This is a genomic window from Pseudomonas sp. NPDC087626 (assembly GCF_044743405.1).
In the GTDB taxonomy this organism is placed as follows: Bacteria; Pseudomonadota; Gammaproteobacteria; order Pseudomonadales; family Pseudomonadaceae; genus Aquipseudomonas.
Genome location: NZ_JBIUWJ010000033.1, coordinates 16622 through 72787, shown reverse-complemented (window position 1 = coordinate 72787; position 56166 = coordinate 16622). Strand labels below are relative to the sequence as shown.

53 protein-coding genes and 1 tRNA gene are annotated in these 56166 nt (G+C 62.4%); 17 read left to right on the top strand and 37 right to left on the bottom strand.

Annotated features, from left to right (window positions below; all coding sequences use genetic code 11):
- Positions 1–247: 247 nt before the first annotated feature.
- Positions 248–4159 (bottom strand): ATP-dependent RNA helicase HrpA, encoded by a 3912-nt coding sequence (hrpA, locus tag ACIOVD_RS23055; RefSeq protein ID WP_401130397.1) that lies wholly within the window; start codon positions 4157–4159, stop codon positions 248–250.
- Between the two features lie 143 nt (positions 4160–4302).
- Positions 4303–6024 (bottom strand): bifunctional isocitrate dehydrogenase kinase/phosphatase, encoded by a 1722-nt coding sequence (gene aceK, locus ACIOVD_RS23050; protein ID WP_320333873.1) that lies wholly within the window; start codon positions 6022–6024, stop codon positions 4303–4305.
- A gap of 130 nt (positions 6025–6154) precedes the next feature.
- On the opposite strand from aceK, the gene ACIOVD_RS23045 reads away from it, so the two are divergent.
- Positions 6155–7051 carry a DMT family transporter gene (locus ACIOVD_RS23045; RefSeq protein WP_095171690.1) on the top strand — a complete coding sequence of 299 codons (897 nt, stop codon included), beginning with the start codon at positions 6155–6157 and terminating at the stop codon, positions 7049–7051.
- A gap of 31 nt (positions 7052–7082) precedes the next feature.
- Here the strand turns inward: ACIOVD_RS23045 and ACIOVD_RS23040 are convergent, their stop codons facing one another.
- The 3 genes from ACIOVD_RS23040 to cysK all read right to left on the bottom strand — a co-directional run bounded on the left by ACIOVD_RS23040 (position 7083) and on the right by cysK (position 10521).
- Positions 7083–7946 (bottom strand): DMT family transporter, encoded by an 864-nt coding sequence (locus ACIOVD_RS23040; protein WP_095171688.1) that lies wholly within the window; start codon positions 7944–7946, stop codon positions 7083–7085.
- Positions 7947–8340: 394 nt separating this feature from the next.
- A complete protein-coding gene (locus tag ACIOVD_RS23035; RefSeq protein ID WP_401130394.1) occupies positions 8341–9279 on the bottom strand; it encodes an aspartyl/asparaginyl beta-hydroxylase domain-containing protein in 939 nt (312 codons plus the stop codon).
- Between the two features lie 267 nt (positions 9280–9546).
- Complete coding sequence (gene cysK / locus ACIOVD_RS23030; RefSeq protein WP_095171684.1) at positions 9547–10521, bottom strand: cysteine synthase A; 975 nt, start codon at positions 10519–10521, stop codon at positions 9547–9549.
- Between the two features lie 126 nt (positions 10522–10647).
- On the opposite strand from cysK, the gene ACIOVD_RS23025 reads away from it, so the two are divergent.
- From ACIOVD_RS23025 to ACIOVD_RS23015, 3 genes are all read left to right on the top strand, one after another.
- Positions 10648–11721, top strand: a complete 1074-nt coding sequence (locus ACIOVD_RS23025; RefSeq protein WP_095171682.1) for a DUF748 domain-containing protein — start codon at positions 10648–10650, stop codon at positions 11719–11721.
- A 142-nt stretch (positions 11722–11863) separates the two neighbouring features.
- Entirely contained in the window at positions 11864–12709 is an 846-nt protein-coding gene (locus ACIOVD_RS23020) for an AAA family ATPase (protein ID WP_401130391.1), read from the top strand.
- 12 nt (positions 12710–12721) lie between these two features.
- Positions 12722–13900 carry a VWA domain-containing protein gene (locus ACIOVD_RS23015; RefSeq protein WP_320333869.1) on the top strand — a complete coding sequence of 393 codons (1179 nt, stop codon included), beginning with the start codon at positions 12722–12724 and terminating at the stop codon, positions 13898–13900.
- A gap of 130 nt (positions 13901–14030) precedes the next feature.
- On the opposite strand, the gene ACIOVD_RS23010 is transcribed toward ACIOVD_RS23015, so the two are convergent.
- The 4 genes from ACIOVD_RS23010 to ACIOVD_RS22995 all read right to left on the bottom strand — a co-directional run bounded on the left by ACIOVD_RS23010 (position 14031) and on the right by ACIOVD_RS22995 (position 17758).
- Positions 14031–14948: a biotin-dependent carboxyltransferase family protein gene (locus ACIOVD_RS23010; RefSeq protein ID WP_401130388.1), complete on the bottom strand. Its 918-nt coding sequence runs from the start codon at positions 14946–14948 to the stop codon at positions 14031–14033.
- Positions 14945–15649, bottom strand: coding sequence for a 5-oxoprolinase subunit PxpB (gene pxpB / locus ACIOVD_RS23005; protein WP_401130386.1), 705 nt, complete (start codon positions 15647–15649; stop codon positions 14945–14947). Before pxpB ends, ACIOVD_RS23010 begins: the two co-directional genes overlap by 4 nt.
- On the bottom strand, positions 15646–16398 hold the full coding sequence (locus tag ACIOVD_RS23000; protein WP_401130384.1) for a 5-oxoprolinase subunit PxpA: 753 nt from the start codon (positions 16396–16398) through the stop codon (positions 15646–15648). Before ACIOVD_RS23000 ends, pxpB begins: the two co-directional genes overlap by 4 nt.
- A gap of 67 nt (positions 16399–16465) precedes the next feature.
- On the bottom strand, positions 16466–17758 hold the full coding sequence (locus tag ACIOVD_RS22995; RefSeq protein ID WP_095171674.1) for an MFS transporter: 1293 nt from the start codon (positions 17756–17758) through the stop codon (positions 16466–16468).
- A 142-nt stretch (positions 17759–17900) separates the two neighbouring features.
- Here ACIOVD_RS22995 and ACIOVD_RS22990 point away from each other — a divergent pair, with 142 nt between their 5' ends.
- Entirely contained in the window at positions 17901–18818 is a 918-nt protein-coding gene (locus ACIOVD_RS22990) for a LysR family transcriptional regulator (protein ID WP_320333865.1), read from the top strand.
- Between the two features lie 217 nt (positions 18819–19035).
- On the opposite strand, the gene ACIOVD_RS22985 is transcribed toward ACIOVD_RS22990, so the two are convergent.
- From ACIOVD_RS22985 to ACIOVD_RS22975, 3 genes are read right to left on the bottom strand one after another with little or no spacing between them, the layout of a single operon-like run.
- Entirely contained in the window at positions 19036–19578 is a 543-nt protein-coding gene (locus tag ACIOVD_RS22985) for a DUF2937 family protein (RefSeq protein WP_095171671.1), read from the bottom strand.
- A 12-nt stretch (positions 19579–19590) separates the two neighbouring features.
- The gene (locus ACIOVD_RS22980) at positions 19591–20367 is read right to left on the bottom strand and encodes a class II glutamine amidotransferase (RefSeq protein ID WP_095171669.1); all 777 of its coding nucleotides are present in this window, start codon (positions 20365–20367) and stop codon (positions 19591–19593) included.
- 29 nt (positions 20368–20396) lie between these two features.
- On the bottom strand, positions 20397–20894 hold the full coding sequence (locus tag ACIOVD_RS22975; RefSeq protein ID WP_095171667.1) for an MFS transporter: 498 nt from the start codon (positions 20892–20894) through the stop codon (positions 20397–20399).
- A 100-nt stretch (positions 20895–20994) separates the two neighbouring features.
- Here ACIOVD_RS22975 and ACIOVD_RS22970 point away from each other — a divergent pair, with 100 nt between their 5' ends.
- Positions 20995–23049 (top strand): S9 family peptidase, encoded by a 2055-nt coding sequence (locus ACIOVD_RS22970; RefSeq protein WP_401130381.1) that lies wholly within the window; start codon positions 20995–20997, stop codon positions 23047–23049.
- A 17-nt stretch (positions 23050–23066) separates the two neighbouring features.
- Here ACIOVD_RS22970 and ACIOVD_RS22965 read toward each other — a convergent pair whose 3' ends face one another.
- Complete coding sequence (locus ACIOVD_RS22965; protein ID WP_095171664.1) at positions 23067–23357, bottom strand: hypothetical protein; 291 nt, start codon at positions 23355–23357, stop codon at positions 23067–23069.
- A gap of 93 nt (positions 23358–23450) precedes the next feature.
- On the opposite strand from ACIOVD_RS22965, the gene ACIOVD_RS22960 reads away from it, so the two are divergent.
- The 4 genes from ACIOVD_RS22960 (at position 23451) to ACIOVD_RS22945 (ending at position 25617) form a co-directional block, all read left to right on the top strand.
- Positions 23451–24137, top strand: a complete 687-nt coding sequence (locus tag ACIOVD_RS22960; protein WP_095171697.1) for a spermidine synthase — start codon at positions 23451–23453, stop codon at positions 24135–24137.
- A gap of 48 nt (positions 24138–24185) precedes the next feature.
- Positions 24186–24557: a YajD family HNH nuclease gene (locus ACIOVD_RS22955; protein ID WP_095171662.1), complete on the top strand. Its 372-nt coding sequence runs from the start codon at positions 24186–24188 to the stop codon at positions 24555–24557.
- Between the two features lie 133 nt (positions 24558–24690).
- On the top strand, positions 24691–25161 hold the full coding sequence (locus ACIOVD_RS22950) for an RNA methyltransferase (protein WP_095171660.1): 471 nt from the start codon (positions 24691–24693) through the stop codon (positions 25159–25161).
- 78 nt (positions 25162–25239) lie between these two features.
- Positions 25240–25617, top strand: a complete 378-nt coding sequence (locus tag ACIOVD_RS22945) for a DUF2892 domain-containing protein (protein ID WP_401130378.1) — start codon at positions 25240–25242, stop codon at positions 25615–25617.
- Between the two features lie 17 nt (positions 25618–25634).
- On the opposite strand, the gene ACIOVD_RS22940 is transcribed toward ACIOVD_RS22945, so the two are convergent.
- A complete protein-coding gene (locus ACIOVD_RS22940; RefSeq protein ID WP_159994284.1) occupies positions 25635–26858 on the bottom strand; it encodes a hypothetical protein in 1224 nt (407 codons plus the stop codon).
- 39 nt (positions 26859–26897) lie between these two features.
- Positions 26898–27347, bottom strand: coding sequence for a YcgN family cysteine cluster protein (locus ACIOVD_RS22935; RefSeq protein WP_401130375.1), 450 nt, complete (start codon positions 27345–27347; stop codon positions 26898–26900).
- Between the two features lie 282 nt (positions 27348–27629).
- Between ACIOVD_RS22935 and ACIOVD_RS22930 the strand changes: the two genes are divergently transcribed.
- Entirely contained in the window at positions 27630–28223 is a 594-nt protein-coding gene (locus ACIOVD_RS22930) for a nitroreductase family protein (protein WP_095171654.1), read from the top strand.
- A 205-nt stretch (positions 28224–28428) separates the two neighbouring features.
- Here the strand turns inward: ACIOVD_RS22930 and ACIOVD_RS22925 are convergent, their stop codons facing one another.
- The 6 genes from ACIOVD_RS22925 to ACIOVD_RS22900 all read right to left on the bottom strand — a co-directional run bounded on the left by ACIOVD_RS22925 (position 28429) and on the right by ACIOVD_RS22900 (position 34931).
- A complete protein-coding gene (locus ACIOVD_RS22925) occupies positions 28429–29361 on the bottom strand; it encodes a D-2-hydroxyacid dehydrogenase (RefSeq protein WP_095171652.1) in 933 nt (310 codons plus the stop codon).
- Between the two features lie 92 nt (positions 29362–29453).
- Complete coding sequence (locus ACIOVD_RS22920) at positions 29454–29747, bottom strand: YcgL domain-containing protein (RefSeq protein ID WP_095171651.1); 294 nt, start codon at positions 29745–29747, stop codon at positions 29454–29456.
- Entirely contained in the window at positions 29744–30877 is a 1134-nt protein-coding gene (gene rnd / locus ACIOVD_RS22915) for a ribonuclease D (RefSeq protein WP_095171649.1), read from the bottom strand. The genes ACIOVD_RS22920 and rnd overlap by 4 nt, the downstream gene beginning before the upstream one ends.
- 117 nt (positions 30878–30994) lie before the next feature.
- Positions 30995–31657: a class I SAM-dependent methyltransferase gene (locus tag ACIOVD_RS22910; RefSeq protein WP_401130372.1), complete on the bottom strand. Its 663-nt coding sequence runs from the start codon at positions 31655–31657 to the stop codon at positions 30995–30997.
- Positions 31658–31727: 70 nt separating this feature from the next.
- Positions 31728–33377, bottom strand: coding sequence for a phosphoethanolamine transferase (locus ACIOVD_RS22905; RefSeq protein WP_401130370.1), 1650 nt, complete (start codon positions 33375–33377; stop codon positions 31728–31730).
- A 171-nt stretch (positions 33378–33548) separates the two neighbouring features.
- Entirely contained in the window at positions 33549–34931 is a 1383-nt protein-coding gene (locus ACIOVD_RS22900; RefSeq protein ID WP_401130368.1) for a glutamine synthetase family protein, read from the bottom strand.
- Positions 34932–35581: 650 nt separating this feature from the next.
- Between ACIOVD_RS22900 and ACIOVD_RS22895 the strand changes: the two genes are divergently transcribed.
- Both ACIOVD_RS22895 and ACIOVD_RS22890 read left to right on the top strand, forming a co-directional pair.
- Positions 35582–36766 (top strand): cyanate transporter, encoded by a 1185-nt coding sequence (locus ACIOVD_RS22895; protein ID WP_401130366.1) that lies wholly within the window; start codon positions 35582–35584, stop codon positions 36764–36766.
- Positions 36767–36868: 102 nt separating this feature from the next.
- On the top strand, positions 36869–37804 hold the full coding sequence (locus tag ACIOVD_RS22890; RefSeq protein ID WP_401130364.1) for a LysR family transcriptional regulator: 936 nt from the start codon (positions 36869–36871) through the stop codon (positions 37802–37804).
- A gap of 15 nt (positions 37805–37819) precedes the next feature.
- Here ACIOVD_RS22890 and ACIOVD_RS22885 read toward each other — a convergent pair whose 3' ends face one another.
- The 9 genes from ACIOVD_RS22885 to ACIOVD_RS22845 form a co-directional block, all read right to left on the bottom strand.
- On the bottom strand, positions 37820–38185 hold the full coding sequence (locus ACIOVD_RS22885) for a 5-carboxymethyl-2-hydroxymuconate Delta-isomerase (RefSeq protein WP_095171702.1): 366 nt from the start codon (positions 38183–38185) through the stop codon (positions 37820–37822).
- A gap of 77 nt (positions 38186–38262) precedes the next feature.
- Positions 38263–39183 carry a LysR substrate-binding domain-containing protein gene (locus tag ACIOVD_RS22880; protein ID WP_401130362.1) on the bottom strand — a complete coding sequence of 307 codons (921 nt, stop codon included), beginning with the start codon at positions 39181–39183 and terminating at the stop codon, positions 38263–38265.
- A 157-nt stretch (positions 39184–39340) separates the two neighbouring features.
- Positions 39341–40522 (bottom strand): pyridoxal phosphate-dependent aminotransferase, encoded by a 1182-nt coding sequence (locus ACIOVD_RS22875; RefSeq protein WP_095171706.1) that lies wholly within the window; start codon positions 40520–40522, stop codon positions 39341–39343.
- Between the two features lie 49 nt (positions 40523–40571).
- Complete coding sequence (locus tag ACIOVD_RS22870) at positions 40572–41261, bottom strand: ABC transporter permease (protein WP_095171708.1); 690 nt, start codon at positions 41259–41261, stop codon at positions 40572–40574.
- A 12-nt stretch (positions 41262–41273) separates the two neighbouring features.
- Positions 41274–41987: an ABC transporter permease gene (locus tag ACIOVD_RS22865; RefSeq protein ID WP_095171710.1), complete on the bottom strand. Its 714-nt coding sequence runs from the start codon at positions 41985–41987 to the stop codon at positions 41274–41276.
- 36 nt (positions 41988–42023) lie between these two features.
- Entirely contained in the window at positions 42024–42800 is a 777-nt protein-coding gene (locus ACIOVD_RS22860) for a transporter substrate-binding domain-containing protein (RefSeq protein WP_095171712.1), read from the bottom strand.
- Positions 42801–42852: 52 nt separating this feature from the next.
- The gene (locus tag ACIOVD_RS22855) at positions 42853–43668 is read right to left on the bottom strand and encodes an ABC transporter ATP-binding protein (RefSeq protein ID WP_401130359.1); all 816 of its coding nucleotides are present in this window, start codon (positions 43666–43668) and stop codon (positions 42853–42855) included.
- 49 nt (positions 43669–43717) lie between these two features.
- Positions 43718–45301, bottom strand: a complete 1584-nt coding sequence (locus ACIOVD_RS22850; protein ID WP_159994271.1) for an amidohydrolase — start codon at positions 45299–45301, stop codon at positions 43718–43720.
- A 34-nt stretch (positions 45302–45335) separates the two neighbouring features.
- Positions 45336–46937: a 5-guanidino-2-oxopentanoate decarboxylase gene (locus ACIOVD_RS22845; RefSeq protein WP_401130357.1), complete on the bottom strand. Its 1602-nt coding sequence runs from the start codon at positions 46935–46937 to the stop codon at positions 45336–45338.
- Between the two features lie 249 nt (positions 46938–47186).
- Between ACIOVD_RS22845 and ACIOVD_RS22840 the strand changes: the two genes are divergently transcribed.
- Entirely contained in the window at positions 47187–48305 is a 1119-nt protein-coding gene (locus ACIOVD_RS22840) for a succinylglutamate desuccinylase/aspartoacylase family protein (RefSeq protein ID WP_401130355.1), read from the top strand.
- Positions 48306–48481: 176 nt separating this feature from the next.
- Positions 48482–48769, top strand: coding sequence for a helix-turn-helix domain-containing protein (locus ACIOVD_RS22835; protein ID WP_401130353.1), 288 nt, complete (start codon positions 48482–48484; stop codon positions 48767–48769).
- A 36-nt stretch (positions 48770–48805) separates the two neighbouring features.
- On the opposite strand, the gene ACIOVD_RS22830 is transcribed toward ACIOVD_RS22835, so the two are convergent.
- The 7 genes from ACIOVD_RS22830 to dapA all read right to left on the bottom strand — a co-directional run bounded on the left by ACIOVD_RS22830 (position 48806) and on the right by dapA (position 54670).
- A complete protein-coding gene (locus tag ACIOVD_RS22830) occupies positions 48806–49618 on the bottom strand; it encodes an HNH endonuclease (protein WP_401130351.1) in 813 nt (270 codons plus the stop codon).
- 167 nt (positions 49619–49785) lie between these two features.
- Positions 49786–50826, bottom strand: coding sequence for an acyltransferase family protein (locus tag ACIOVD_RS22825; RefSeq protein WP_401130349.1), 1041 nt, complete (start codon positions 50824–50826; stop codon positions 49786–49788).
- A 154-nt stretch (positions 50827–50980) separates the two neighbouring features.
- A tRNA-Ser gene (locus tag ACIOVD_RS22820) sits at positions 50981–51070 on the bottom strand.
- A gap of 83 nt (positions 51071–51153) precedes the next feature.
- Positions 51154–51867, bottom strand: coding sequence for a phosphoribosylaminoimidazolesuccinocarboxamide synthase (gene purC, locus ACIOVD_RS22815; RefSeq protein WP_401130347.1), 714 nt, complete (start codon positions 51865–51867; stop codon positions 51154–51156).
- Between the two features lie 28 nt (positions 51868–51895).
- Positions 51896–52654, bottom strand: a complete 759-nt coding sequence (locus ACIOVD_RS22810) for an MBL fold metallo-hydrolase (RefSeq protein ID WP_095171832.1) — start codon at positions 52652–52654, stop codon at positions 51896–51898.
- 4 nt (positions 52655–52658) lie between these two features.
- Entirely contained in the window at positions 52659–53774 is a 1116-nt protein-coding gene (gene bamC / locus ACIOVD_RS22805) for an outer membrane protein assembly factor BamC (protein ID WP_095171830.1), read from the bottom strand.
- A 17-nt stretch (positions 53775–53791) separates the two neighbouring features.
- Entirely contained in the window at positions 53792–54670 is an 879-nt protein-coding gene (dapA, locus tag ACIOVD_RS22800) for a 4-hydroxy-tetrahydrodipicolinate synthase (protein WP_095171828.1), read from the bottom strand.
- 328 nt (positions 54671–54998) lie between these two features.
- On the opposite strand from dapA, the gene ACIOVD_RS22795 reads away from it, so the two are divergent.
- Both ACIOVD_RS22795 and ACIOVD_RS22790 read left to right on the top strand, forming a co-directional pair.
- Positions 54999–55559: a glycine cleavage system protein R gene (locus ACIOVD_RS22795; RefSeq protein WP_095080353.1), complete on the top strand. Its 561-nt coding sequence runs from the start codon at positions 54999–55001 to the stop codon at positions 55557–55559.
- Between the two features lie 11 nt (positions 55560–55570).
- Positions 55571–56044: a peroxiredoxin gene (locus ACIOVD_RS22790; protein ID WP_159994233.1), complete on the top strand. Its 474-nt coding sequence runs from the start codon at positions 55571–55573 to the stop codon at positions 56042–56044.
- Positions 56045–56166 lie beyond the last annotated feature (122 nt).

The following is a 56166-nucleotide window of genomic DNA, read 5'->3' as shown; positions in this document are numbered from 1 at the left end:
AGCGTTTTGCTTACTTTTGCGCTGTTCAAAAGTGAGCCGCCGTCAGGCGGAACCATAGGAGGCCGTTACCGCAAGAATGGATATGTACTCCGCCTAATCCAACACCCCAGAGGCCCAGAGGCCGCCACACGAGCAAGCTCCCTCGCCACAGGCCGCTACAAAGTTGTGTAGATACCTATGCCGCGATGAGGCCAACACCTTCAACAACCATGTCAAATGCCGCCCGGCCCACTCCCACAGGGATATCTCAGGGTTCGACCTGGGTCCACTGTTTGTTCAGGCGCTTGTCGGAAATCGGTACCTTGGTCCCCAGTTGCTGGGCAAACAACGACACCCGGTATTCTTCCAGCCACCAGCGATACAACTCCAACTGCGGATCGCGCTTGCCTTCCTGGGCATGTTTGTTGGCGCGGGCCTGGTATTGCGCCCAGAGCGCCGACAATTCGCCGCTCCAGACCCGATCCTTCTGCACCTGGGCGCCGAGTTTCTCGAAGCGTTGTTCGACGGCCTTGAGGTAGCGCGGCAGCTCCTTGAGCCACACCATCGGGGTTTCGCGGACAAACCCTGGGTACACCAGGTGACTCAACTGTTGCTTGATGTCATTCAAGGCCACCGCTTGCGCCAGGTCGATCTTGCCCTTGAAGCGTTTTTGCAGGCCGTGCCAGAGCTTGAGAATCTCCAGCGTCAGCTTCGCCAGGCGCTCGGCATGCTCGGTCCAGCCGCCGCGCTTGCGTTCGGCCAGCGCTGCCAGCCCGGCGCCGTCGCGGGGCAGGTTCGGCTCACCGTCGAGAATGCAGCTGTCCAGGCTCGCCAGCAGGATGTCTTCCACCAGCGCGTCGATCCGCCCCAACTCGCGATACATCAAGCCCAGTTCGGTGAGCCCCGGCAATTTGCCCCGCAGGAACTTCGCCGGCTCCGCCAGTTGCTGCATCAGCAGGCGCTGCAAGGCGCGGCGGTGCTGGAACTCGGCCTCGGCCGGGGTCGAGAAACGCCCCTCCTTGACCGTGCCCGCCTCCTCCACCAACGCCGGATAGACCGTCATCGACAGCCCGGCGATCTTCTGCTGGGTTTGCTGCGCCACGGCGGCGAAAACCTTGGCCTCCACCGGCTGCTGGCTTTTCGCAGTCTGTGGCACCGCCAATGCTGCCTGGCTGGCTTCGGCAAACCGCGCCGTCAGCTCGGCCAGGTCACGGCCTTCGCCGAGGAACTTGCCTTGGCCGTCGACAATTTCCAGGTTCATCCGCAAGTGGCTTTCCACCTGCTGCGCGGCTTCGGCCCAGGCCTCGTCGCTGACCCGCGCGCCGGTCATGCGCAACAACTCCCGACCCAGGGCCAGGGGCAGAGAGCCGTCGCCGAAGGTGATCCGTTGCAGGGCCGCCTTGACGAAATCCGGCACCGGCACGAAGTTCTTGCGCAAGGCTTTCGGCAAGTTGCGCACCAGGGCGATGCACTTGGCCTCGATCACCCCTGGCACCAGCCACTCCAGGCGCTCCGGTGGCAGCATCGGCAACAGCGGGGCCGGTACGCGCAGGGTCACGCCATCACGCGGATGGTTGGGTTCAAAGTGATAACTCAACGCCAGGGTCAGGTCGCCCAGGCGCAGGGTGTCCGGGTAATGCGCCGCGGTGATTTCGTTGGCCTCGCGCGCCAGCACGTCTTCCTCGCGCATGATCAGCAACTGCGGGTCTTTCTGGCTGTTGACCTTGTACCAACTGTCGAAGGTCGCGGTCTGGTGAATCTCTGCCGGCAAGCGCGCGTCATAGAACGCGAATAAGGTTTCTTCGTCCGCCAGGATGTCGCGCCGGCGCGCCTTGGCTTCCAGCTCATCGAGCTGTTCGAGCAACTGCGCGTTAGCCGTCAGGCACTTGGCCTTGGACTGGATCTCGCCACGCACCAGGGCTTCGCGGATGAATAGCTCACGCGACACCAGCGGATCGATCGGCCCGTAATGCACCGGACGGCGACCGACGATAATCAGCCCGAACAAGGTGATCTGCTCGTATGCCACCACCTGCCCACGCTTCTTCTCCCAATGGGGTTCGAAGTGGTTTTTCTTGATCAGGTGCCCGGCCAGCGGTTCGATCCAGTCGGCATCGATCTTGGCCACCATGCGCGCGTAGAGCTTGGTGGTCTCCACCAGTTCGGCGGCCATCAGCCATTGCGGGCGCTTCTTGCCCAGGCCCGATGAGGGGTGAATCCAGAACCGCCGCTGACGGGCACCGAGGTAGTCGCCCTCCTCGGTTTTCTGGCCAATCTGGCTGAGCAAGCCGGACAGCACCGCCTTGTGCAGCTTGGGATAATCCGCCGGCTCCTTGTTCAGCGACAACTGCATGTCGCGGCAGATCAGGCTCAACTGGCGATGCGAGTCACGCCACTCGCGCAGACGCAGGTAGTTGAGGAAATTCTTGCGGCACCAGTTGCGCAACGGGCTAGCGGTCAGCGCCTGGCGCTGCTCTTCAAAGCCGCGCCACAGATTGACCAGCCCGGCGAAGTCCGAGTCGACGTCCTTCCATTGCGCGTGGGCCTGGTCGGCGGCCTGCTGACGCTCCGGCGGCCGCTCGCGCGGGTCCTGGATCGACATGGCACTGGCGACGATCAACACTTCCTGGAGGCTGCCCAACCTGGCCGCTTCCAGCAGCATGCGCCCCATGCGCGGGTCGACCGGCAGGCGCGCCAGTTGCCGGCCCAGAGGCGTCAGCTGACTGTTGCGGTCCACCGCCGAGAGTTCCTGCAGCAGGTTGAAGCCGTCGCTGATGGCCTTGCCATCGGGCGGTTCGATGAACGGGAAATCGGTGATCTCACCCAGGCGCAGATGGAGCATCTGCAGGATCACCGCCGCCAGGTTGGTACGCAGGATTTCCGGGTCGGTAAATTCCGGCCGACCGATAAAGTCTTCTTCACTGTACAGGCAAATACAGATGCCCGGCTCGACCCGCCCGCAGCGCCCTTTACGCTGGTTGGCGCTGGCCTGGGAAATGGCCTCGATCGGCAGGCGCTGGACCTTGGCCCGGTAGCTGTAGCGGCTGATGCGCGCGGTGCCGCTGTCGATCACGTAGCGAATGCCCGGCACCGTCAGCGAGGTTTCCGCGACGTTGGTTGCCAGGACCACACGCCGCCCCGGGTGCGACTGGAAGATCCGCTGCTGCTCGGCCGGTGACAGACGGGCATACAGCGGCAGGATTTCGGTGTGTTTGAGCTGGGCCTTGCGCAGCATGTCGGCGGCGTCGCGAATTTCCCGCTCGCCCGGCAGGAACACCAGCACATCACCCGGGCTGCGGCGCTCGCTGCGTTCATGGGCGGCGATTTCATCGAGGGTGGCGAGGATCGCCTGGTCCACCGTCAGGTCGTCTTCGACCCGGTTGCCCTCCTCGTCCTGCTCAAGCGTCAGCGGCCGGTACCAGGTGTCCACCGGGAAGGTACGCCCCGATACTTCGACGATCGGCGCGTCGTCGAAGTGCTTGGAGAAGCGCTCCAGGTCGATGGTCGCCGAAGTGATGATGACTTTCAGGTCGGGACGGCGCGGCAGCAGGGTTTTCAGGTAACCGAGCAGGAAGTCGATGTTCAGGCTGCGTTCGTGGGCTTCGTCGACGATGATCGTGTCGTAGCGCTCGAGGTAGCGGTCGTTCTGGGTTTCCGCCAGCAGGATGCCGTCGGTCATCAGCTTGATCAGGGTGTTGGAGTCGCTCTGATCCTCGAACCGCACCTGATAGCCGACCAGTGCACCCAGCGGCGTAGCCAGTTCTTCGGCGACCCGGCTGGCGACGCTGCGCGCGGCAATCCGCCGTGGCTGGGTGTGCCCGATCAGGCCATGCTGGCCGCGGCCGATTTCCAGGCAGATCTTCGGCAACTGGGTGGTTTTACCCGAACCGGTTTCCCCGGCGATGATCAGCACCTGGTGCTTTTGCAGGGCGGCCTTGATTTCGTCGCGCTTGGCGGCAATCGGCAAACTGTCGTCGTAACGAATCACCGGCAGGCTGGCACGCCGCGCCAGCACCTGGTCGCAGGACGCTTGCAAACGCGTCACCCACTGGGCCAGCTTGGCCTCGTCGGGCTTCTTGCGCAGCTCGAGCAACTGGCGCCGCAGCCGGTGGCGGTCGGCGAGCATGGCGTGGTCGAGGTTGTTCAGCAGTTTGTCGATGGAAGGCGATTCGTCAGTCATCAGGTACGCAAAGGTCGTCTAGTGGCGCAGGGGGGCGATTGTCGCAGATTTGGCGGGATAAATAATGGTGCGGTGCATGACCCCACCGTGTGTGGCCTTGTCGCGGGCAAGCGGAGCGCCGCCCGCGAAGGCGTCAGTAGGCGCTACTCGTTATCCAGGCCCTTGCGCCGATACGGGAATACGTCGATCACCTTGCCCGCGCGAATCGCCTCTTGCAGGCTTTTCCAATAGTCGGCGTTGTACAGTTCGCCGTGCAATTGGTCGAACAGCTTGCGCTGCCCCCCATCGGCGAACAGGAACGGCGGGAACTCTTCGGGGAACACGTCCAGCGGGCCGATGGAGTACCAGGGCTCGGAGGCCATTTCGTCTTCCGGGGTGCGCGGCTGCGGGATATGGCGGAAGTTGGCTTCGGTCAGGTAGCAGATTTCGTCGTAGTCATAGAACACCACGCGGCCGTGGCGGGTGACGCCGAAGTTCTTCAGCAGCATGTCCCCGGGGAAGATATTCGCTGCCGCCAGTTGCTTGATCGCCAGCCCGTAGTCTTCCAGCGCTTCGCGCACCTGGGCGGGATTGGCGTTTTCCAGGTACAGGTTCAGTGGCGTCATGCGCCGCTCGGTCCAGCAGTGGCGGATCAGCACCGTGTCGCCTTCCACGGCCACGGTCGAGGCCGCGACCTCGAGCAACTCTTCCAGGCACGCCGGATCAAACTTGCTCAACGGAAAACGGAAGTCGGCGAACTCCTGGGTATCGGCCATGCGCCCGACCCGGTCGACACTTTTCACCAGCCGGTACTTCTCGATCACCGTGGCCCGGTCGACGTTTTTCGACGGTGAGAAACGGTCCTTGATGATCTTGAACACCGTGTTGAAGCCCGGCAGGGTGAACACGCTCATCACCATCCCGCGCACCCCTGGCGCCATGATGAACTGGTCATCGGTGTTGGCCAGGTGGTTGATCAGCGCCCGGTAGAACTCCGACTTGCCGTGTTTGTAGAAGCCGATCGAGGTGTACAGCTCGGCGATGTGCTTGCCCGGCAGGATGCGCTTGAGAAAGCCGATGAACTCCGCCGGCACCGGCACGTCGACCATAAAGTAGGAGCGGGTGAAGGAGAAGATGATCGACACGTCGGCTTCGTCGGTGATCAAGGCATCGATCTGGATCCCCCGGCCCTCGCGGTGCAGCAACGGGATTACCAGCGGCCATTGTTCATCGGCGGTGTAGATGCGCCCCACCAGGTAGGCACCCTTGTTGCGGTACAGCACCGAGGAAAACAGCTCGACCGCAAGGTTGGGGTCCTTGCACACCCAGTCGGGCAGGTTATCGCGCAGTTGTGCTTCGAGCCGGCGCAGGTCACCGGCGAGGTCGGCGTAGTCTTCGCTGAAGCGGTAGTCGCTGAAGATACTCGCCAGCATCCCCGACAACTGCCCCTGGGGCTTGTAGGTGCGGGTTTGCGCCGCCCGGGCGCGGCGCAGGCTCGGGCGGGTGGTGTGGATAAACATGCTGCCGTCGCTGATCAGGTCGTGGCTGAACAGCCCGCAGAAGGTCGAGTTGTACCAGGTCTCCGACAGTTCATCGTCGAATCGCAGATCGATCAGGCTGATGTAGGCGCTCTTGACCAGTGGCCAGCAACTGACCTCCAGCAAGGTCTCGGCGGCAAAGGCTGCGTGCAGGCGCCCCACCACTTCGTTGACCTTTTCTTCGTAGAGGTTGATCCGCGCCGCCGAGGCGACCTGCGCCTCCTGCCATGCCGCCTGCTCGAAACGTGTACGGGCGCCATCGGTGATCTGGCGAAAATGCTCGCGGTAATCGTCAAAGCCGTCGAGGATCATCTGGGCAATATCGGCGGCGGGCCATGGCTGCGGCATGTGAAGACCTCTGCGAGATGGTGCTTATCGTAGGAGCCTGAGCTTAGAGGCCAATTGTCAGGCAACGCAACCATTGCCTTGCCCCCGGCAGGCAGCGACACTGGCGCGCTGATTAATCAAGGAACGCGCTGTGAACCCCGTCGATATTCTGCGTTTGTTGGCCCTGGCTGCCATTTGGGGTGCGAGCTTTCTGTTCATGCGCATCATCGCCCCGGTGATCGGCACTGTCCCCACGGCCTTTTTCCGGGTGTCGATTGCCGCCACCGGATTGTTGCTGATCCTGGCGCTGATGCGCACTCACTGGGATTTTCGCGGTAAGTTCAAGACCGTATTACTGTTGGGGGTGATCAACTCGGGCATCCCGGCAACCATGTATTCGGTGGCCGCGCAAGTGCTGCCCGCCGGCTACTCGGCGATTTTCAACGCCACCACGCCGTTGATGGGGGTGCTGATCGGCGGCCTGTTTTTCAGCGAACGCCTGAGCCTGTCGAAAATGGCCGGGGTGGCCCTGGGCTTGTTTGGCGTGGCCATCCTGACTCGCGCCGGCCCCGTGGCCTTTGACCTGGAACTGCTGATGGGCGCGCTCGCCTGCCTGGTGGCGACCACCTGCTATGGCTTTGCCGGTTTTCTCGCACGGCGCTGGCTCGACCAGCAAGGCGGCCTCGACAGCCGCCTCTCGGCCTTGGGCAGCATGCTCGGGGCCAGCCTGTTCCTGCTGCCGTTGTTCGGCTACAGCGTGATCAGCCAGCCGCCCGAGAGCTGGGGTGGCTGGAGCGTGTGGTTGTCGTTGCTGGGCCTGGGCCTGGGTTGCACCGCCTTCGCCTACATCCTGTACTTCCGCCTGCTGACGTCCATCGGACCGGTCAAGTCGATGACCGTGACCTTCATGATCCCGCCGTTCGGCGTGCTCTGGGGCGCGCTGTTTCTCGACGAGCCGCTGTCAATGGCGCACGTGTATGGCGGCCTGTTGATCACGGCGGCGTTGTGGATGGTGCTGCGCCCGGCCAGGCGGGCGATTCGTCCTTGAATCGCCGCACCAGCCACTGACTACTGAAGCATCACCTCGACTGGCGGAACACAAACACCAGGCCCACGATGATCAACGCCATGCCCAGCAGGCTGAGCATCGCCAGTCGATTACCAAAAATCAGGTAATCCATCACCGCCGTCACCGCCGGCACCAGGTAAAACAGGCTGGTGACATTGACCAGGTTGCCCCGGGCAATCAGGCGGTACAGCAACAGGGTCGCCAGCAGCGACACCACCAGCCCCATCCACAGCACCGGCACGATGAACCCGCTGCTGTGTTCGAAGTGGAACGGCTGGAACGGCACAAACACCGCGCACAACAACAGCCCCGCCAGGTATTGCACCGGCAGCGTGCCGAGCGGGTCCTGGGTGATGTGCTTTTGCATGATGGAGCCGAGCGTCATGCTCACCAGCGCCAGCAGGCCAAAAAACATCCCGGCCAGTGACATCCCGGCCAGGCCAATCCCCTGGTACACCACCATGATCAGCCCCGCCAGGCCCAGCGCCAGCCCAAACATCCGGCGCCCACTACGCTGGCGCTCCATCAGGACCACGGTAAGGATCGGCTGCACTCCCATGATTGTCGCCATCACCCCCGGAGTGACCTTCAAGTCCAGGGCCAGCAGATAAAAGATCTGATAGGCCCCCAACAGCACCAGCCCAGTGGCCGCGGCATACCAGGTCGCTTTGCCCCGCCGGGGCAACTTGAGCTTGAGCAGCGGCACCAACAGCACCAGCCCGCACAAGGCAATGGCAAAGCGGATCAGCAGAAAGGCAAAGGGCGAGGCATGGGCCAGCCCCCACTTGGAGAAAATCGCCCCGCTACTCCAAAGCAGGACGAACAGGCTCGTGGAAGCCGCCGCGAGTGCGGTATTTTTTGAAATGAGCAACATCTGGACCACCTGTCATCAGGCAATAAGCCAATTCAGCCAAGGCTGAAATTCAGTTTTTTGTGTTCAGGTACGACGCAGGGCGCAGCAGCGAATGCTGATCAGCCCGAGCAACCGACACCTGGCGGCGAGACCACCGCGCACACTGGCGTGCGACAGACAGGAGGGGGGTAGTGACTGATCTGCGCAGGCTGCAGATTCCCGCACGGCACGACGTCAGCGTTGACTGCTGAATCGACTACCGCGTTGATGTGGGATGCAGGCATGGGCGGATCTTTTTTCAGGAGAGGAAAGCGCCGGGCTTCAAACCCGGCGAGCGCTGACTATAACCAGCGCTCGACATGGATTGCAACAACCTGCTGCAGGTGGACCGGATATCGGTGTTGCAGGTTGCTGATCAACCGAACAGCCAGTAACCGAGCAGCGTCAACACCAGCACCGCCAACACCGGGCGCAGGATGCGGTACAGCTTGGGGTTGCGACGTTTCCATTGCTTGAACACTGCACTGAACCGGTCGCTGGAGTTCTTGCTCCAGGCATACACCTGGTTGATCCCACCTACCCGCTCGTCATCCAGGTTCTGCGGTGCGGTGGCGCGGCCGAGCAGGCCACTGACCCAGCGGTTGAGGCGGGTCATCAAGCGGTTGCTCAACGGCCGCTCAATGTCACAGAACAGAATGACCCGGGTCTGCTCGGTTTCGTTCTTGACCCAGTGCACGTAGGTTTCATCGAACATCACGTCTTCGCCATCGCGCCAGGCGTAGGGCTGGCCATCGACAAAAATCCGGCAGTCATCGGAGTTCGGCGTGGACAGGCCCAGGTGATATCGCAGGGAGCCGGCAAACGGATCGCGATGGGGGTTGAGGTGACTGCCACCGGGCAACAGGGCGAACATCGCGCCCTTGACGTTGGGAATGCTATTGACCAGCGCGACGGTCCTGGGGCACAGGGCCTCGGCCGAAGGCAGCGCCTTGTCGTACCACTTGAGGTAAAAACGCTTCCAGCCTTTCTTGAAGAACGAACCGAACCCGGCATCGTTATTGTGCTCGGCGGCGCGGATGTAGCCCTCGTCGAACAGATGCATGGCCTCGTCGCGAATCACTTGCCAGTTGTCCCTGAGCACATCCAGTTCGGCAAACTTGCTGCGGTCCAGGTACGGCTTGGAAGGCACCGCGGAAAACAGGTACATCAAGGCGTTGTAGGGGGCGAACAAGGCCGAATGGTTGACGAACTGCCGCAAAACCGGCAATCGCGCCTTGCCGCGCAAGTGCACATAGAGGGTGCTGCCGATAAACAGCAACAACAGCGAAGCCTTGGCGGCGAAAGAAAAACTCATGCAACAACTCCTTGAAAAGTAACGTCACTGCGCAGCGCCATTTACCCGACGTGGCAGGCGGCCATGATACTCATTGCCGACCTTGCAAAAAACCGCACTTCCTAACATTCAGTATTGAGGTTTGCGCAACAAACCTAGTAACACAAGCTTGCTGAACCCTGACTGACCGGGATCAAACCCGATCACCTGCACCCATTACTCCTCGACTGTGGGAGCGGGTGCCTGCTTGCGGCGCCCGCTTGCGGCACTCGCCCCTACCCGCATGCCTTACTGCTGATTCTCCTGCTCGGTGAACAGATCACTGAACAGCATGCTCGACAGATAACGCTCACCGGAGTCAGGCAGGATCACCACAATCGTCTTGCCCTGCATTTCCGGGGTCTCGGCCAGGCGCACGGCCACTGCCATCGCCGCGCCACAGGAAATACCGCACAGGATCCCCTCCTCCTGCATCAAGCGCAGGGCCATGGCCTTGGACTCCTCGTCACTGACCAACTCGACCCGATCGACGATCGACAGATCAAGATTCTTCGGCACAAAACCAGCCCCGATTCCCTGGATCTTGTGCGGGCTCGGCTTGATTTCTTCACCGGCCATCAATTGAGTGATCACTGGCGAGACCACAGGTTCCACCGCCACCGAAAGAATCGGCTTGCCCTGGGTGTGCTTGATGTAACGCGAGATGCCAGTAATGGTGCCACCGGTGCCAACGCCGGCGACCAGCACATCCACTGCGCCATCAGTGTCGTTCCAGATTTCCGGACCGGTGGTCTTTTCGTGGATCGCCGGGTTGGCCGGGTTATCGAACTGCTGCGGCATGAAGTATTGGGTCGGATCGCTGGCGAGGATTTCTGCGGCCTTCTCGATCGCGCCCTTCATGCCCTTGGCCGGTTCGGTCAAGACCAGTTCGGCCCCCAGGGCCTTGAGCACCTTGCGTCGCTCGATGCTCATCGAGGCGGGCATGGTCAGCATCAGCTTGTAGCCACGCGCGGCCGCGACGAACGCCAGGCCGATGCCGGTATTGCCCGAGGTCGGCTCGACGATGGTCATGCCCGGCTTGAGTTTGCCGGTGCTTTCAGCGTCCCAGATCATGTTCGCGCCGATCCGGCACTTGACCGAATAACCCGGGTTTCGCCCTTCGATCTTGGCCAGGATGGTGACACCACGCGGCGCGATACGGTTGATCTGCACCAGCGGCGTATTGCCGATGGAATGGGCGTTGTCAGCAAAAATGCGGCTCATGGCTGGGTCCTTGTACAGCATTGAAGAAGCCTTCAAGGGTATGCCTCGCACCCTTGGGCGTCCAGTCGAGACGAACGTCTGCGCGCCCGCGCAGTCCATCGTTTTATACAACCTGAGCGAGACGCCATGAAACGTCGATACCGTTGGCCCCTCTGGTCGCTGGCCGGCATAACGTTGCTGCTGGTGGCCCTGCACGTCGCCCTGCCCTACCTGGTGCGCGACTACCTGAACGACAAGCTGGCCGAGATGGGTGACTACCGCGGGCAGATCAGCGACGTCGACCTGGCCTTGTGGCGCGGCGCCTACCGGATCAACGGGCTGCAGATCGTCAAGGTCCAGGGCAAGGTTCCGGTACCGTTCGTCAAGGCACCGCTGATCGACCTGTCCGTCAGTTGGCATTCACTGTGGTACGACCACGCCGTGGTGGCCAAGGTGCTGTTCGTCAAACCCGAACTGAATTTCGTCGACGGCGGCAACAAGCAAGCCTCCCAGACCGGTCGTGGCACCGACTGGCGGGCACAGCTGGGCAAACTGCTGCCCATCACCCTGGACGAAGTACGCATCGATAACGGGCGGATTACCTTTCACAACTTCACTTCCAAGCCGCCGGTCGACATGCAGGCCACCCAGGTCGATGCCAGCGTCTTCAACCTGACCAACGTGGTGGACGTCAAAGGCCGACGCGACGCACGTTTCGAGGGCAAGGCCCTGCTGCTGGGGCACGCCCCGCTGGAAACCACCGCCACCTTCGACCCCCTGAGCAATTTCGAGGAGTTCGAGTTCCGCCTGCGGGTCAAGGACATCGAACTCAAGCGCATGAACGACTTCGCCGCGGCCTACGGCAAGTTCGACTTCAATGCCGGCCACGGCGACGTGGTCATCGAAGCCCAGGCCAACAAGGGCCAGCTCAAGGGCTACATCAAGCCCCTGCTGCGTGATGTCGATGTGTTCAACTGGCAGCAGGATGTAGCCAACGAAAAGAAAGGCATCTTCCGTTCGGTCTGGGAGGCATTGGTGGGCACCACTGAAACCGTGCTCAAGAATCAACCGAAAAACCAGTTCGCTACCCGGGTCGAACTCAGTGGCAGCGTGCATAAACAGGACATCAGCGCCTTCCAGGCCTTCCTGCAGATTCTGCGTAACGGCTTCATCAAGGCTTTTAATGCACGATACGAGCAGCCAAAGCCGTCAGCTGACTGAGTCACCATGTGACGCCCCATTCAGAGACTGAATAAGCCGTCTGCGTTCACAGTCGACCGGGCGCCGCGTTATAGTCGGGCATGTGATCTCTTTCCCCCGCCCTGCCCAGCGCAGGTCGGCGCTACTGTTCGAGGAATTACCGATGAAGTTCGAAGGCACCCGCGCATACGTCGCCACCGATGACCTGAAGCTGGCGGTCAACGCCGCCATTACCCTGGAGCGGCCACTGCTGGTCAAGGGTGAGCCGGGCACCGGCAAGACCATGCTTGCCGAGCAACTGGCCGAGTCCTTCGGTGCGCGCCTGATCACCTGGCATATCAAGTCCACCACCAAGGCTCACCAGGGACTGTATGAGTACGACGCGGTCAGCCGCCTGCGCGATTCACAACTGGGCGTGGAAAAGGTCCATGACATCCGCAACTACCTGAAGAAGGGCAAGCTGTGGGAAGCCTTCGAGTCGGAGGAGCGGGTGATCCTGCTGATCGACGAAATCGACAAGGCCGACATCGAGTTCCCCAACGACCTGCTGCAAGAACTCGACAAGATGGAGTTCTACGTCTACGAAATCGACGAGACCATTAAGGCCAAGCAACGTCCGATCATCATCATTACCTCCAACAACGAGAAAGAGCTGCCGGACGCTTTCCTGCGCCGCTGCTTCTTCCACTACATCGCCTTCCCGGACCGCACCACCCTGCAGAAGATCGTCGACGTGCACTACCCGGACATCAAGAAAGACCTGGTCAGCGAAGCGCTGGACGTGTTCTTCGACGTGCGCAAGGTGCCGGGCCTGAAGAAAAAGCCATCGACCTCGGAACTGGTGGACTGGCTCAAGCTGCTGATGGCCGACAACATCGGCGAAGCGGTGCTGCGCGAACGCGATCCGACCAAGGCCATCCCGCCGCTGGCCGGGGCCCTGGTGAAGAATGAGCAGGACGTGCAGTTGCTCGAGCGCCTGGCGTTCATGAGCCGTCGCGGCACCCGCTAAGAGGCTGCTGCCATGCTGCTCAACCTGTTCAATGAAATGCGCGCGGCCAAGGTTCCGGTCTCGGTGCGCGAACTGCTGGACCTGATCAACGCGCTGAAACAGCGCGTGACCTTCGCCGACATGGACGAGTTCTACTACCTGGCGCGGGCGATCCTGGTCAAGGACGAACGGCATTTCGACAAGTTCGACCGGGCGTTCGGTGCCTACTTCAATGGCCTGGAAAAACTCGACGAGCACCTTCAGGCGCTGATTCCCGAAGACTGGTTGCGCAAGGAGTTCGAGCGCTCGCTCAGCGATGAGGAGCGCGCGCAGATCCAGTCCCTGGGTGGCCTGGACAAGCTGATTGAGGAGTTCAAGAAGCGCCTCGAAGAACAGAAGGAACGCCACGCCGGCGGCAATAAGTGGATCGGCACCGGCGGCACCAGCCCTTTCGGCTCCGGCGGCTTCAACCCGGAAGGGATCCGGGTCGGCGATGCCGGCAAGCGCCAGGGCAAGGCAGTCAAAGTCTGGGATCAGCGCGAGTACAAGAACCTCGACGACTCGGTGGAGCTGGGCACACGCAACATCAAGGTGGCCCTGCGCCGGTTGCGCAAGTTTGCGCGCCAGGGTGCGGCGGAAGAGCTGGACATCGATGGCACCATCGACCACACCGCGCGCGATGCCGGGCTGCTGAATATCCAGATGCGGCCAGAGCGACGCAACACGGTGAAGCTGTTGCTGCTGTTCGACATCGGCGGCTCGATGGACGCCCATGTGAAGACTTGCGAGGAGCTGTTCTCGGCCTGCAAGACCGAGTTCAAGCACCTGGAGTACTACTACTTCCACAACTTCGTGTATGAGTCGGTGTGGAAGAACAACATGCGCCGCACCTCCGAACGCACCTCGACCCAGGACCTGCTGCACAAGTACGGCGCTGACTACAAAGTGATCTTCATCGGTGACGCCGCAATGGCCCCCTATGAAATCACCCAGGCTGGCGGCAGTGTCGAGCACTGGAACGAAGAACCGGGTTACGTGTGGATGCAGCGCTTCATGGAGAAGTACAAGAAGCTCATCTGGATCAACCCCTATCCGAAAGATACGTGGGGCTACACCTCTTCGACCAAGATCGTGCGCGATTTGATCGAGGACCAGATGTATCCCCTGACCTTGCGTGGGCTGGAAGAAGGGATGCGGTTTCTCTCCAAATGACCGGTTGAGGGTCGGGCACACCCAAGGCGCACTGTGGGTGTATGCAAAACCTGCTCGCGATGGCCATGGGGCTGTGCCGGCCTCTTCGCGAGCAGGCTCGCTGCCACAATGTCCCTAGCTAAGCCTGCGATCACCTGAACCGCTGCAGCAATTCCCGGTGCTGACGATGCGCGGTCTCCTGCACCACCGGCGCCAGCCGTACCTGCTGACCCGGCAGGCACTGCGCCAGACGGGCCAGGGCCAGTGGCGTCAGCGCCCCCAACCGTGGATAACCGCCAATGGTCTGCCGGTCGTTGAGCAACACGATCGGCTGCCCGTCTGGCGGCACCTGCACCGCGCCCAGCGGAATGCCTTCGGAGATCATCGGCCGGCCCTGATACTGCAAGGCTGGGCCCAGCAAACGCATGCCCATGCGGTCGGCGCGGGTGTCCAGGGTCCAGGCGCTGTTGAAGGCATTGAACAGGCTTTGCCCACTGAACTCACCATGTTGCGCACCCAGCACCAGATCCAGCACCGGCGCACGGCCGAAGTCCGGGCGCTGCTCGACCGGCACTTCGCGCACTGTCGCTGCAGGCCCGGCGTAACTCAGTTCCGCGCCCTTGGCCAGCGGCCGACCGAAGCCGTCCAGTCCGCCCAGCTCCTCCCGCACTACAGTGGCGCAACTGCCCAACACCTGCGGCGCAACGAAGCCGCCGGGCGCCGCCAGGTAAGCCCGCGCGCCCAGCCGCGGTTGGGTGAACTGCAAGCGCTGGCCCTGGCGCAGGATAAAACTGCGCCAGGGTGCCAGGGGCTGGCCATCCAGCAACACGCCGAGGTCGGCCCCCGCCAGCGCCAGACAACAATCGTCCTGCGCCTGCAGGGTCAAGCCGCCGAGCGTCACCTCGATCACCGCTGCCTCCAGCGAGTTGCCCAGCAGGCTGTTGGCCCAGGACATCGACAACCAGTCCGCCGCCCCGCCCTGGGTCACGCCCAGGTGGCGCACACCGAAGCGTCCGGCATCCTGCAACAGGCACAGCGGCGTGCTGGCCTCAATGCTCAAGCGGCTCATGCCGATACCTCCAGCGGGGTGTCATCGCCACCCAAGTTGACGAACTCGGCGTGGCTGACCGCGGCGAAACGCACGGTATCACCCGGCTGCATCAGGCTGTAGCCATCCCGGCCACGGTCAAACAATCTGACCGGGGTGCGGCCAATCAGGTTCCAGCCACCCGGCGACACCACCGGATAGGCCGCCGTCTGGCGCTCGGCAATCCCGACGCTGCCGGCCGCCACCCGCTTGCGCGGGGTATTGAGGCGCGGCGCGGCCAGCACTTCTTCCACCAGGCCCATGAAGGCAAAACCCGGGGCAAACCCAAGGGCGAACACCTGGTACTCGCGCTCACTGTGCCGGCGGATCACCTCATCCACTGCCAAGCCACTGCGCTGCGCCAGCAGGCTCAGCTCCGGGCCGACACTTGGGTGGTACCAGACCGGCAGCACATGACATTGACCACTGGCCTGGGCATCCGGCGTCAGACCGTTCAGCGCCTGGGCAATCAGCTCCCGAGCCTGGGCCGGGCTCAGGGCGAGCAGGTCGTAATGCACCATCAAGGTGGTGTAGGACGGCACCAGGTCGATCAGGTGCCCGGCGAAATTTTCCCGTAGCCGCACGCAGGCAGCGAGCATCCACGGCATGTTGCTTTCGGAGATCTCATCGAACAGACGGACCATCAGGCAATCGATCGCTACCACTTCAACCCGTGGCTTCATGATGGGCTCTGCTGATTCAAGGCCTCGCGGATACGCTGCACGGCTGCCACGGAACTAGCGTTGTCACCGTGCACACACAGGGTGTTGGCCTGCAGCAACAAAGGGCTGCCGTCGCTGGCGAGCAACTCACCGCCACGGGCAATGATCAGCGCCTGCTCGATGATTTTCTCGGCAGCGTGATGCACCGCGCCCGGCAACTGCCGCGACACCAGGTGCCCGGCGCTGTCGTAGGCACGATCGGCGAAGGCTTCGAACCACAGCGTCACACCGTACTCATCGCCCAACGCCTGGGCCGCGCGGTTGTCACGGGTGGCCATCAGCATCAGCGGCAGTTGCCGGTCGTAGGCCGCGACGGCCTGGATCACGGCGCGCAACTGCGCCGGGTTGGCCATCATGTCGTTGTACATCGCGCCGTGGGGTTTGACGTAGCTCACGCGTGCACCCTGGGCGCGGCAGATGCCGTCCAGCGCGCCGACCTGATAATGCAGCAGGTCCTGGATTTCCTGGGCGCTGTAGGCCATGGACCGGCGGCCAAACCCTTGCAGGTCCTGATAGGCCGGATGGGCGCCGATCCGCACGCCATGGCTCAGGGCCAGGCTGACAGTCTGGCGCATGATGCTGGGGTCACCGGCATGGAAACCGCAGGCGATGTTGGCGCAATCAATGAACGGCATCACCTCGGCATCCAGACCCATGGTCCAGTTGCCAAAGCTTTCGCCGATATCGCAGTTCAGTAACAGGCGGCTCACGGTGAGTGCTCCTGTGAATTTTTATCGTTTTGACCACGGGGCTTCGAGCAGCCCCGCAGATTAGCAGTTACTGCGCGTCGAGTTGCTTGCCACGGGTTTCCGGCAGGCTCAGGGCCGCCAGGATCACCACACCGTAGGACACCGCCGCGAACGCCCCAATCCCCACACTGAGCGGCACGGTCTGGCTGAGCAGGCCGATCAGCAGCGGGAACAGCGCCGCCAGAGCGCGGCCGACGTTGTAGCAAAAACCCTGGCCCGAGCCCCGGATGCGAGTCGGAAACAGCTCGGTGAGGAAGGCGCCCATGCCGCTGAAGATGCCCGAGGCAAAAAAGCCCAGGGGAAAGCCCAGCCACAACATCACGCCATTGCTGACCGGCAACTGGGTGTAGAGCAGGACAATGGTGAACGAACCAACCGCGAACAGAATGAAGTTTTTCTTGCGCCCCAGAATATCGGTCAGATACGCGCTGATCACGTAGCCGACGTAGGAGCCGACAATCACCATGGCCAGGTACCCGCCGGTGCCGAGCACGCTCAAGCCACGCTCGTTTTTCAGGAAAGTCGGCAGCCAGGAAGTGATTGCGTAGTACCCGCCGAGGGCGCCGGTGGTCAGCAGCGAGGCGCGAATCGTGGTGCTGAGCATGCCGGGGGCGAAGATCTCGTAGAACTTCGACGGGTTGCTCGGCTCCTGGCGGGCCTTGGCTTCACGATAGATTTCCGGGTCCTTGACCAGGCGACGGACGAAGATCACAAACACGGCGGGCACGATGCCCAACAGGAACAGCGCGCGCCAGGCATCTTCGGGCGGCAGCAGGGAAAACAGCACGGCGTAGAGGATCGCCGTCAGGCCCCAACCCAGGGCCCAGCCCGATTGCACCATGCCCACGGCCTTGCCGCGGTCCTTGGCGCGAATCACTTCGCCGATCAGTACTGCGCCGGCGGTCCACTCACCACCGAAACCAAAGCCCATCAAGGTCCGGGCGATCAGCAGTTGCTCGTAGTTTTGCGCGAAGCCGCAGAGGAAGGTGAAGAAGGCGAACCACAGCACGGTGAGTTGCAAGGTGCGCACCCGGCCGATGCGGTCGGAGAGGATCCCGGCGACCCAGCCACCGATGGCCGAGGCGATCAGGGTGCTGGTGTGGATCAAGCCGGCTTCGCCGGTGGTGATGCCCCACATCGCGATGAGCGTCGGCACCACGAAGCTGAGCATCTGGGTGTCCATGCCATCCAGGCCATAACCGATCTTGCAGCTCCAGAAGGTACGGCGCTCTTGCTGGTTGATGTTGCGATACCAGTCAAAGGGACCGGGGCGGCTGCCGACCGGGGTCTGGACGGCGTCGGTCGTGTCGGGCGCACTCATGGCGAATCTCCGCGTAATTTTTATTGGTATTGTTCTGAGCCGCTACGACGCATATCGTGGGCTCTGGCGCATTTTTCGACGACGGCGCCCTGCCCGTCCAACTAATAAAACCCCTGCCAAGACATAAGAAAAAGTTGATCTCATGAACCTCAAGTTCCTCGAAACCTTTGTCTGGGTCGCCCGGCTGAAAAGTTTTCGTCTCACCGCCGATAAGCTGTTCACCACCCAGGCCTCGATTTCCAGCCGCATCGCAGTGCTCGAAGGCGAGCTGGGGGTGAAGCTGTTCCTGCGCGATTCGCGGGGCGTGAAGCTGACGCCCGAAGGCTTGAAGGTGCTCGACTATGCCGAGCAAATGATCGACACCATGCAGGCGCTCAAGCAGTCCCTGGAAACCCGTTCGAGCAAGGCCGGTCGGGTGCGTATCGGGGTGATGGACACGGTGATCCACACTTGGCTCAGCCCGCTGGTGGCGCAAATCACCGATCACTATCCGTTACTGGAAATCGAGCTGGTCGCCGATACCTCGCTCAACCTCTGCGATCAACTGCAAAAAGGCTTTCTCGACCTGATCCTGCAAACCGATCTGCTGCGCCAGGAAAGCGTGCGCAGCCTGGAGCTGGCCAGCCACCCGATCGGCTGGATCGTCGCCAGCAACTCGATCTACAACCGCGAGTACGCGAGCATCGCCGAACTGGCCCGCGAGCGAATCATCACCTACTCGAAAAACTCCCACCCGCACCAGGAAGTGCTCAGTTTGATGCAGGCCAACGGCGTGCTCGCGCCGCGCCTGAACTGTGTGAACTCGGTGTCGGCGATCACCCGCCTGCTGCGTGACGGCTTCGGCATTGGCGCCTTGCCGCCGGTACTGGTGAGCGAAGAACTGGCGCGCGGCGAATTGACCCTGCTGGCCATCGACCAGCGCCCGCCCAACCTGCAGGTGGTGGTGTCGTGGCGAGTGGGTGCGGAATGGGTCGAGGAGATTGTCGCGCTGTGCCAGCAGGTGGTGGAGGACTACGGGCGCAAGGTGGGTGAGGACTACATCGTGCTGGCGCCTACCTGATACGCGTCATCGTTGACGCCCGTCTTCTCGCGATGAGGCCAGTACCTGCGACATCGATGGGGCCTGACACACTGCTATCGCGGGCAAGCCCGCTCCCACACGGTCCTTGGTGTATGCAGGATCTGCGAGCAGCCAAATTCACATTGTGGGAGCGGGCTTGCCCGCGATGGGGCCTGCACAGTCGGCATCGACGGTGACTGACGCACCGTCATCGCAGTTACAACCCGCGCAAATCCCGCTCTTCAATCGGCCGGCTCTGGCGCAGGCGCTTGCCGCCCAGCACCACCCAGTCGATCAGGCGGAACAGGCATTCCAGACCGAACGACAGCAGCATCGCCCCGCCCAGACCCCAGGCCATGGCTTCGGGGGTCAGCAGGATCTGGTAGCTGTAGCCGTTCCAGGTTTCCTGGCGAATGTCCGGATCGGCCGCCAACGCCACTTGCAGGACGCGGATGTACCACGGGCCTTGCATGGCCTGGAACTGCTTGTCCAACGCCACCTGGCGGGTGAGCAAGGTGTTCAGGCTGTCGGCGTCGCTGCGAAAGATCGGGTCTTCGCTGGCGCGGTAGTGGGCCACCAGCGCTTGCAGGTCACCCTTGAAAAACTGCTCGGCGGTGTTCTGGAAACCTTGCAGGCCGGTCTGCGACTCGATCAGGTGGGCTTCGACCCGCTTGGCGTAGTCATTGATGAAACCAGGCACCTGGACGCCCACCAACAGGCCGATGGCAAACAACACCAGACGCACATAACTGAGCAACATAGCGGCGGATCCCTATTCGGTCTGGCCGTGGCTGACGCATTCGCCGCGCCGCCACAGGCTCCATTGGCCCGGTTCGTAGCGAGTCCAGGTTTCGTTTTCGGTCAACGGCTCGGTGGCGATCACGGTCACCACATCGTTGGGAGTGGTCTCGGCCTGGAAGTCGACAATCACGTCCACGTCCTTCAGGCGCGCCGGGCCAAAGGGGGCGCGGCGGGTGATCTGCGCCAGCTTGGTCGAGCAATAGCAGAACAGCCAGTCGCCGTCGCTCAGCAGGCAGTTGAACACGCCCTTGCTGCGGTATTCGGCGCAGGCGGCCACCAGGCTCGGCAGCAATTGCTCGACCTCCACCGGCTCGGGGAAGGCGGCACGCACTCGGTTGAGCAAATCGCAGAACGCCGCTTCGCTGTCGGTATCGCCCACCGGCCGGTAAAAGCTGGCCGTTGGCTGGAACCCGGCGAGCTGGCCGTTATGCGCGAAACACCAGTTGCGTCCCCACAACTCACGCACGAAGGGATGGGTGTTGGACAGGCAGACCTTGCCGACGTTGGCCTGGCGGATATGGCCGATCACCACTTCGCTCTTGATCGGATAACGCTGCACCAGTTGCGCGACTTCTGAATCGCAACTCGCCGCCGGGTCCTGGAACAAGCGCAGGCCACGGCCTTCGTAAAAGGCGATGCCCCAGCCATCGCGGTGCGGGCCGGTGCGCCCGCCGCGCTGCATCAGCCCGGTAAAGCTGAACACGATATCGGTCGGGACATTGGCGCTCATGCCCAATAACTCACACATGCCGGGACTCTCGCTTCAATGCAGGGCTATCAGAGACGGGGTTCGACTCGCGAACGCTGGGGGTTGCTCGGCACAGGGGGGCGACCATAACGATCATCGCCGGCCCCGCCGAAGGGTTGGTCGTCCTCGGGATCAGCCGCCTGGGCCGCGGCCTGGGCGGCAGCGGACTGCTGCTTGCGCGCCTTGGCGGCACGCTCGATTGGCAGACGGATCAGCACGAACACCAGGTACAGCGCGAGGGCGATGATGCCGTACATGAACAGGTCGGAGATGGCGCGCCAGGCGTTGTTGCCGACCTTGAACAGCAGGTCGAGGGCGGTAATGGCGATGGCCGGGGCGAATTTTTCCTTCACCGGGTCGATGATGGTCGGGCTGAACAACAGCACCGCCATGATCAGGCGCAGCGGCTCACGCAAGTAGCGCCACATCCAGCGGGTCATGCGCATCCACACCAACAGGCAGCCCAAAGCGGCAAAGGCGTATAGGCCCCAAGCGATCAGATAGTCGTTCTCGGTCATGGTGTCCATGGCATGGCAGGCAAAGAGGCGCTTATGATAACGGCTTTTCACTGATCAGGCTGCACCGCTGTCCGTGAAGCCCTTTTTGCACACTTGCCGAGAGCCACCCATGCCCCATTGTGCCCACGCCAGTAGCGCCCCGATTGCCCACAAGGCCGACGGGGATGACCCGTACGCCTGGCTGCAGGAACGGGACACGGCGCCCGTGCTCGACTACCTCAAGGCCGAAAACGCCTATCAGCAAGCCATGCTGGCCGACCAGGCCGAGCTGCGTGAAAGCCTGTTCAACGAAATCAAGGGACGGATTCTCGAAACCGACCTGTCGCTGCCCTCCCCTTGGGGTCCGTACCTGTACTACACCCGCACCACCGCCGGTGACGAGTACGCCCGGCATTACCGCTGCCCATGCCCGGCCGATGACGGTTTGCAGGTTGATGAAAGCGCCGAAGAATTGCTGCTGGACCCCAACGTGCTGGCCAACGGCGGCTTTTTCTCCCTGGGCGCCTTCAGCATCAGTCCCGACCACCGGCGCCTGGCCTACAGCCTCGACACTACGGGCGAGGAGATTTACACCCTGTTCGTCAAGGAACTGGCCAGCGGCAAGGTCAGCGAGCTTGCGTTCGAGGATTGCGACGGCAGCATGACCTGGGCCAACGACAGCCTGACGCTGTTCTTCGCCGAGCTCGACGACACCCATCGCCCGCACAAGCTGTACCGCTACCGCCTGGATGGCACGGTGGCCGAAGAAGTGTTCCATGAGCCCGACGGGCGGTTTTTCCTGCACTGCTATCGCGCCAGCTCCGAACGCCAGTTGCTGGTGTCGCTGGGCAGCAAGACCACCAGCGAAGTCTGGGCACTCGACGCCTCCCAGCCGCAGCAGGCCTTCAGTTGCCTGGCGCCGCGGGTCGAAGACCATGAGTACGACGTCGATCACGGCCTGCTCGACGGGCAATGGAGCTGGCTGATCCGCACCAACCGCGATGGCATCAACTTCGCCCTGTACCAGGCCCCGGACACGGGACGGGTACCGAGCGAGGACCAGTGGCAGAACCTGATCCCCCACAGTGACGAGGTCATGCTCGAAGGCCTGAGCCTGAACGCCAGCGCCATGACCCTGAGCCTGCGGATCGGCGGCTTGCCGATAATCGAAGTTCACCCACAGGGCCTGCCGACGTATCGCGTGCAACTGCCGGACGCGGCCTACAGCCTGTATGTACAGAACAGCCTGGAGTTTGTCAGCGACCGGATCCGCCTGCGTTATGAAGCGCTGAATCGCCCGGCCCAGGTACGCCAGTTGGAACTGGCCAGCGGCGCGCAGCACGTCCTCAAGGAAACCCCGGTGCTCGGCCCTTTCGATGCAGATGCCTATGTCAGCCAGCGCCTGTGGGCGACGGCCCCGGATGGCACCCAGGTGCCGATCAGCCTGGTGGTCAAGCGCGAAATGCTCGGCCAGCCGACCCCGCTCTACCTCTATGGCTACGGCGCCTATGGCGAAAGCCTCGACCCGTGGTTCTCCCATGCGCGCCTGAGCCTGCTGGACCGTGGCGTGGCTTTTGCTATCGCCCATGTCCGCGGTGGCGGTGAGCTGGGCGAAGCCTGGTACCGCGCCGGCAAACAGCAACACAAGCAGAACAGCTTCGACGATTTCATCACCTGCGCCGAACACCTGATCGCCAACGGTTTCACCAGCGCTGCGCAACTGGTGATCAGCGGTGGCAGCGCCGGTGGCCTGTTGATCGGCGCGGTGCTCAACCAGCGCCCGGAGCTGTTCGCCGCGGCCATTGCCGAAGTGCCCTTTGTCGACGTGCTCAACACCATGCTCGACCCGGACCTGCCGCTGACCGTCACCGAATACGATGAGTGGGGCAACCCGCAAGAGCCCGAGGTCCATGCACGGATCAAGGCCTACGCCCCTTACGAAAACGTCCGCGCGCAAGCGTACCCGGCGACCCTGGTGATTGCCGGCTACAACGACAGCCGCGTGCAGTACTGGGAAGCCGCCAAGTGGGTGGCGAAACTGCGGGTGACCAAGACCGACGACAACCTGTTGCTGCTCAAGACCGAACTGGGTGCCGGGCACGGCGGCATGAGCGGGCGTTACCAGGGCCTGCGCGACGTGGCCCTGGAATACGCCTTTGTGTTCAAGGTATTGGGGATCGCCTGAGGCGCCCTATCGGCGTTTCAACCGCCCGGGGTCTTGCTCTTTGCCGGGGTTGGTTCCAGCCCCGGCAAGGTCTGGGCCTTGGGCGGATTGGGCTTTTCGATAGGCGGCAACAGCAGCTCACGGCTGCTGCCACTGCCGGCCTTGGGCACTGGCGTGGGGGTGATCTGCGGATAAGGCGTGGGGGTTGCGGTGCCGGGAGAGCCGGGGGCCGCTGAAGGGGTAACCGGGATTGCCTGCAACTCTTGCGCGTGACCCGCACTAATCGAGAGCGCGGCCAACACAATGACCGTTAGAATGGTGCGCTTCATCAATGGCTCCGTTGCCCTTGCTTGATGCTTCAAGGCTACTCCCAACCGCGCAAGAATGCCCTGATCAATGCCAGTTTTCCCAATGAGATTCCCATGAAACGTTTCGTTCTGCTCGACACCACCCCAATCCCCGAAAACGGCGGAGCCCTGTGCCTGTTCGAGTACGGCGAGGATTTCGTCATCAAGATCCAGGGCGGCGATGGCGGGCAACTGATGAACACCCGCATGCACGGCTCCGAAGACGCCCTGGCGGAGATTCCCTGCCGCAAGGTGGCTGGCCGGCCGAACTCGCGGGTGCTGATCGGCGGCCTGGGCATGGGCTTCACCCTCGCCTCGGCGCTCAAGCACCTGGGCAAGAGCGCTGAAGTGGTGGTCGCCGAGCTGGTGCCGGGGGTGGTGGAGTGGAACCGTGGCCCTCTGGGCGAGAAAGCCGGCAAGCCGCTACTGGACCCGCGCACGGTGATCCGCATGGAAGACGTGGCCAAGGTCCTGCAGGCTGAACCCCAGGGCTTCGACGCAATCATGCTCGACGTCGACAACGGCCCCGAAGGCCTGACCCAGAAAGCCAACAGTTGGCTGTACTCCGCCGGTGGCCTGGCCGCCTGCGCCAAGGCCCTGCGCCCCAAGGGCGTGCTGGCCGTGTGGTCGGCCAGTGCCGACCGGCAGTTTTCCGACAAACTGAAAAAAGCCGGCTTCAAGGCCGAAGAGGTGCAGGTGTTCGCCCATGGCAACAAGGGCACTCGCCACACCATCTGGATTGCCGAGAAGCTCAAGGGCTGAGCTAAACTCTGTTGATAACCGTCATTCGTCTTCTACAAAGGTGAACCCATGAGTTCGTCCACCCCAACCAACACCTCGAAACTGGACCGAATCCTCGCTGATAACCAGCGCGACAAGGAAATGGGTTACCGCGACAAGGCCCTGAAGATGTATCCGCACGTCTGCGGGCGCTGCACCCGTGAGTTCTCCGGCAAGCGCCTGAGCGAGTTGACCGTGCACCACCGCGACCACAACCACGACAACAACCCGCAGGACGGTTCCAACTGGGAGCTGTTGTGCCTGTATTGCCATGACAACGAACACTCGCGCTATACCGACCAGCAGTACTTCAGCGAAGGCTCCCTGAGCACCCCGAAAATCGCCAAGGCAACCCACAACCCGTTTGCCGCGTTGGCCGGGCTGATGAAAAAAGACGATTGAAAAGGTTGCTTCATCGCGAGCAGCGCTCCGTCTGCTCGCGATGGTGATGCCGCAAACACCAGCAATCCGCAAATCAGACACCCTCCCCCATTCCCCGTATAATCGCGCTCTTTTTCCCGAAGGCACCCCGCTCGTGGCAGACAAACGGTACAGCTGCATTGGTTTGTATAACCCCAAATCACCGGAGAACGTTGGCTCGGTGATGCGCGCCGCTGGCTGTTATGGCGTGGCCTCGGTGTTCTACACCGGCAAGCGCTATGAACGCGCCGCCGACTTCGTCACCGACACCAAGCGGGTGCACTACGACATTCCGCTGATCGGCATCGACGACCTGAAGAAAATCCTCCCGCTGGGCTGCGTCCCAGTCGCGGTCGAACTGGTGGAAGGCGCCCGCTCGCTGCCCGAGTACACCCACCCGGACCGCGCGCTGTACATCTTCGGCCCCGAAGATGGTTCGCTGGACAAAGAGATCCGCGACTGGTGCGAAGACGTGGTCTACATTCCCACCACCGGCTGCATGAACCTGGCCGCCACCGTCAACGTGGTGCTGTACGACCGCATGGCCAAGGGCCTGAATACCCGTTCCGGACCTAAATTCCGCTGATCGGCCCCACGCCCGATGGAACGACTCGCGCACTGGCGCAGTCAGTTTTATATCCATTGCCCCTTGAGGAGAAAGATGATGAACGAACTCAAACGCGTAGAGCGTATCGACTCCACTCCCTTTCAGACCCAACCCACCCAGAACGTGCACGGCTGGGAACGCATCGGCTCGCTGGCGGGTGGCGTGGTGATGGTGGGCAAGGGCCTGCGCCGTGGCGGCGTGTTCGGCCTGATCCAGGTGGCGCTCGGTGGCGTCGCCCTGGCGCGGGGTATCACCGGTCATAGTTCGGCAAAAAGCTTCCTGGAAAAAAGCCGCCAGGACCTGGACAACGTCCGCGCGAAAATCGAACGGGCCGGCGAGGACCTGAAAATCCTCAAGGCCAATGCCGAGGCCACGACCCACACTGCGTCAGTGGCCAGAAACGATTCGTTGAACTCACCCAAGTCTGGGGTGTAAACCCCGCGACGCACGCGCTAGTGCAACAACTCGCTGCCCAGGACCTTCGATGGCTCGCCGATGATGCTTTCGGCCAATGCCACGAACTCCTGGGTGCTGATCCGTTCCAGGTGCATGGCACCGCGGAGCATGTCGTCGAGTGAGCGCTTGTTGCGGGTCTTCAGGCGAATCTCGCGATCCAACTCCTGCATCAGCAATACCGCCCTGGCCACCTGGGCCGGATTGGCCTGCTCGCCGCGCAGGCTACTGACTCCATGGCCGGTCTTGGCCAGGCTGTTTTCCAGCACCTGATAGCGCTCATCGCTAATGCCGCCGGCCCGGCGCAGCAGTTCAATGGCGTAGTACTCGGCAAACCCTTCGCTGATCCAGTCACTGCGCTCTTCGTCGCTGATCCGCGCGAACATCTGCGCCAGTTCACGCAACAACGGGCTGTTGCCGCTTTCGCTGATCAGCGGCAGACGGCTGTGCAGGTAAATCGATTCATGCCCGGCCGTGCTGCCGCGCCACATCGGGTCGGCGGCGCCGACGATCAGCAACTTGCCCGGATGGCGAGGATACAGCGCCTGCACCTGCGGCCAGACGAATGTCAGCAGGGTCAGCACGTCCATGCGGCGCATACCCTGCCCGCGCGGCGAGGCAACCGTGACTTCGGTCTCGCCCAGACGAGTGCGGCGCGTGCCCAGGTTGCCGGCGAGCATCCAGCCGGTGGGTCGGTCAAACAGTCGGGAGACGTTATCGATACGAAAGCGGTTCTTGCCAATCCGCGGCCAGGCCGTCTCGATGCTTTTCCAGCCCGCTGGCAATTCGAACACCAGGCGCGCCACCAACTCGATGCCATCTTGTTGATCCAGGCGCGCTGCCGGCACCAGGTCATCACCGCGCATCAAGGCCCAGTTCGGCGTCATGCGGGTCTCGAAGGTGGTGTTCTTGCGTGGCTGGCTGATACGCACCCGATAGGTCAGGCTGGCCTTGTCGGGGGCAGGTCGCCAGACGCCGCGCACAGCCTTGCCCGGGGTCAATTGCCACTGGCCGTCGGCCTTGAAATCGCTGTAGCGGCTGCCGTCCGCCAGGTCAAAATCGAGGCTGCGCACCGCCGAGCCCTGAGCCAGGGTCACGCGCACTTCGGCCTGGTCGCTTTGCGGCAACAGGCGCACGTGGTAATCCAGATCGACCTTCTTGGCCGCCCACACCGATGAACTCAGCACCAGCAGCGACAATGCCAATGACAAGCGCACAGCCATACACACTCCTTCGTGATTCACTTGGACAACGCGCGGCGCTTAACCTGCGCGAAAAATCAGATGATCTTCCCAATCATCCTCGGCCACACTGCCCTCGGCGAGCATGCGCCCCGACTGAGAGATTCGCTCTTGGTGCACCGCGTCGCGATCGCCGCACACCAGGTGATGCCAGAGCGGCAAGTCCTTGCCTTCACTGACCAGGCGATAACCGCAGGTCGGCGGCAACCACTTGAACTCATCGGCCTTGCCCGGCGTCAGCTGGATGCAGTCCGGCACCGACTCGCGGCGGTTCGGGTAGTCGCTGCACTGACAGGTCTTGAGGTCCAGCAGTTTGCAGGCGATACGCGTGTAATAGACGCTGTTGTCGTCTTCATCCTCGAGCTTTTGCAGGCAGCACAGACCACAGCCATCGCACAACGACTCCCACTCCTGCTGGTCGAGTTGGGCGAGGGTCTTGCGTATCCAGAACGGTTCAACTTTGGCGGCCATAGTTCAAGCATCTGCATCAGCGGTGGAAAAGGCCGCCAGTCTAGTGCCCAAGCCCCCGCGGGCCAAGCGCTGGCGACTGCCGGTACGCCGGCACTTGTCAGTTTTCCCGCGGCGCAGTAGCTTTGCAGGTCACAACGACCCCGGCCCAGGGTGCCATCAACGCCCACCGCGTTGCACCCGGGCGAGCTGCCAGGGGTCGCAAAAACCCCACTGCCCAGCCAACTGTGCGCCCCCGGTTTTTATTGCTGTGTACCCTCATCGACCTTGCCAGGAATCTCTTTCATGAGCGCCAATCCCCGCGTTGCCGAATATGCCATCCACCCGCAGTTCACCGATCGCTGGTCGCCACGGGCCTTTACCGGTGAAGCCATCCCGGAAGAAACCCTGCTGAGCTTTTTCGAAGCCGCCCGCTGGGCACCTTCGGCCTACAACTCGCAACCTTGGCGGTTTCTCTACGCGCGCCGGGACACGCCGAACTGGGAGCGCTTCCTCGGCCTGCTGAATGAGTTCAACCGTGGCTGGGCCCAGCACGCGTCGGCGCTGGTGATCGTGATCTCGAAAACCACCTTCACCGCGCCTGGTGCCGAGGCCGAAACCCCGGCCTTGTGGCACACCTTCGACACCGGCTCGGCCTGGGGCCACCTGGCCCTGCAAGCCTCCATCAGCGGCTGGCACACCCACGGCATGGCCGGCTTCGATCAGGAGCTGACCCGCAAGGAGCTGAATATTCCAGAAGGCTACGCGCTGCACGCCGCCGTGGCGATCGGCAAGCTGGGCGACAAGGCCACCCTGGCCGAGTACCTGCAAGCCCGAGAAGTACCAAGCCCACGCCGGCCGCTGAGCGAACTGGCGGCCGAGGGTGATTTCACCCTGTAAGCACAGTAATTCCTGGGGGTTGCTAATCCCCCACATACCCACAAAACCCTTGTGGGAGCGAGCTTGCTCGCGATGGCGTTGGGTCAGGCACCGACGATGTTAGCTGGGCTGGCCTCATCGCGAGCAGGCTCGCTCCCACAGTGATTCTGGGTGGTTGCAAATGCTCCATACACCCACAGTGGGGGTTGGGGTTACTGGGGTTGTCTCAATAGCCGCGGTTGAAATCCACTTCGCCGCGCAGCGCTTCCCCGGCCTGATAAGCCCGCAGGTTTTCGACAAACAGCTGCGTCATCAGCGCCGGTGAAGTCGGTGCCGAGCTGTGGCCGGTCAACAGCAAGCCCCAGGCGGTCCAGAATGGGTGCCGCTGGGGCAGCGGTTCCTGGCGGCAGACATCGATGACCGCGCCAGCCAGGTGCCCTTCCTTCAAGGCTTCCACCAGGTCGGCATCGACCACCGCCACACCGCGCCCGGCGTTGATCAGCAGGCCCGTAGGCTTGAACTGCTTGAACAGCGCGGCATCGTACAGGTCATGGGTGCTCGGAGTGTTGGGCAGCAGGTTAACCACATAATCGACCTCACCCACCAGGCGCCCGAGGTCCTGCAACCCGGCTACTTCGATGAACGGTGCCTGTTCACGAGGCGTGCTGGCGATGCCGTACAACTGCACACCAAATGGCTTGAGGAACTCGGCAACGCTCTGGCCAATGTCCCCGGTGCCGACGATCAGCACCTTGCGCCCGACCAGGCTCTGGCCTTGGCGGCTGTCCCACTTGCGCTCGACCTGGCTGACCAGGCGCGGCAGCACTTCGCGCTCATGTCCGAGCATGTAGGTGAGCACGTACTCGGCCATCACCTGGCCAAAAATCCCCACGGCGCGGGTCAGGCGGTAATGCCGTGGAAGCCCTTCTACCAGCAGCGGCGTGATGCCGGCCCAGGTCGACTGCAGCCACTGGGGCTGGTGGCCTTGGCGCAACAGCGTTGCCAGCAAGTCGGGCTGCCCCAGCCACACCGGGCAGTCGGCAGCCAGGTTGGCCAGTTCCGCGGAGTCGCCGCTGGTCATGACCTGCAGCTCGGGTGCCAGCTGTCCCAGGAGTTGGGCATACACAGCGTGGTCGTGTTCGGCAATCAGAACGCGCATGGTTCAAACCTTAAAAAACAGTGCACAAGGCCGCCGAGGGAGTGCGCTCCCCCGTTTGCGGCCACCGCCAGAAAATCCAGTGCCGGTCGCCGTCAGATCGGATCGTTACGTCGCAGCAACTCTTCGGGCAAGTGCTCGATGTACTCGTCTTCGGCTGGCGGCATTTGCAGGTGGTAGCCCTGCTTGTCGAGGTTTTCCAGGACCTGGGTAATGTCCTCACGCGAAAGCTTGCGCTCCGGAGTCAGCACCAGGTCGAAGGCGTGATGGGGTTTGCCGAAGGCCAGCAGCAGGCTTTCCGGTACGCGCTCCAGAGCATCGCTCTTGAGCACGTAGAGGTACATTTCGTTTTTCTTCAGGCTTCGGTAAATCGAGCAGATACGTTTCAAGGCTGTTCTCCGGCAGTGGCCAGGCTGTCGAGCAAGGCCTGGCCCATCAGTTCGCGGCGCCAGCCACGCAGCGATTCAGGCAATTGGTAGGGACCGTCCGGGAAGCCGCTCTTGAGCAAGGCCTCCAGGGTCTTCTTGCGCAACATCAGTTCGGGCGCGATGTTCAAGCGCTCCGCTTCGGCCTGGCCCAGCGCGCGCAGGCGCTTGACCAGGGCGGCGGCTTCGATCGGCAACGGCTCGGGCACAGCGGCTGGCCATTGCTCGGGGGGCACGCTGCCGGCCCGTTTGATCAGGTCCAGCAGGAACTCGCCGTCCTGGCGCACGGTGCGCGGGTGCATGTCTTCGATTTTTGCCAGCGCCGCGAGGTTATCCGGCTGGGTCCGGGCCAACGGCCACAACGAATGCTCACGCACGATGCGGTTGCGCGGCAGGTCACGGGCCCGGGCTTCAAGCTCGCGCCAGGCACACAGCTCGCGCAGCACGACCAGTTGGGCGCGGGACAGTTTCCAGGCCAGCTTGGCCTCGCGGTAGACCTCGTACGGGTCGGTTTCGCGGCGTAGGTTAGCCACCAGTTCGGCGCCATCCTCCAGGACCCAGGCAAACTTGTCGTCCGACAACTTCGGCCGCAGGCGCACGAACACTTCTGCCAGGTGCAGGGCGTCTTCGGCGGCGTAGCTGATCTGGGTCTCCGACAGCGGACGTTGCAGCCAGTCCGAGCGGGTTTCACCCTTGGGCAGGTCGATGTCCAGCACTTGCGAGACCAGGCGCGAGTAGCCCATGGAGAAGCCCAGGTTCAGGTAGGCGGCAGCCAGCTGGGTATCGAACAGCGGCGCCGGCAGGCTGCCGGTCAGGCGCAGCAGGACTTCGAGGTCTTCACTGCAGGCATGCAGCACCTTGAGCACAGCCGGGTTTTCCAGCAATGCCGCCAGGGGCTGCCAATCGTCGATGGTCAAAGGGTCAATCAGGTAAGCGCGCACGCCGTCGCCGATCTGCAGCAAGCCTGCAATCGGATAGAAGGTGTCGACCCGCATGAATTCTGTGTCGAGGGCGACGAACGGCAACTGCTGCCATTGGGCGCAAAACTGACCGAGGCTATCGTTGTCGCGAATCCAGTGAATATCGATGGCCACACGGCTCTCCCTTGAAGAATGGCGCGCAGTATATATCGCCCCCGGCGATTTCCGCGCATCCACTGAGCAAGAGCGTAGGCGAAATGATCTACGGCACGCGGTCAAGCGCTCGCCGGATCAGTCCTGGCTGAGTTTGCGCAGGACGTACACCCGGGTCGCAGCAATGCCCGGCAACACATCCTGGTGCATGAGGATCTTGAAGCCGGCCGCCTTGAACTCGGCCTCCAACTGGTTTTTTCCGCCCCCGGGCGCCGCCTGCGTCGCCAGGCCGGCGACCCAATTGCAGCGACCCGCCAGCCGCACCACCACAATCAAAGTGTCCCGGCTCACCCGCTGGAACTCCTGGAGCAGGGCCATGCGGTGTTCGGCGCACGCCAGGTGCTGGAACAGCGTCGAACAGACGATGCAATCCACCGCATTGGCCGACAGGCCGATGGAGAAGGCCGAACTCTGCAAGGTCCGGATGCGTGTCAGCAGGCTCGTCGAGTGGTGCGTACGGGCATGCTTGAGCGTGTCCGGGGAGGGGTCGGCCGCCAGGATCACCCGGTTGCCATGCTCCCCCAATACCGGCCAGTACCGTCCGACGCCACAGGCCACATCCAGCACCAGGCCAGGCTCCCCCGCTTCGTTGAGTGCATTGCGCAGTAACTGCTCGCGGCGCCACTGCGCCAAACGCTGGCGCCAGCTCGGTGGTTGGGGCTCGACGCAGGCACAGGCGTGCTGCTGGCCATGGCGCTCAGCAGATTCGCGCTCGATGGAAGATGGCGGGTGGGCGGACATGAGGGCGACTCTTATAAGGTGTCTGCTGGGGCCAGCCTGGGGGCTGGCGTAGAGATAAGGTGGCTGGCGTTCAATCCTTGGCCAGGACGCCGTCGACCACGGCACCTCGGCAGCCGGCGAACAGGTCCAGGTCGGGGTTGTAGACCTTGCTGTTGACCTCCAGCAGCCCCAGCATCGAATGAAACAGGTTGTCTTGGCTCAGGGGCTTTTCCCGGCTCAGTTGCAAGCAGTGGGTGTCGACCGAGAACGCCTTCTGATAACTGTCGGAGAACCAGGCGAGCATCGCGACATGCTTCTGCTGGTCGGGGGCGAGCATGTAGGGCGTGCCATGCAGGTACAGGTTGTACTCGCCCAGGGATTCGCCGTGGTCCGACAGGTACAACATGGCCGTGTCGACTTTTTCCTGGTTGTTGCGCAACAGGTCGATCAGCGTCGACAGCACATGGTCGGTGTAGACCAGAGTGTTGTCGTAGCCATTAACGATGCTTTCCCGACTGCAATTGTTCAGCGCGTTGCTCTCGCACACGGGGGTGAAACGCTCGTACTCCTTGGGATAGCGCTTGAAGTACTCGGGACCGTGGCTGCCCATCTGGTGCAGGACCAGCACGGTGTCCTTGTCCAGGGTGTCGATGAAGTGCTGCAGGCCCTGCAGCAGGATTTCATCGCGGCATTCACTGTTGGCGCAGAGCACCGGGTCCTTGAAGTTGCTGACATCTTCCAGGGTCACCCGGTCGCAGGTGCCCTTGCAGCCCGACTGGTTGTCCCGCCAGATTACGTCCAGCCCCGCATGTTTGAGCACATCCAGCAGGCCTTCCTCATTCTTCGCCTTGCTGGCGTCATAGTCCTTGCGCCCCATGTTGGAGAACATGCAGGGCACCGAGACCGCGGTTTCCGTGCCGCAGGAGTGCACGTCGGTAAAGGCGATCAGCCCCGCTTCCTGGTCCAGTTGCGGCGTGGTGTCACGCCCGTAGCCAAGAATCCCGAAGTTCTCGGCGCGGGCACTTTCGCCCACCACCAGTACGGTCAGCGATTTACGCCCGTGGGTCTGCCAGGTCGGATTGCGCTGGGCGTCTTCGCCGAGTTTGACGAACGGTTGCTGCGCAGACTTCACTTGCTCGCGCAAATAACCAATGGAAGCGCCGATGTAATTGCTCGGCACTACCATCAAGCGCAACTCGTGGTGATTGCGAAACAACGATGACAACCCTTGATAGTTAACAAGTGCCACGCCACCGATGACCACGGCCGAGGCGCCGGCGACCAACACTTTACTGAGCAACTCACGGTGCCAGCGACGATAACTAATCGGGGTTTTCCACAGAATAAATGACGGCAGCACACCCAATAACAAGTTGTACGCCAGCAACTTTATCGACAATAAGTCACGAACTTCGCTGGCATTGGTCTCGGCAAAGTTACGCAACATCCCGGCATCGACCAGCACGCCGTACTGACTCATGAAATACGCCACGCCGGCACTGGCCATGAACATCAGAGTCAGCACTGGCTTGAACACTGGACGGAAGGCCAGCAGGGTCAGGATCAGATTGAACGCACAGAGCAGCATGACGCCGAACGCCACCCGCATACCGATACCCTGGGCATCGCTGGCGGTAATGTCGAACAGGTGTTGCCAGAGGACAGCGTTGTAGCCAGCCAATAGAAACGCACTGGCAATCAACGTCACCCATTCCGGGCGCACGGCTTTTATTTTAAACATGGGAGGTCTGCTTGTTCCTGAAGTAGGTGCCGCCAACAAAGAACGAACTATTCTTTCCTGACCACGGCACAAACTTTAAGCAGCCTTGCATCAATATTTCGTGAAAAAGACGCCAACAAATAGTGGGTTAACAGCTATTTGTTGGCGTCCTGTTTGTTAACTATTCCTATCTCACGCCTGATGCAAGTACCAGCGCCAGTCCTGCTCGCCGACTTCGCCCATGAACTGGCGGTACTCGGCACGCTTGACTGCCAGGTAGACCCCAAGGAAAGGCGCACCAAACGCATCCCGGGCCCAGGCCGAGTTTTCCAGTGCCCGCAGGGTGGTCAGCCAGTCCGTGGGCAGCAATTCCTTGGCCTGGGCGTAACCGTTGCCCTCGACCGGCGCTCCCGGGTCGCGCTGCTCGCGAATGCCGCGATGAATGCCGGCCAGGATCGCCGCAGCGGCGAGATAGGGGTTGGCATCGGCGCCGCAGATGCGGTGCTCGATATGCCGCGAGAACGCCGGCCCGCCGGGCACTCGCAGGCTCACGGTGCGGTTGTCGACGCCCCAGGTGGCGGCCAGCGGCGCGTAGCTGTTGGTCTGGAAACGGCGATAGGAGTTGGCGTTGGGGCAGAACAACAGCAAGGAGTCGAGCAAGGTGCTGAGCATGCCACCGACCGCCTGGCGCAGCAGCGGCGTGCCATCGGGGGCGTCGCTGGCAAACAGGTTGTTGCCGTCCTTGTCGGCGATGCTGACGTGCATGTGCATGCCAGTACCGGCCAGGTCATCGAACGGCTTGGCCATGAAACAGGCACTCATCCCATGCTTGTGGGCCACGCCCTTGACCAGGCGCTTATAGCGCACCGCCTCGTCCATGGCCTGCAGGGCATCTTCGCGGTGCTCGAGGGTGATTTCGACCTGGCCCGGAGCGTATTCGGAAATCGCCGTGCGCGCCGGAATCCCCTGCAGCTTGCAGGCGGCATAGAGGTCGGCGAGAAACGGCTCGATCTGCTCCAGTTCACGCAAACCGTAGACCTGGGTCGAGCGCGGCCGCCCACCGTCGACGTCCCGCGCCGGTTGCGGGCGACCCTGGCTGTCACGCTGCTGATCGAGCAGGTAGAACTCCAGCTCCGCGGCCATCACCGGGTAATAACCATCGGCCTTGAGCCCATCGATCACCTTGGCCAGCAAATGCCGAGGATCGGCCACGGTCGCCGGCATGCCTTCTTGCGGGTGCATGCTGACCTGCACCGCCGCCGTCGGAATCTGCCGCCATGGCATGCGCTGCAAACTGCCGCTGACCGGGTAGGCGCGGCAATCGATGTCGCCGACCTCCCAGACCAGCCCGGAGTTTTCCACGTCGTCGCCATTGATGGTCAGGCCCAGAATGGTGCTGGGCAGCGGCCGCCCGCTCTGGTAGACCGCCAACAACTCATCGCGGTGCAACAACTTGCCCCGGGGCACGCCGTTGTTATCGACGATGAACAGCTCGAACATCTCGATATCCGGGTTGGCTTGCAGAAAATCATTGGCTTCTTGCAGGGAGGCAAAGGGGCTCGTGGCAACACTCATGGGAACGCTCGTATATCCGGGTCAGGCAGGCGCACAGGCACCGCCAGTCAGGCCCCGGCGCAACACCGGGGCCGTTGAAATGATTCAACGGGAAATACGCACATCCGGTGGGCGCGCATGGCGGCAATGCCATAGCGCCCAAAAGGCCAGTTCCGAAGGCAGGGCAGACAGGTTCAATGCGCTGGCGGGCAAGAATCGACGCCGAGGCTGACGGCATGACGCACTAGCGCCAGGCACAGCTGCGGGGTGAGTGTCGATCGAGCAACCGTCCATAGGGTAAACCGCAGAACATAGAGGGCGAACAGCGTCACACGGGGCAGTAAGTCGTTAAATCCACAGATCAAGAACCTTGGGTGCAGACTTGCTAAACATTTCCTCACTGCAATCCTGCGAGGACTGCGTCCTCGAACGCAGCCTCGCAGGCTCGGCAGCTGCTACGGGAGATTGGGGTATTGCTGAAATCTGTGGTGTGGCGCAGATCGCCATCGCGGGCAAGCCCGCTCCCACAGAGAAATGCGCTTCCCCCAGAAAAAACAGGCCGGCCCCCACCCCCAACAAATTTAATTTCTAAATCCCCCCGCAGACTTTCTGATTTGCCGCCACCCACCCCCAACCCGCCTAATCCAGCCCTAGCCCCCCAAGGTCCGATTATGCAAACCGTACGCGCCACCTCCCGCCCCGCGATCTGGCTGATGCTAGCCGTCGTTCTCGTCGCCCTGAACCTACGCCCGTCCATGGCCGCCATCGGCCCACTACTGACCGGCATCCGCAGCGACATCCCCCTGAGCTTCAGCCTCGCCGCCCTGCTCACCATGCTGCCGGTCATGGCCATGGGGCTGGCGATGTTCTTCGGCATGCGCATCAGCCGCCACCTGGGCGAACACCGCACCGTGGTCCTGTCGCTGCTGATCATCGGCCTGGCCACCGCCTCCCGGTTATTCCTCGACTCGGCCGCCGAACTGATCTTCAGCGCCGTCCTGGCCGGCATCGGCATCGCCCTGATCCAGGCACTGCTGCCGGCCCTGATCAAATCCCGCTTCAGCGATAACGTCTCGCTGTTCATGGGCCTGTATGTCACCTCGATCATGGCCGGCGCAGCCATTGCCGCCTCATTCGCGCCCCTGGTGATGATCAACACCGGCAGTTGGCGCATCGGCCTGGCGATCTGGGCGGCACTGGCGGTTGTCGCCTTGCTGTTCTGGTACGCCCAACGTTCGGCCATCGCCCCCCAGGCCAACCCAACCGGCAACAACACGTCCTTTGCCGGTAATCCCCGCGCCTGGTTGCTGGCCATCTTCTTTGGCCTGGGCACGGCGTCCTACACCTGCGTGTTGGCATGGCTGGCGCCCTACTACGTGGAGAAAGGCTGGAGTGAACAGAGTGCCGGCCTGGTGCTGGGGTTTCTCACCGCCATGGAAGTGATCTCCGGCCTGTTGACCCCGGCCCTGGCCAACCGCAGCCGCGACAAACGCCTGGTGCTGATGGTGTTGCTGGGCCTGATCGTCGCCGGTTTCTGCGGGCTGATCCTCAGCCCCGAGTCCCTGAGCCTGCTCTGGCCGTGCCTGTTGGGGCTGGGCATCGGCGGGCTGTTTCCAATGAGCCTGATCGTCTCGCTGGACCACCTCGACCATCCCCAGCGCGCCGGCGGCCTGACGGCCTTTGTGCAAGGCATCGGCTACCTGATTGCCGGGGTTTCGCCGCTGATTGCCGGGATGATCCGCGATCAACTAGGCAGTTTCGAATGGGCCTGGTGGGCCCTGACCGCGGTGGTGCTGGTGATGATGCTGATGGTCCTGCGCTTCGACCCACGCCACTATGCCAGGCACATCGACTGAGCAGCCGAGTCTGCGGCGCATGGTCCTGAGCCGCGCCTTCCGTTAGCATCCCTGGTCCAGGCGTGTGCACAACCTGCACACGCCGCTGAACGGACGTTATGGATGCTCAACAGTAACTTGCTGCGCAAGCTCGATATGCAGGACTTGATGGTGTTCATCGCGGTGTATGAACAGTGCAATGTCAGCGGCGTATCCGACGCCTTGTGCGTCAGCCAGTCCACCGTGAGTTATTGCCTGAAGAAACTGCGCACCAGTTTCGAGGACGAGTTGTTCATCAACACCCGGACCGGCATGCGCGCGACGGACAGGGCCAGCAGCATGTACCCCCATGTGCTGCAGATCATCGAGAGCATCAACCTGTGCCATGCCGGGGTCCAGGCGTTCGACCCGACTCGGCGGGCCGTGACCTTCAACCTCTGCGCCCCGGAATACTTCGAACAGTTGGTCCTGCCGCGCCTGCTGCGACGCTTCGCCCAGGTCGACCTGCCGGTGACCATCAATGTGCACAAACTCGAAAGTGAGATTCCCGCCGAAGAACTGCGCGACGGCCGCATCGATCTGGTGATCGGCTTCGGCCCTAATTTTCATCAGCACCACAGTGACTTCAAGTCCCAGGTTTTGCTCACCGATGACCTGGTGTGCGTGGTCGACCAGCACGCCCCGCACCCGACGCCGCGCTTCAGCCTGCAGGATTTCGCCCAGCGCCGGCATGTCTTTCCCACGCCCTGGACTTCCAGCACCAACATGGTCGATGGCTGGCTTGCGCAGCAGGCCCACAAACGGCAGGTTGTCGCCCGCGCCAACAGCTACAGTGCGGCGCTGAAGTTGATTGTCGGCACCGATTACCTGCTGGCCATGCCGCGGCGTATCCAGCAGTTGCTGGCCAGCGAACCCGGGTTCAGCCATTACGAGGCGCCCCAGGGTCTGCCGAGGTTCAGCTTGGACATGCTGTGGAGCGAGGCCAGCGACCTGGACAGCGCCAACACCTGGTTGCGCCAGCAGGTGATCGAGGCCTGTGTCGCGCAACCGCTGGATTGAAGGGTGCGGCGGGGCTCAGCGACCGATGGCGGTCTTGGTGTAGGACTCGCGGTCAATGTCCAGGACTTCGACGGACAGTTGCACCTCGACCCCGGCCGGCCATTCGCACAAGTCTTGCAGTACCGCCAGCAGGCTATCGGACAATTGCTTCTTGATCGCCGGTGAACGGCCACTGAGTATCGCCAGGCGCAACGCCACGAAGCCCCGCTCGCCCATGCCGGTACCTACACGGAATGCGCCTACCTGCATGGCCCGACTCTTGATGTCGAACTCATCGGCAAACTGCCCGGAACCGGCCAGCGCGTGGTTGAAACGCAGCAGCGCCACGTCCGCGTTGAGCCCTGGCAGGTTGTCGGTGTATTCCATGTGCAGGTGAGGCATTGCAGTGCTCCTTGGGTTAACCATCAAAGTGCCTACGTATAGCACAGACCGCTCCTACCGCCCTCAGCGACATTGGCCTAGATCTGCGGTGCTTCGCGGTCGCTCATGAAGGCTTCCAGGCGCGAGCGCAGCCAACGCTCGGCCGGGTCGGTGTCGACATGGCTGAGCCAGACCATGGACAGGTCCAGGGTCGGGGTGTGGAACGGGAACGGCTCCTTGAACAATTGCCCCGAGGCAGCCATGGCTGCGGCGGTGTAGTCCGGCAGGCTGGCGATCAAGTCGGTGCCCGCCAACAAGGCCGGCAAGGCACTGTATTGCGGCACCGATAACACCACCTGGCGGGTGCGGCCGATCTCGGCCAGCCACTCATCGGCAAAGCCGCTGACGTTGGCGGTGTGCGAGACCAGCACATGGGGCCGGGCGCAGTATTCGTCGAGGGTCAGCGGCGTGTCCGAGGCATCGGCACGCAGGATGCTGGGCTGGATGTGGCGCAACAACTTGCGCTTGGCATTGGCCGGCAGGCCACGGGTCTGGCTGATGCCGACGGTGATATCGCCTGACGCCAGCAAGTCGGGAATCCGCCAGTAGTCAACATGCTGCACCACGAACACCACCTGCGGCGCTTCCTGGCGCAAGGCGCGCAACAACGGTGGCAGCAGGCCGAACTCGACGTCATCGGACAGGCCGATGCGAAAGGTCATGGTGCTGCTGGCGGGATCGAACTCGCGGGTCAGGCTCAGGGCCGAAGACAAGGCGTCGAGCGCCGGAGACAGATGCTGGATCAGCTCTTCGGCCCGCGCCGTAGGCTCCATGCGGTGACCGACCCGGATAAACAGCGGGTCGTTGAGCATGATGCGCAGGCGATTGAGTGCCGAGCTGATTGTGGGCTGGCCGAGAAACAGCTTTTCCGCCGCGCGTGTCACGTTGCGTTCGAGCATCAGCGTTTCAAACACCACCATCAGGTTGATGTCGGCCTTGCGCAGTTCATTGCGATTCATCTACCGCCCCCAGTCCCCAAGACTGGCGACAGTTTAGGAAGCCGTGGGGAGTGCCGTCCATCGACATCGACGATTGATTGCACACCCGTGGGCAAACATCCGCTAGCCAACACCCGGCGGCCCGCTCACTCGGGGCGCCGGGTGCCATGAGCCACCGTCAGTTGCGCGCCTGAAGCCCTTCGATAAAGCCGGCGATACGCCCACAGGCGTCGCTCAACGCGGCATCGGAGACGGTGAAGGAGATCCGCACGAAACCGGCGGTGCTGGCCCCAAAGGCGCTGGCATCGAGTACCGAGACACCCGTGGCGCGGAACAGCTGCCAGGCGAAGTCGGTGCTCGACAGGCCGGTATCCCGCACATCCACCAGCATGAACATGCCGGCCTCGGGCACCTTGCACTTGAGCAGCGGCACGTTGCGCAACCCGGCGACCACCAGGTCACGCCGACGGCGATACAACTCGCGCGCCTGGCCGACCACCTGCTCATCCAGCTCCAGCGCCTTCAACGCGGCGGCCTGGATGAAGCCCGGCAAGCCATACAGCATGCACAGCAGCAGGTTATCCAGATGGCCGATCAGTTCCTGTGGCCCGACCACCCAGCCGACCCGCCAACCGGTCATGGCATGGGACTTGGACAGGCTGTTGAGCACCACGGTGCGTTCGCCCATGCCTTCCAGGGTCGCCACGCTCTGGTGCGCACGATCGTAGGTGAGCTGGCCGTAGACCTCGTCACTGATCACCCACAGGTTGTGCCGCTGGGCCACCAGGGCCACCGCTTCCAGTTCCTCGCGGGTGTAGACGTTGCCGGTGGGGTTGTTGGGCGTGGCCAGGGCGATGCCGCGAGTCTTGTCAGTCACCACCGCCTCGATGGCGGCCAGGGTCAAGCGGAAATCGTTTTCCGCCGGTTGGGCAATCGGCACCAGGCGGGCACCGCTGGCCTGGATGCTCGCCTCGTAGGTCAGGTACATCGGCGCCGGCACCAGCACCTCATCGCCGGTTTCGAACAGGCACATGGCGGTGGCGTACAAACCATTCTGCGCACCAGCCACCAGGGCCACGTTGGCGGCGGACACCGGCTGGCCGAGCAAGGCCGTCTGCTTGGCGGCAATCGCCTCGCGCAGGGCCGGGCGGCCGATCACGTGGCAGTAGTGGGTGTCGCCTTCGTTCAGGGCCTGGATCGCAGCCGCGCAGATCTCGTCGGCGGTGGCGAAGTCCGGATCGCCGATACTCAGGACGATGGCATCTTCACCCCGAGCCTGGGCATCACACGCGGCGTAGTGAATGTCCCAGGCGCTGACCGTCTCACCGCTGATGCGCTGGACCATGGACGAATATTTCATGAAAAACTCCTTGTGAGCCCTCGGGCCGACGTATCAACACAGCGTGAAGTCAGGCCTGTCGTTGGGGCGTTTTGCCGATACGGGCAAAGCCTTGTTCGATCAAGATCGCCAGAATGATGTAAATCACCGCCACCACCAGCAGCGGCTCATAGACTCGCAACGTTTGCGCACGCACCAGGTTGGCCGCACCGAGCAAGTCGGTGACCGCAACGGTGGAGGCCAGCGCCGTGGCCTTGAGCAGCATCACGCTCTCCCCTGCCAGGGTCGGGCGCAGCATCTGCAAGGCACGCGGCATCCATACTCGCCGCAGCACCAGCCAGGGCCGCATGCCATAGGCCCGCCCCGCTTCCAGCTCGCCACGCGGCACTGCGCGCAAGCCACCGCGCAGCACTTCGCCGACATACGCCGAAACGCTCAGGGTCAGGGCAAACGCAACGTACCAGAAACCTTCACGCAAGTACGGCCAGAACATGCTGCCGCGAATCAACGGGAAGGTAGCGAACAGGCTACCCACGCCGTAGTAAAGCACGTAGATCTGCACCAGCAAGGGCGTGCCACGCAGGACGCTGGTGTAGAACCGCAGGCCGTTGGCCAGGAAACGGTTCTTCGATAAGCGCCCCAGGGCCACGCCAACCGCCATCAGGAACCCGAAGAAACCCGAGATCAGCAACAGCTGCAGGGTCAGCCCTGCACCCTTGACCAACTCGTTGTAAAAACTGCTCAACCACTGAAAGTCCATGCCTGCCCTTCCCTATGAGTGCCGTGGCATCCAGCGTTCGAAGCGAACTTCGACCTGCCGGAACACCGAACTGGAAACCAGCGTGATCAGGTAATAGAACGCCGCGACCGCGAGGTAAAACAGCAAGTAGTGTTTGGTCGAGGCCGCAGCCTGGCGCCCGGCAGTCAGCAGTTCGCTGTAGCCGACTACGCTGATCAGCGCGCTTTCCTTGACCAGCACCAGCCACAGGTTGGACAGGCCGGCGATGGCGAACGGCAGCATGCTCGGCAGGATTACCCGGCGCACCAGCATCAAGCGATTGATGCCATAGGAGCGCGCGGCTTCGATCTGGCCGTGGGGAATCGATTCGATCGCCCCGCGGATGATCTCCCCCGAGTACGCGCCCTGCACAATGCCCAGCACCACCACGGCGGCCATGAACCCGTTGATCTCGACACTCGGTTGACCGAGCGCCGCCATCGTCAGGTTGATCAGGTCGGCACCGGCGTAATACAGCAGCAGGATCAGCAACAGCTCCGGCACTGCGCGGTACAGCGTGGTGTAGCAATTGGCACAGACCACCATCCAGCGTGGTCCCTTGAGTTTGACCATGGCCACGATCAGGCCGATAGACAGACCCAGGACAAAGGCGCCCAGGGAAATACCCAGGGTTTTCACCATGCCCTGCGCCAGGGCCTGGAGCCAACCGTCGGCAAAAAACAGCCGGGAAATTTCAGAAACAGTCATGAGCACACCTTCGCTGGGTTTGCTTGAGGTACCGGCTTACTCGAGGGCCGAGATGTCGGTCTTGAAATAGCGCTCACGGATTTTTTCGTAGCTGCCGTCGGTTCGCAGCGATTGCAGGGCCACGTTCAGACGCTCACGCAGGGCATCGTTGCCCTTGCGCACGCCCGCACCCACGCCGTCACCGAACAAGGGGTCGAGCGGAGCCACGCCCTTGCTCGCGAGCATGGCGTTGTCTGGCAGTTCGAGCAGCGGCTCGACCACCAACTGGTCGGCCAGCATGATGTCGACACGTCCGCTGCGCAGGTCGGCGAGGAGGTCGTCCTGGTCGTTGTAGTAACGGATGGTCGAGTCCTCGGCGTAGTACTTCTTGACGAAGGCGGCGTGGGTGGTGGAACCCTGCACGCCGATGATCTTGCCCTTGAGGCCGGCCGGGGTTGGGTCCAGTTCCAGGTTGCGCTCGCCGATCCACAGGGCGCGGGTGAAGAAGTACGGCTGGGTGAAGTCGATCACCTGTTGACGCTCGGGGGTGATCGACAGGGAGTTGAGCACCACGTCGACCTGCTGCGATTTGAGCGCCGGGATCAGACCGTCCCAGGACATTTCATTGAGGCTGCATTCGGCCTGCATGCGGGCGCAGACGGCGGTGATCATCTCCGGCTCGAAGCCGCTCCAATCGCCCTTGCCGCTCTTGAACGAGAACGGCGGATAGGGTTCCAGGGCGATGCCGAACACCAGTTTGTCCGCGGCCATCGCGCTGCTCGCGATGCCGGCCAGCAAGCAGGCTTGCAGGGTAACCAACAGAGTTTTTTTCATGCAGGGTGCCTCTTTCAGGTTGTTGTTATCGAGGTTGAAAAAACCGGCGCGATTACCCGCGGTTGTCCTGGGCCATGACAAATTGCCGGCAGCGTTCGCTGCGCGGATCCAGCAGTACCTGTTGGGGCGGGCCTTCTTCCTCGACCCGGCCCTGGTGCAGGTAAATCACCTTGCTCGACACATCCCGGGCAAAGGCCATTTCGTGGGTCACCAGAATCATCGTGCGGCCTTCCTCGGCGATGCCCTGGATCACCCGCAACACTTCGCCCACCAACTCCGGGTCGAGGGCCGAGGTCGGCTCATCGAACAGCATCACTTGCGGGCGCATGGCCAGGGCCCGGGCGATGGCCACGCGCTGTTGCTGGCCGCCCGACAGAAACGCCGGGTAGGCATTGCGCTTGTCGATCAGGCCGACTTTTTCCAGCAGTTGCTCGGCGTGGGCGGTGGCTTCCTTGCGGTCCTCTCCGAGCACATAGACCGGGGCTTCGATGACGTTCTCCAGCACTGTGCGGTGCGGCCACAGGCTGAAGCTCTGGAACACCATGCTCAGGCGGGTGCGCAGGCGCTCGACCTGACGCGGATCGGCGACCTGCGCGACCCCATGACGTCCAGTCTTCAGGCGTACTTCTTCGCCATTGATGCGCAGGCTGCCGCTGCAGGGAATTTCCAGCAGGTTGATGCAGCGCAGCAGCGTGCTCTTGCCCGAGCCGCTGGAACCGATCAGCGAGACCACCTCGCCCTCCTTGGCGCGCATCGAAATGCCCTTGAGGACGTGGTGGTCGGCGTAGCTTTTGTGCAGGTCGTCGATGGCGACGACCGAGGTGTCCGCTGCCGGCTGCGGGATGTTCACGTTGGTGAGTGCTTGCACGTCTGGCTCCTCGAATACTGGGGGATGCGGTACACAGGGCTGCGGGGCATTACTCGTCCTCGCGCGCCGGAATCCACCACTCCTCACCGCGTACGGTGGTGATGTACTCCGGCCAGCGGAAACGGTGCGGCGCCTGGAAGTCGGCGGGCAACAGGGGCGCCTGCCAATGCTCACCACCGATGCCACCGCCGGTGCGCTGGTTGAACTCGGCCTTGGCTGCCGCCAGCAGGTCGTCGTTGCAGAACAGGTCGAGCAAGGTGCTGGCGATGGTTTTGGCCGCCACGTCGATCATCGGGTCGATGGTCTGCGGGATGCCGCCCAGGGCGTTGGAGACCCAGTCCGGGTAGACATGGCCGGCGGGCGCAGAGAGCATCGGCCGCGCGACGAGCAGGCGCACGGTCGGGCAATGCCAGGTGTATTCGGGGTAGTCGTCGGAGGTCAGGTACTTCTGCCAGGCCGGCATTTGCAGGCGCATCTGGCGTTCGCACTCCTGCGGCTCGATCAATTGTTCGATGGCTGGCAGGAAGGGTTCGGCCATCGGTTCCAGGCCCAGGTTGCGCTGAATGTCGCGGGCGATCTCGCAGGCTTCCAGGCCCCATTGCGGCGCACCGATGGCGGCCAGGTTGTCGTAGGTGGCCTGGGCCAGCACATGGTTGGCCAGGCCGCCACGGGACTTGCACACCCAGGTCTTTTTCCATTGGCAACCGGTGGCCATCGCCGCGGCGGCAGCGTTGTTGTCCATCACCGAGGAAATGGTTTCGGCCTGCTCGATCGAGTCGCAACGCAGCAGGTACTGGATCTGCGACAGGTGCGGCGGCAGGTTGTCGGCGGTGGCCTGGCCGGCAGTGAGGATAGCTTCGTTGTAGCTCCACAGGCCGGTGAACGGCAGGGTCGAACGGCGCAGGCTTTCATTGAGGTTGTAGAAGTGCATCAGCGCATCGTTGGCCCCCGGCGCGCGGGCTGCCAGGTGGTTCTGCGGGATGGGGCTGTAGCGGTCGGCGGCGATCCAGTTCTGCGGGTCTTCGCAGGTGAAACTGTAGATGTAGGCGTAGGCGATTCCGCAATGGGTATCCCAGGTGGTGGTGTTGTTCAGCGGCAGCATGTAGGTGGGGTGAAAACTGATGGCCGCATCCAGGTTGTCGTAGTAACCCTTGGCGGCATGCACCGGCTTGGAGGCGCGCAGCTTTTCTGCCGGCTCACCGAAGAAGCGGATGGTGCCCTGGATGCCAAACTCGAGCATCGCCGCCTTGGCCGCCAGCACCCCACCCAGGGCACTGATGCCGAGTGCCGAATGCGGGTCGGTGTGCCCGGGGGCAAACCGCGACAGGCCGTCACGCGGCATCTTGCGGGTGGTCGCGGCCTGGCAATTGCCAGGGACCGCGTCGTACTCGGCATAGGTCGCCAACACTGGGCCATTGCCGTTGCTGAAGGTGGCGCAGAAGGCGGTCGGCATGCCGCCACTGCCCTCTTCCACGGTGAAGCCTTCCTTGCGCAGCAGCTCTACATACCAGGCGCAGGACTTGTACTCGCGAAACGCCGGTTCCGCGTAGTGCCAGATGATCTGGTGCCAATCAGACAACTGCTGGCGGTGCTGGTCGATCCATTTACGGGCAAATCTTTTCTGCAATTCCATGCGGCTCTCTCCCACAGATTCGGCGAATTGATGCTCAGGCAGACAGGAAGGCTGCGGCGTCCAGTTCCAGCAGGACCGGCTGGTGGGTGTCGGCCAGGCGGATCAGCGCTTCGCGCAACTGCTCGCGGCTACTAACGGACTGGTGCTGGACGTGGCAGGACTTGGCCAGCGCGGCGAAGTCCGGCGGCAGGATGTCGACGCCCAGTGGCGGGATCTCGCGGGCGGTCATGTAGTCGCGGATCTCGGCGTAGCAGTGGTTGTTCCACAGCACCACGATCACCCCTGCCTCGGCCTCACGCGCGGCGATCAACTCGGCGCTGGAGAACTGCACCCCGCCATCCCCCACCACTGCCAGTACCGGGCGCTCGGGCATCGCCAGCTTGGCGCCGATCGCCGCCGGCAAGCCGTAGCCCAAGGTGCCGAAACCGGTGCCGGCGTTGAACCAGCTGTTGGCTTGCGGCGCCCGGTAGCCCAACGCGCCCTGATACACCGGCTGGGTCGAGTCGCCGACCACAATCGGCGCCGGCAGGCTGTCGCGCAGGGTGTCGAGCATCTGCTGCATGACGTTTTGCTTGGGGCTCCAGCTCGCCCGCTCGGCGGCATTGACCCGCGCCACGCCAAGGCCGGCCCAGTCACTGGCGGGGCGCTCGGGCACGGCGCTCAAGAGTGCCTGCAGACCTTGCCCGGCGTCCCCCAGCAAACCGACATCGGCACGGGCCGCGCCGAGAATCTGCAGTGGGTCGATGTCGAGACGAATCAGCGGCGCATTCAAGACCAGCGGCCCTAGGCCAAAGAAGTCGTAGTCGGTCTCGCCCAGTTCGGTGCCGACCGCCAGGACCACGTCGGCCTCGGCAAACAGCGCCCGGCCATGGGCCGACGACTGCACGCCATCGAGCAGCAACGGATGTTCCGGCGCCAGCAGGCCACGGGCATTGGTGGTCAGGGCCACGGGGGCCTGCAGCCGCTCGGCCAGCGCTTGCAGCAACGGGCCGGCGCGCCGGGCGCCGCCACCCGCGAGGATCAACGGCTTACGCGCGGCGGCCAGCAGTTGCACCGCTGCGTCGATATTCACTGCGGCCGGGGCCGGGGCTTGCGGCAAGGTGCGCGGGCGCAGGTCGAGGCCATCGGCCGGCATCTCCAGCACGTCGAGGGGGATTTCGATATGCACCGGCCGTGGCCGCGCGCAACTGAACAGCGCAAAGGCACGGGCCAGCACTTCCGGCAATTCCTGCGGGCGTTGCAGGGTATGGCTGAAGGCGCAAACCCCGGAGACGACGGCACGCTGGTCGGGCATTTCATGCAGATAGCCATGGCCCAGACGCTGGTGTTCGCGACGGCTGGTGGTGGAGATCACCAGCATCGGCACTGAGTCGGCGTAGGCCTGGCCCATGGCGGTGAGGATGTTGGTCATGCCGGGGCCGGTAATGATGAAGCACACCCCGGGCTTGCCGCTGGCGCGGGCATAACCGTCGGCCATGAAGCCGGCGCCCTGTTCGTGCCGTGGGCTGATGTGGCGCAGCGAACTGCCGTGCAATCCGCGATACAGCTCGACCGTGTGCACGCCGGGAATGCCGAACACCGACTCCACGCCGTAGCCTTCGAGTAACTGGACGAGCGCCTGGGCACAACTGGTCATGCGAGCACCTCTGTATTGTTATGGTTATGTCAGGCATGCGCGGCCTGATTCGAGGGCTCTAGTATTGGTGACAAAACAATTACATCAATCGAAATAAATTTGCGTCTTTGTCCAATTTAATTGAACAGATCGACCGTCGATGAGGGGGCGAAAGGATCATATTGCTCACCAGTGATGGGCAAATTATTCGATTGTGGGGGTTGGGCATTTTCATAAAGATGCTGCGACGGCCCCCATAAGGAAGACCCCATGCTTGTCCGGCACCAGCCCCTCTTGACCCGCAATCCCTGCACCCAGCGCCAGCTGATCAGCCTGCATTACGGTCAGCCCGGGGGCGCCGGCAAGGTGTACCTGCAAGCCAGCCTGCACGCCGACGAGTTGCCCGGCATGCTCGCGCTGCATCATTTGCGCCAGTTGCTGGACGAGGCCGAGGCCCGTGGCGAGATCCTCGGGGAAATCGTGCTGGTGCCGATCGCCAACCCAATCGGCCTGGAACAGACGCTGATGCACGATGCCATGGGTCGTTTTGACTACAACAGTGGCGAGAACTTCAACCGGCGTTACCCGGACCTGGCGCAGATGATCCAGGCGCAGCTTGGTGATGAGCTCAACGACGACCCGCAACACAACCTGCAGCTGATTCGCCGCGCCATGGCCGCTGCCTTGCACGGGATGCTGCCGGGCAGCGAGCTCGACTCCCTGCGCCAGGCGCAATTGCTGCTGGCCCACGACGCCGACTTCGTCCTCGACCTGCATTGCGACGCCCAGGCGGTGGTCCACCTGTACGGCGAAACGCCTTATCAGGCCCAACTCGAACCCCTGGCCCGCTACATTGGTGCCCAGGCCACCCTGCTGGCCAGCGGCACCGGTGCCGGCTCGTTCGATGAAGCCTGCGGTCAACCCTGGTGGCGCCTGGCGCAACAGTTCGCCGACCGCTTCCCGATTCCCCCCGGCTGCGTCGCCGCCACCGTCGAGCTGCGGGGCGAAGCGCAAGTCGAGCACCCACTGGCCAGCCAGGACGCTGCCGCGCTCTACGCCTTCCTGCAACACCGCGGCCTGCTCGCCGGCACCGCGCCGCCGCTACCCGCCCTGCTCCAGCCCATCACCCCCTTCGACGGCTCCCTGACCCTACGCGCCCCGTGCGCCGGGCTGGTGGTGTTCCTGCACAGCCCGGGAGCCTGGATCGAGCGCGAGCAACCGGTGGTCCACATCATTGACCCCATCAGCGGCACGACCCAGGTGGTGTGCAGCACCACAAGCGGAGTGATGTACATGCGCAGCGCCATCCGCTTTGCCGCGGCGGGAGTGGAGCTGTGCAAGGTGGCGGGAGCGGTGCCGTTGGCGGGTGGGGTGGTGGTTTCGGCGTGATGAGTTGTGTTGCGCACCATTGCGTAGAGCACTGCTTAATTCGCCGTTACAACCGAATAGATGAAAGTCGCTCAAAGGCGGAATAGGATTGCCTGGAAGTAAGCCATTGGCGTACACGCCCTGGCTACCGACAGGCGCAAAGCGCTGAAGACTGCCATCGAATATTGGAGATAACCATGAGCAAGTTTTTTGATGAGCTGATGGAAAGTGTGCAGCAGATGGACGAAATCGTCCGAGGGGAACGCCGCCCCTCCTGTGAATTTCATGTAGACGCCCTGCAGGTCAAACAAATCCGCAAAGCGACCGGCCTGACACAGGCCAAGTTCGCGGCGCTGATTGATGTGCAACTTGGCACCTTGCGCAATTGGGAGCAAGGTCGCCGTGAGCCGACAGGTCCGGCCAAGGCTTTGCTCAAAGCCATACACAATGATCCGGTGCATGTCTTGAATGCGTTGGCCGGTTGAATGGATGACCTCCCTCCTCCCCCAAAAAACCTGAGCTCAACCGAAATGGGCTTGGCGATGGCAGTTCGGGCAGAGCACCGCAACATTGGCAAGATTGTCCAATCCACCATCCGCAAGGCGGACCAGATGATGGACTTCTAGATAGGGCGTGCCGTTTGACTTGCGGTTGAAAGGTGCCAGTTTTTTACAAACTTCGCATGATCCGCCAGCCCGATATAGAGCCTCAGCCACTACGTCGGGATCTCTTACAAAGTACGTCGCAGTGAGCGTGAACTGAACAGGGACTACGTCCTTTTTCTTTGCCAGTCTGGCCAACCTTGCTGCAGAAGTATCATTCGAGGATACCCGCACCTCAGCCTCGGACACGGCAAGATACTGGGCGACTGTACCTCCAGGGTGATCGATGAGTAGCTCAGCGTTTGCCACCACCTCACGGAGCTTACGCAAGGTCAGCTTGCGAAGCTGCTCATAGTAATGAATGTGAAGTCTTGTGGCCTTCAACGCCTGCGTCAGTGCCTGTATACCAGCGTCTTGGTATGTACGGTGCAGATAAAGCTGAGTCGTCTCGACGTTGATCGCGCGGTGGTAACATTTCCCTTGCCGCATTATCCGGTAGACGTTGATCAGGTCATTGGCGTAGGTGGCGCCAACCTTTTCACCCACTAACCGATCAACACCTTGCTTGATCGTCAATGACTGCTCAAACACTTGAACAGCCACATCGTATGCACTTTGAATTTGATGGGTAGTGAGCAGGTTCGCCATAGTTTTCTCTTTTAAAAAATGAACTGAATTGCCATTACTCAAGAGATCGGACTGCGGTAAAAGCTCGCCGTAGCGAATAGCCATAGGCAGCCCACCCCCTTCTGTGAGAGCGAGCCGGACGGCGATCCGTCTGATCGCGATGGGCGCGAGCATAAGTACCTGCTCACTGGAGAAACGTGGCGCGCTTGAGACCTTCGCGAGCGAGCTCGCGCCTACAGTGAGCGTGGTGTTTTTGAGATCGTTGCTCGGTCCTACAATGCGTTGGCAGGCTGTGCCAGGAGGCTTCGCGGTCGGGTCAGGCGGGCCAGGGGTTTTTCCAGCACGTAGTAACAGACCACGCCGCCCAATATGCCCACGGTGACCGAGCCTGCGAAGTAATAGAGGGCCAGTTGCTCGTTGAGTATCTGGCCGAACAGCCAGACAAAGAGCACGTACCAGATCCGCTGGGAAATCGGATGGGAAAGGTACAGCGAGTAGGACACCTCCCCGAAGAACAGCGGCAACGAGCGCACCTGGGTTTTTATCGTTTTCTCGAGCGCGACAACGCCTGCCACCAGTAGCAGCGCAGGCAGTCCATAGATCCAGAACCGCGTAGCCTGGTTCGCGTCCACCAGCAGTAACATCGCCATAGAAGACACCACCAGAAGCCCGCCCATGCTCAAGTTGAGCTTGGGCAAACGCCCCCGAAAATACCCCAGTGCCACCCCGGCGACGAACTCCAGCATGATCGGCTGGGTGTAGGTGAAAAGCAGTGGATCGGCAAAGTTGAAAAGCGCCCCGCAGCATGCCAGACCGGCAAAGACCGCCAGCACCAGGAAAAATCGCTGGCGCGGGTCTTTCACCAGTAAGCAGAAGCCAAACACCAGGTAGAAGAACATCTCATACACCAGCGTCCAGCCAATGGTGTAGACCGGCGTGATATCGCCCACATCCGGGTTGCGCGCAGGAATGAACAGCAGCGACTTGAGCACAAAGCCCACGTCCAGGCCTCGCGAGTTGAAGAACAGCGCAGGCAGGAGCAGTGCAGCGGCCACCAGCATCAGGGTAAACACCCAGTACAACGGAACCACCCGCAGCACGCGCGAGCGCCAGAAGCCCAGGGGACTTTTGCCTTTGCCCTCGGTGGTGACCCACATGACAAAACCCGAGATCACAAAAAAGATATCGACCCCGAACTCCCCCACCGGATGACTGAAGTAGGGCGCGACCACCGACATGACCATGGAGTGGTAGACGATCACCAGCACCGCCGCCAGGCCACGCAGATATTGCACGCCGTAATATCGCTCCATCCACACCATCCCTGTGTTCTTCGTGACTAGTCGGCTGATGCTAGCCAATCCTGGCGATGAACGGTTTTATATTCCTCGTGCTGACTAGAAAATTAAAAACCGCAAAACGAAAAAGCCCCCGTGCTTTTCAGCGACGGGGGCTTTTTCTGTGTAATGGCGGAGAGATAGGGATTCGAACCCTAGGTACCGGTGAAGGTACAACGGATTTCGAATCCGTCCCATTCGGCCACTCTGGCATCTCTCCAACGGCGCGCATCATAACAGCAGGTTCACCGAATGCAAACCCTAAAGTGAATTTTTTTCCGTGCTATCAGATGCTTGCGTCGATTACAGCGGTACGCCAAGGCGGTTGGCGACTTCTTCGTAGGCTTCGATTACGTCGCCCAGACCCTGGCGGAAGCGGTCCTTGTCCATTTTCTTGCCGGTGGCCTTGTCCCACAGGCGGCAGCCGTCCGGGCTGAATTCGTCGCCCAGGACGATGCTGCCGTCATGGAACACGCCGAATTCGAGCTTGAAGTCGACCAGCAGCAGACCTGCGTCGTCGAACAGCTTGCTCAGTACTTCGTTGACCTTGAGCGACAGTTCTTTCATGCGCGCCAGTTGCTCGGCGGTGCCCCAACCGAATGCCACGACGTGGGATTCGTTGATGAACGGGTCGCCCTTGGCGTCGTCCTTGAGGAACAGTTCGAAGGTGTAAGGGTTGAGCTTCATGCCCTCCTCCACACCCAGGCGCTTGACCAGGCTGCCGGCGGCGTAGTTACGCACGACACATTCAACCGGGATCATGTCCAGCTTCTTCACCAGGCACTCGTTGTCGCCCAGCAGCTTGTCGAATTGAGTCGGCACGCCGGCTGCTTCGAGTTTCTGCATGATGAAGGCGTTGAACTTGTTGTTCACCATGCCTTTGCGGTCGAGCTGTTCGATGCGCTTGCCGTCGAACGCCGAGGTGTCGTTGCGAAACAGCAGGATCAAGCGGTTAGCGTCGTCGGTCTGGTAAACCGACTTGGCTTTGCCGCGGTAGAGTTCTTCACGTTTTTCCATGATGGGCTCCGCTTGCTAAGTAGATGGGCTAGGCGATATGTCGCCAGTCGAGCCCTGAATCTTGATCGGCCAGTTGCAGCCAGTCCGGGTCGCACCCAAGGGTGTCGACAAAACATTGCCGGGCCAGCTGCGGCAGGTTGTTCTTGCTGCTCAGATGGGCCAGTACCAGGTGTTGCAGGTCTTTCCAGCCCAACTCGGACACCAGGAATGCCGCCTGGTGGTTGTTCAAATGTCCCAGCTCGCCACCCACCCGCTGCTTGAGAAAGGTCGGGTAGTGACCCCGAGCCAAGCGGTCGCGGCAGTGGTTGGACTCGATCATCAACGCATCGAGGTCCTTGTAGCCGTCCAGCACGGTGGCACAGTACGAACCCAGGTCGGTCAGCAGGCCAAAGCGCCGGGTGCCGTCACTGAAGACGTACTGCGTCGGTTCCTGCGCATCGTGGGCCACGGCGATCACGCCAATCTCCAGCCCACCGATCTGCAGCTGGTCGCCCCCGGCCACGAACCCTGCCGGATCAACCGGCTTGCGCATCCCGCGCAAGGTGCCACGACTGAGGTAAACCGGAATATTGTAGCGCCGAGACAGCAAACCCACGCCATGCACGTGGTCGGCATGTTCGTGGGTCACCAGAATCGCGCTCAGTTGCGCCGGGTTTATCCCCAGGCGCAGCAGGCGTTTTTCGGTTTCTCGCAGGGAGAAACCACAATCGACCAGCACGACGGTGTCGTCACTGGCTATCAGCGTGCCGTTCCCTTGGCTACCGCTGCCGAGAACGGCAAAACGCATCAGATCAGCCCAGGTTGTCCTGAATCACGCCCAACACTTTGCGCGCCACTTCAGCCGGCGCAACGGTGTTGATATCTTTTTCGACGGTCACCTGGACGTTCTCGCCAACCTTGCTCAGGCGCACCTGGTAACGCTCGGCGCGCGCCTCGACTTCTTCCTTGACCGGAGAGCTGCCGAACAGGCTGGCGAAGAAGCCTGGCTTCTCGTCCTTGCGCTCGGCTTTTTCGGCCAGGTTGATGTAGTACAGGCCCAGGCTGCGGTTGATGTCTTCCACGCGCCATTCGCCCTGCTCCAGCGCGCGACCCACGCTCGACCAGGCACGGTCGAGGTCGTTGCCGACGTTGAGCACCGGGTTGCCGCTGCCGTCTTCGATCAGGCTGACTCGGCTTGGGGCATCGAAATCACGGGAAGCGAGCATCGACACCGAACCGCCCTTCTCGGAGATGCGGCTCATGCTGACCAGCATGTCGTCGACCAGCGCAGCGTCCAGGCCAGTGTTGACCGAACGGTTGGTGAAGGCCACGTCGTCGCTGCTGCCAGCAGGACGCTCGGCGCTGACCACGTAGACTTCACTGGTGTTGCGCTGCACGCCTGGCTCGATGCGCACCCGTACCCGGGTTTCGGCATCGGCGGCCACGCCGGCGCTGGCCAGGCGTTTGGTCATGGTTGCCGACAGTTCGTCGGAACGCTGCCAGGTGGTGGTGAATTCGCCGGTTTGCGGACGCTGCTGGTCCAGGCGGAAACCGTTGTCCTGGAAGAACTGCACCGCCACTGGCCAGACTTCGGCCGGAGGACGCTGCGCCATTACCCAGCGCGAGTCGCCGCTTTTCTGCAGGCTGTAGTCGCTGGCCTCGGCAATCGCCGTCAACGGCTGCGGACGTGGCACCACGTACTCGCCCTTGACGGTGTCGTCGGCCACGTTGCGCGGGATTGGCAGCAGTGGGTCCAGACGCTTGGCGGTCTGGACGTCCGGCGGCAGTTGCATCGGGGCAGTCTGTTGCGCTTCGAGGTAATCGCTACCACGGTCACGGAAATAACCTTCCGGGCCCCAGACCCATCCACAGCCACTGGTGCTGGAGATAATCAAGGCAAGTGCGGAAAGTCCGGCCAGTCGCTTCATGCGTATTACTTCCTCAATTAAACCAATACGCCGGACTGGCGCAGGGCCTGTCGCAGCGGTTCGTGACAGGCTTCGCTGAGCCAGGTGAGCGGCAGACGGATACCGTCCGGCATCAAGCCCATCTCATGCAGCGCCCATTTCACGGGGATAGGGTTGGACTCGATAAACAGGGTTTTATTGAGCGGCATCAGTTTTTCGTGGATCGCCCGTGCGGTCACGGCGTCACCCTTGAGGGCGGCGTTGCACAGGTCGGCCATGTCGCGCGGGGCAACGTTGGCGGTCACCGAGATGTTGCCTTTGCCGCCCAGCAGGATCAGCTCCACGGCAGTCGCGTCGTCACCGGAGAACACCAGGAAGTCTTCGCTCACGCCATCGAGGATGGCCTGGGCGCGGGACAGGTCGCCGGTGGCTTCCTTGATCCCGATGATGTTGTTCACGGTCGACAGGCGGATCACGGTCTCGGCCTGCATGTCGCACGCCGTGCGGCCCGGCACGTTGTAGAGGATCTGCGGGATGTCGACGGCTTCGGCGATAGCCTTGAAGTGCTGGTACAGGCCTTCTTGCGTCGGCTTGTTGTAGTACGGAGTCACCAGCAGGCAGGCGTCGGCGCCGGCGGTCTTGGCATTGGAGGTCAGCTCGATCGCTTCACGCGTCGAGTTGGCGCCGGTACCGGCGATCACCGGGATACGCCCGGCTACCTGCTTGACTACATAACGAATCACTTCGATGTGTTCGTTTACGTCGAGGGTTGCCGACTCACCAGTAGTACCGACGGCCACGATGGCGTGGGTGCCGTTTTGCAGGTGAAAGTCTACCAGTTTGCTGAGGCTGTCCCAGTCCAGACGACCCTGTGCATCCATGGGTGTGACCAGTGCCACCATACTGCCCGCAATCATGCAACCGCTCCTGCCGGAAAAAGAGAGCGGTAATGGTACTGGCGCCAAGATGCTTGCACAAGCGAAGTACTGCGCTCATGCCATTCCCCTTGGCGCCGCTTTTCGCTACCCTTCAGACTTTGATCAGTACCGACAGGCTCATGTGCCGGGTTCAAGCCTCCATTTTCGGCTCCACAAGCCCCGCCCCTGCGTTGCCATCTACCCGAACTCACCTTGTTTGAGCTCGCAGCAACCCTCTGGCTCGGGCTTTGTTGATAACGCATCCGGACCCACACCCGACGAATCAGCCTATAAACGTACCGACCGCTCATCGCTTTAGGAATGCTGCATGTCCACCCCCACAGTTCGCGAACAATTCCTTGTCATCAGTGCCCTCGGCGCCAACCCCATGGAGCTGACTAACGTCCTGTGCCGCGCCAGCCATGAAAATCGCTGCGCCGTGGTCACCTCCCGCCTGACTCGCCATGGCGAGTGCAGTGCACTCATCCTGGAGATTTCCGGTTCCTGGGACGCCCTGGCGCGCCTGGAAGCCGGTCTGCCGAGCCTGGCCAAGAAACACGCCTTCACCGTCAACGTGGTACGCAGCGCGGCGCTGGAAAATCGCCCGCAAGCCCTGCCGTATGTGGCTTACGTCAGTTCTGCCTACCGCTCGGACATCGTCAATGAGCTGTGCCAGTTCTTCATCGACCATAACGTCGAGCTGGAAAACCTGACCTGCGACACTTATCAGGCCCCCCAGACTGGCGGCACCATGCTCAACGCCACCTTTACCGTGACCCTGCCGGCCGGTGTGCAGATCAGTTGGCTGCGCGATCAGTTCCTCGATTTCGCCGACGCGCTGAACCTCGACGCGCTGATCGAACCGTGGCGCCCACAGAACCCAATGTAAGGAAGCTTTCCATGGCCGTCGCTATCGACCAACCGGTCGCCGACTTCGAAGTCCCCGCCACCAGCGGGCAGACCGTCAGCCTGGCCGCCCTCAAGGGCAAGCAGGTGGTGATCTACTTCTATCCCAAGGACAGCACCCCGGGCTGCACCACCGAGGGTCAGGGTTTTCGTGACCAGTACCCACAGTTTCTCGCGGCCAACACCCAAGTGTTTGGCGTTTCCCGCGATAGCCTGAAGTCCCACGAGAACTTCAAGTGCAAGCAGCAATTCCCCTTCGAGCTGATCAGCGACAAGGACGAAGCCCTGTGCCAACTGTTCGACGTGATCAAGCTGAAGAAGCTGTATGGCAAGGAATACATGGGGGTTGATCGCAGCACCTTCCTGATCGACCAGCACGGCGTGCTGCGTCAGGAATGGCGCGGGGTGAAAGTGCCGGGGCATGTGGATGCGGTGCTGGCCGCGGCGCAGGCGCTGGCCAAGGGCTGATTTATTCGGCGTCTGCGATGACGCCATCGCGAGCAGGCCGCAAGCGGGCGCGCGCGCCCCCCCGGGGGGGATGTTAGACGGGGGGGGCCGCGCCCCCGGGGGGGGGGGGGGCCGGGGGGGGC

What these genes read in the sequence shown, in the direction of transcription:
- hrpA (WP_401130397.1), bottom strand. Translation starts at nt 4,159, where the DNA reads ATGACTGACGAATCGCCTTCCATCGACAAACTGCTGAACAACCTCGAC.
- aceK (WP_320333873.1), bottom strand. Translation starts at nt 6,024, where the DNA reads ATGCCGCAGCCATGGCCCGCCGCCGATATTGCCCAGATGATCCTCGAC.
- ACIOVD_RS23040 (WP_095171688.1), bottom strand. Translation starts at nt 7,946, where the DNA reads ATGTTGCTCATTTCAAAAAATACCGCACTCGCGGCGGCTTCCACGAGC.
- ACIOVD_RS23035 (WP_401130394.1), bottom strand. Translation starts at nt 9,279, where the DNA reads ATGAGTTTTTCTTTCGCCGCCAAGGCTTCGCTGTTGTTGCTGTTTATC.
- cysK (WP_095171684.1), bottom strand. Translation starts at nt 10,521, where the DNA reads ATGAGCCGCATTTTTGCTGACAACGCCCATTCCATCGGCAATACGCCG.
- ACIOVD_RS23025 (WP_095171682.1), top strand. Translation starts at nt 10,648, where the DNA reads ATGAAACGTCGATACCGTTGGCCCCTCTGGTCGCTGGCCGGCATAACG.
- ACIOVD_RS23020 (WP_401130391.1), top strand. Translation starts at nt 11,864, where the DNA reads ATGAAGTTCGAAGGCACCCGCGCATACGTCGCCACCGATGACCTGAAG.
- ACIOVD_RS23015 (WP_320333869.1), top strand. Translation starts at nt 12,722, where the DNA reads ATGCTGCTCAACCTGTTCAATGAAATGCGCGCGGCCAAGGTTCCGGTC.
- ACIOVD_RS23010 (WP_401130388.1), bottom strand. Translation starts at nt 14,948, where the DNA reads ATGAGCCGCTTGAGCATTGAGGCCAGCACGCCGCTGTGCCTGTTGCAG.
- pxpB (WP_401130386.1), bottom strand. Translation starts at nt 15,649, where the DNA reads ATGAAGCCACGGGTTGAAGTGGTAGCGATCGATTGCCTGATGGTCCGT.
- ACIOVD_RS22995 (WP_095171674.1), bottom strand. Translation starts at nt 17,758, where the DNA reads ATGAGTGCGCCCGACACGACCGACGCCGTCCAGACCCCGGTCGGCAGC.
- ACIOVD_RS22990 (WP_320333865.1), top strand. Translation starts at nt 17,901, where the DNA reads ATGAACCTCAAGTTCCTCGAAACCTTTGTCTGGGTCGCCCGGCTGAAA.
- ACIOVD_RS22985 (WP_095171671.1), bottom strand. Translation starts at nt 19,578, where the DNA reads ATGTTGCTCAGTTATGTGCGTCTGGTGTTGTTTGCCATCGGCCTGTTG.
- ACIOVD_RS22980 (WP_095171669.1), bottom strand. Translation starts at nt 20,367, where the DNA reads ATGTGTGAGTTATTGGGCATGAGCGCCAATGTCCCGACCGATATCGTG.
- ACIOVD_RS22975 (WP_095171667.1), bottom strand. Translation starts at nt 20,894, where the DNA reads ATGGACACCATGACCGAGAACGACTATCTGATCGCTTGGGGCCTATAC.
- ACIOVD_RS22970 (WP_401130381.1), top strand. Translation starts at nt 20,995, where the DNA reads ATGCCCCATTGTGCCCACGCCAGTAGCGCCCCGATTGCCCACAAGGCC.
- ACIOVD_RS22965 (WP_095171664.1), bottom strand. Translation starts at nt 23,357, where the DNA reads ATGAAGCGCACCATTCTAACGGTCATTGTGTTGGCCGCGCTCTCGATT.
- ACIOVD_RS22960 (WP_095171697.1), top strand. Translation starts at nt 23,451, where the DNA reads ATGAAACGTTTCGTTCTGCTCGACACCACCCCAATCCCCGAAAACGGC.
- ACIOVD_RS22955 (WP_095171662.1), top strand. Translation starts at nt 24,186, where the DNA reads ATGAGTTCGTCCACCCCAACCAACACCTCGAAACTGGACCGAATCCTC.
- ACIOVD_RS22945 (WP_401130378.1), top strand. Translation starts at nt 25,240, where the DNA reads ATGAACGAACTCAAACGCGTAGAGCGTATCGACTCCACTCCCTTTCAG.
- ACIOVD_RS22940 (WP_159994284.1), bottom strand. Translation starts at nt 26,858, where the DNA reads ATGGCTGTGCGCTTGTCATTGGCATTGTCGCTGCTGGTGCTGAGTTCA.
- ACIOVD_RS22935 (WP_401130375.1), bottom strand. Translation starts at nt 27,347, where the DNA reads ATGGCCGCCAAAGTTGAACCGTTCTGGATACGCAAGACCCTCGCCCAA.
- ACIOVD_RS22930 (WP_095171654.1), top strand. Translation starts at nt 27,630, where the DNA reads ATGAGCGCCAATCCCCGCGTTGCCGAATATGCCATCCACCCGCAGTTC.
- ACIOVD_RS22925 (WP_095171652.1), bottom strand. Translation starts at nt 29,361, where the DNA reads ATGCGCGTTCTGATTGCCGAACACGACCACGCTGTGTATGCCCAACTC.
- ACIOVD_RS22910 (WP_401130372.1), bottom strand. Translation starts at nt 31,657, where the DNA reads ATGTCCGCCCACCCGCCATCTTCCATCGAGCGCGAATCTGCTGAGCGC.
- ACIOVD_RS22905 (WP_401130370.1), bottom strand. Translation starts at nt 33,377, where the DNA reads ATGTTTAAAATAAAAGCCGTGCGCCCGGAATGGGTGACGTTGATTGCC.
- ACIOVD_RS22900 (WP_401130368.1), bottom strand. Translation starts at nt 34,931, where the DNA reads ATGAGTGTTGCCACGAGCCCCTTTGCCTCCCTGCAAGAAGCCAATGAT.
- ACIOVD_RS22895 (WP_401130366.1), top strand. Translation starts at nt 35,582, where the DNA reads ATGCAAACCGTACGCGCCACCTCCCGCCCCGCGATCTGGCTGATGCTA.
- ACIOVD_RS22890 (WP_401130364.1), top strand. Translation starts at nt 36,869, where the DNA reads ATGCTCAACAGTAACTTGCTGCGCAAGCTCGATATGCAGGACTTGATG.
- ACIOVD_RS22885 (WP_095171702.1), bottom strand. Translation starts at nt 38,185, where the DNA reads ATGCCTCACCTGCACATGGAATACACCGACAACCTGCCAGGGCTCAAC.
- ACIOVD_RS22880 (WP_401130362.1), bottom strand. Translation starts at nt 39,183, where the DNA reads ATGAATCGCAATGAACTGCGCAAGGCCGACATCAACCTGATGGTGGTG.
- ACIOVD_RS22875 (WP_095171706.1), bottom strand. Translation starts at nt 40,522, where the DNA reads ATGAAATATTCGTCCATGGTCCAGCGCATCAGCGGTGAGACGGTCAGC.
- ACIOVD_RS22870 (WP_095171708.1), bottom strand. Translation starts at nt 41,261, where the DNA reads ATGGACTTTCAGTGGTTGAGCAGTTTTTACAACGAGTTGGTCAAGGGT.
- ACIOVD_RS22865 (WP_095171710.1), bottom strand. Translation starts at nt 41,987, where the DNA reads ATGACTGTTTCTGAAATTTCCCGGCTGTTTTTTGCCGACGGTTGGCTC.
- ACIOVD_RS22860 (WP_095171712.1), bottom strand. Translation starts at nt 42,800, where the DNA reads ATGAAAAAAACTCTGTTGGTTACCCTGCAAGCCTGCTTGCTGGCCGGC.
- ACIOVD_RS22850 (WP_159994271.1), bottom strand. Translation starts at nt 45,301, where the DNA reads ATGGAATTGCAGAAAAGATTTGCCCGTAAATGGATCGACCAGCACCGC.
- ACIOVD_RS22845 (WP_401130357.1), bottom strand. Translation starts at nt 46,937, where the DNA reads ATGACCAGTTGTGCCCAGGCGCTCGTCCAGTTACTCGAAGGCTACGGC.
- ACIOVD_RS22840 (WP_401130355.1), top strand. Translation starts at nt 47,187, where the DNA reads ATGCTTGTCCGGCACCAGCCCCTCTTGACCCGCAATCCCTGCACCCAG.
- ACIOVD_RS22835 (WP_401130353.1), top strand. Translation starts at nt 48,482, where the DNA reads ATGAGCAAGTTTTTTGATGAGCTGATGGAAAGTGTGCAGCAGATGGAC.
- ACIOVD_RS22830 (WP_401130351.1), bottom strand. Translation starts at nt 49,618, where the DNA reads ATGGCTATTCGCTACGGCGAGCTTTTACCGCAGTCCGATCTCTTGAGT.
- ACIOVD_RS22825 (WP_401130349.1), bottom strand. Translation starts at nt 50,826, where the DNA reads ATGGAGCGATATTACGGCGTGCAATATCTGCGTGGCCTGGCGGCGGTG.
- purC (WP_401130347.1), bottom strand. Translation starts at nt 51,867, where the DNA reads ATGGAAAAACGTGAAGAACTCTACCGCGGCAAAGCCAAGTCGGTTTAC.
- ACIOVD_RS22810 (WP_095171832.1), bottom strand. Translation starts at nt 52,654, where the DNA reads ATGCGTTTTGCCGTTCTCGGCAGCGGTAGCCAAGGGAACGGCACGCTG.
- bamC (WP_095171830.1), bottom strand. Translation starts at nt 53,774, where the DNA reads ATGAAGCGACTGGCCGGACTTTCCGCACTTGCCTTGATTATCTCCAGC.
- dapA (WP_095171828.1), bottom strand. Translation starts at nt 54,670, where the DNA reads ATGATTGCGGGCAGTATGGTGGCACTGGTCACACCCATGGATGCACAG.
- ACIOVD_RS22795 (WP_095080353.1), top strand. Translation starts at nt 54,999, where the DNA reads ATGTCCACCCCCACAGTTCGCGAACAATTCCTTGTCATCAGTGCCCTC.
- ACIOVD_RS22790 (WP_159994233.1), top strand. Translation starts at nt 55,571, where the DNA reads ATGGCCGTCGCTATCGACCAACCGGTCGCCGACTTCGAAGTCCCCGCC.